The sequence below is a fragment of the Flavobacterium croceum DSM 17960 genome, assembly GCF_002917885.1.
In the GTDB taxonomy this organism is placed as follows: domain Bacteria; phylum Bacteroidota; class Bacteroidia; order Flavobacteriales; family Flavobacteriaceae; genus Flavobacterium; species Flavobacterium croceum.
The window spans coordinates 57,672-115,342 of the sequence record NZ_PQNY01000004.1 but is presented as its reverse complement, the minus strand read 5'-3'; the positions used below and the strand labels follow the sequence as shown (position 1 = coordinate 115,342).

The window sequence follows — 57,671 nt, the reverse complement described above, 5'->3', positions numbered from 1 at the left end:
CAAACCCACACAATGTGGTAAAAGCTACTTTTGATGCTTTACTTCAAATGAGAAGTGCTTATACAGTAGCAAAACAAAGAGGAATCTCTTTAGATAAAGTATTTAAAGGTTAATTCAATTCAAGGAAACATGGCAAAAATTTTAGTAAAACAAGTAAAAAGCCAAATCAAGTGTCCTCAAACTCAAAAGAGAACATTAGAAGCTTTAGGTTTGAAAAAAATAGGACAAGTTGTAGCACATGATGCTTCAGCTTCAATCCTTGGAATGGTAAATAAAGTAAAACACTTAGTTTCTGTTGAAGAGACTAAATAATAAGAACAGTATTATGAATTTAAGTAACTTACAACCTGCAGAAGGTTCTACACACAACCAAAACAAAAGAGTGGGTAGAGGAGAAGGATCTGGAAAAGGTGGAACTGCTGCAAGAGGTCATAAAGGGGCTAAATCTCGTTCTGGTTATTCTAAAAAGATAGGTTTTGAAGGAGGTCAAATGCCACTTCAAAGACGTGTTCCTAAATTTGGTTTTAAAAACATCAATAGAGTAGAATATCAAGGTATTAATCTTGATGCTCTTCAAACTCTAGTAGATAATGGAATTGTAACAGATACTGTAGATTTTACAGTATTCGTTCAAAATAGATTAGCTACTAAAAATGAGGTTGTTAAAATTTTAGGAAGAGGAGAGTTAAAAGCTAAATTAAAAGTTTCTGCTCATAAATTTACCGCTACTGCAAAAGCTGCAATAGAAGCTGCAGGTGGTGAAGCAGTAACCATTTAATAAATTCCATTATGAAGAATTTTATTGAAACTTTAAAGAATGTATGGAAAATCGAAGAGCTCAAGAATCGTATTCTTGTGACTCTCGGTTTGCTTTTAGTATACCGTTTTGGAGCACACGTTACCTTACCAGGTATAGATGCTTCACAGCTTCATAGCTTGGCAGGTCAAACAGAAAAAGGATTAGGTTCTATACTTGATATGTTTACAGGAGGAGCCTTCTCTAAAGCTTCTGTTTTTGCATTAGGTATTATGCCATATATTTCTGCTTCAATTGTGGTTCAATTAATGGGTATTGCTATACCATATCTACAAAAATTGCAAAAAGATGGAGAAAGTGGTAGAAAAAAATTAAACCAAATTACACGTTGGTTAACAATTTTAATCACGCTACTTCAAGGTCCAGGGTATATTTATAATTTATATAAAACAATACCACAATCTGCATTTTTATTGGGTGCTGATAGCCCTTGGTTCTTATTTTCATCAGTATTAATTTTAACTACGGGCACTATATTTGCTATGTGGTTAGGAGAAAAAATTACTGACAAAGGAATAGGAAACGGTATATCACTTTTAATTATGGTTGGTATTTTGGCTAGACTTCCTCAAGCGTTATTTCAGGAGTTTCAATCAAAAGTTACAGATAATCAAGGAGGGCCAATGCTATTGGTTTTCGAAATTATAGTTTGGTTATTGGTAATTATAGCTTGTGTACTTTTAGTAATGGCTATTAGAAAAATTCCTGTACAATATGCAAGAAGAACAACTACTGGTGATTTTGAACAAGATGCTCTTGGTGGTAATAGACAATGGATACCTTTAAAGCTTAATGCTGCGGGTGTAATGCCAATTATCTTTGCCCAAGCCATTATGTTTATTCCTCCGTTTTTGGCAAATTTGTCAAAATCAGATACATCACAATCTATTGCAGCTGTGTTTAGTAATATGTTTGGTTTTTGGTATAATTTTGTATTTGCAATGTTAATCATAATCTTTACATTTTTCTATACAGCAATTACAGTGCCTACAAACAAAATGGCTGACGATTTAAAAAGAAGTGGAGGTTTTATTCCAGGTGTTAAACCAGGTATTGATACCGCTGACTTTTTAGATCATGTTATGTCATTATTAACTTTCCCAGGAGCTTTGTTTTTAGCTTTGATAGCTATTTTTCCTTCACTTATTATAGGTTTAGGAGTTCAACAATCTTGGGCAATGTTTTATGGTGGAACATCGCTTATCATTATGGTAGGTGTAGTTATCGATACTATTCAACAAGTTAATTCTTATTTATTAAACCAACATTATGATGGTTTAATGAAGTCAGGCAAAAACAGAAAAGCAGTAGCTTAGTTTATGGCAAAGCAATCAGCAATAGAACAAGACGGAACCATTGTAGAAGCATTATCAAATGCTATGTTCCGTGTAGAATTAGAAAATGGTCATGTTGTAATTGCTCATATATCTGGTAAAATGCGTATGCATTACATTAAATTGTTACCTGGTGACAGAGTAAAACTAGAAATGAGTCCTTACGATTTGACAAAAGCAAGAATCACTTATAGATACTAAAGCTATATAAAATGAAAGTAAGAGCATCCGTTAAAAAAAGAAGTGCCGAGTGCATTATCGTACGTAGAAAAGGAAGATTATACGTTATAAACAAAAAAAATCCTAGATTTAAACAAAGACAAGGATAATTATGGCAAGAATAGCAGGGGTAGATATACCTAAAAATAAAAGAGGAGTTATCGCTTTAACTTATATCTTCGGAATAGGTAAAAGCAGAGCTATTGAGATTTTAGAAAAAGCTCAAGTAAGCCAAGATAAAAAAGTTCAAGATTGGAATGATGCTGAAATTGGAGCAATCCGTGATGCAGTATCATACTACAAAATTGAAGGTGAATTACGTTCTGAAACATCATTACACATTAAACGTTTAATGGATATTGGTTGCTACAGAGGAATTCGTCACAGAGCTGGTTTACCATTAAGAGGTCAAAGAACCAAAAACAATTCTAGAACTAGAAAAGGTAAAAGAAAAACTGTTGCTAATAAGAAAAAAGCAACTAAATAATAAGTAGTAATATGGCTAAATCAAACGTTAAAAAACGCAAAGTTGTTATAGAATCTTCTGGCGAAGCTCATATTAATGCAACATTTAATAACATTATTATTTCTTTAACAAATAAGAAAGGTGAAGTTATCTCTTGGTCTTCAGCTGGTAAAATGGGCTTTAGAGGTTCTAAAAAGAATACTCCATATGCAGCTCAAATGGCAGCCGAAGATTGTACAAAAGTTGCACTAGAAGCTGGTCTTAAAAAAGTAAAAGTTTACGTTAAAGGACCAGGTAACGGTAGAGAATCTGCAATAAGATCTATACACAATGGCGGTATAGAAGTTACAGAAATTATTGATGTAACTCCAATGCCACACAATGGATGTCGTCCTCCAAAAAGACGTAGAGTATAATTTATTTATAGTATAAACCTGATAGAAATCTGATTATCGAAGGATTTGACCTGAATTCATAATCACTATCAAAACAATTTTAAAATGGCAAGATATACTGGTCCTAAAACTAAAATTGCTCGTAAATTTGGCGAAGCAATATTCGGAGACGATAGAGCCTTCGAAAAAAGAAATTACCCTCCAGGACAACATGGTTTGGCAAAAAAGAGAGGTAAAAAATCTGAATATGCTGTTCAGTTAATGGAAAAGCAAAAAGCTAAATATACTTATGGTATTTTAGAAAAACAATTCAGAAATTTATACGAAAAAGCATCTGCTGCTTCAGGTGTAACAGGTGAAATCCTTTTACAACTTTGCGAAGCTCGTTTAGACAACGTTGTTTTCAGAATGGGAATTGCATCTTCTAGAAGAGCTGCAAGACAAATTGTTTCTCACCGTCACATCACAGTAAATGGTGAGGTTGTAAACATCCCATCTTATCACTTAAAACCAGGTGATAAAGTTGCAGTACGTGAAAAATCAAAATCTCTTGAAGTTATTGAGCGTTCGTTAGCTGCATCTAGCCATGTTTATGAATGGATTACTTGGAACAACGATACTAAAGAAGGAACTTTTGTTTCAGTTCCTGCTAGAATCCAAATTCCTGAAAACATCAAAGAACAATTAATCGTTGAGTTATACAACAAATAATAATTGACACCAAGCTAAATTATGGCACTATTTAATTTTCAAAAACCAGATAAAGTTATCATGATCGATTCTACCGATTTTGAAGGCAAATTCGAATTTCGTCCTTTAGAACCGGGTTATGGATTGACGGTTGGTAATGCACTAAGGAGAGTAATGCTCTCTGCCTTAGAAGGTTACGCAATTACATCTGTAAGAATAGAAGGTGTTGAACATGAGTTTTCTACTATCTCCGGTGTTGTTGAAGATGTTACAGAAATTATTCTTAACCTAAAACAAGTACGTTTTAAAAGACAAATTGAAGACATCGATAACGAAAGTGTTACGATTTCTATTTTAGGTAAAGAACAAATTACTGCTGGTGATTTCCAAAAATTTATTTCAGGTTTTCAAATTTTAAATCCAGATTTGGTTATTTGTAATCTAGACTCAAAAGTTAATTTCAACATGGAATTAACAATTGAAAAAGGAAGAGGTTACATTGCAGCCGAAGAAAACAAAAAACAAAACGCTCCAATAGGTACAATTTTTACAGATTCTATCTTTACTCCGGTAAAAAATGTGAAATATTCTATAGAAAATTTCCGTGTAGAGCAAAAAACAGATTACGAGAAATTGGTTTTTGAAATTAAAACCGATGGTTCTATAAATCCAAAAGATGCCCTTACCGAAGCTGCCAAAGTTTTAATTCACCATTTCATGCTTTTCTCTGATGAAAGAATCACTCTTGAAGCAGATGAAATTGCTCAAACAGATTCTTACGATGAAGAATCTCTACACATGAGACAGTTGCTTAAAACAAAATTGGTAGATATGGATTTATCTGTTAGAGCACTTAACTGTTTAAAAGCAGCAGAAGTTGATACACTAGGAGACTTGGTTTCTTTTAACAAACACGACTTAATGAAATTCCGTAATTTTGGTAAAAAATCGCTAACAGAGTTAGACGAACTAGTAGCCAATAAAAACTTAACGTTCGGAATGGATTTGTCAAAATATAAATTAGATAAAGACTAGTTTCTTTATTCAAGTTAAAAAGTATTTAAAATGAGACACGGAAAAAAAGTAAATCATTTAAGCAGACAGACAGGACATAGAAAAGCTATGTTGGCCAATATGGCTTGTTCTCTTATAGAGCACAAACGTATAAACACTACTGTTGCTAAAGCAAAAGCGCTTAAACAATTTGTTGAGCCACTTGTAACAAAATCAAAAGAAGACACTACTCACAATAGACGTATCGTTTTCACTTATTTAAGAAATAAATATGCCGTTACTGAACTTTTTAGAGAAGTAGCAGCAAAAGTAGGCGACCGTCCAGGTGGATACACACGTATCATTAAACTAGGAAATCGTCTTGGTGATAACGCTGATATGGCTATGATAGAGTTAGTAGATTTTAACGAAATCTATAATGGTGGTAAAAAAGAAGAGAAAAAAGCTAAAAGCCGTCGTGGTGGAAAAGCTAAAAAAGCAGAAACATCTGCTCCTGCTTCTGAAGAACCAACCAATGAAGCTGCAGAATAATGAAATTATTTTCAGCATAATATTAAAAAAGGATAAGCTTTCAATAAAGTTTATCCTTTTTTTTTGGAGCAAAACTAACTGATTATTTACAAGCCATTTTCCCGTTTTTCGCTCCAATCTTTTGCAAAGCCCAAATTTACAAATAGTTGAGCTTTGCAAAAGGATTTACACTACAACCGGGGCTAAAATACTAAACCATAGTGTTTTTATAAACGCTCTAAAAGCAATATATTTGTAACACAACAACACAACAACATATGCAATTTTTACATCAAAAAGCAATTTTACTCCTAGCAGACGGTACAATATTTCACGGTAATTCTATAGGTGTTTTAGGCAAAACCTTTGGCGAGGTATGTTTTAATACAGGTATGTCGGGGTATCAAGAAATTTTTACCGATCCTTCATATTACGGGCAAATTATGGTTACTACCAATGTACATATTGGTAATTACGGGATAAATGCAAACGAAGTAGAATCAAATAAAATACAAATTGCAGGATTGGTATGCAGAAATTTTAGCGACGTATACTCTCGACCAAATTCTGAAAGTAGTTTATTAGACTATCTAAAACAACAAAATATTGTTACGATATCCAATATTGATACCCGAGCTCTCGTAGCGCATATAAGAGATTATGGTGCTCAAAATGCTGTAGTATGTACAGACGGAACACCTATAGAAGAGTTAAAACAAATGTTAGCAGCAATACCTCCTATGAAAGGTCTTGAATTAGCATCAAAAGTATCTACTGCTCAAAAATATACTTTTGGAAACCCAAACGCATCTTACAAAGTTGCTGCTTTAGATTTGGGCATAAAAACCAATATACTGCGTAATCTTGCCAAAAGAGATTGCTATATAGAAGTTTTTCCATACAATACACCTTTTGAAGTAATGCAAGCAATAAACCCCGATGGTTATTTTTTATCTAATGGACCTGGAGACCCAGAACCTTTAGTTCAAGTGCAGCAAACAGCCCAGTGCATGATAGAATCGGGTAAACCTGTTTTTGGTATTTGTTTAGGACATCAAATACTTGCTTTGGCAAATGGAGTTTCGACCTACAAAATGTTTAATGGGCATAGAGGTATTAATCATCCTGTAATGAATATGATTACGGGCAAAGGAGAAATAACTTCTCAAAATCATGGTTTTGCTGTAAGTAGAGAGCAACTAGAAGCGCATAGCGAGTTAGAAATTACACATTATCATTTAAATGATGCTACTGTAGCTGGTATGCGTATGAAAAACAACCCTGTTTTTTCTGTACAATATCATCCAGAAGCTAGTCCAGGGCCACACGATTCAGAATATTTGTTTGACAATTTTGTAGACCTTATTAAAATCTATGCCTTGCAAAAGGTATAAGGATTACTTTCTAGCCCCGATTGAAGTGGAAATCCTTTGCTTCAAGCTAACAGGTTTAAAGTATATAGGCTTGAAGCAAAGATTGGAGCGAAAAGCGGGAACATGGTTTATAAAAATGCAAAAGCCTTTCGCTTAACATAACACTAAATCGTTTGCGTTTATAAGTTTTTAAGTTATTCAATACGAATAATTTTCTTATTGCTTAAATTTGTAATATAATAATAGTGCTAATTAAAAATTCATAAATAAAATGAGTATTATAGTAAAAGTTCATGCTAGACAAATATTGGATTCACGCGGAAATCCTACAATAGAAGTTGATGTAGTAACCGAAAATGGTATTTTGGGTAGAGCTACTGTACCAAGTGGTGCTTCTACAGGAGAACATGAAGCCGTAGAATTGCGCGATGGTGGCAAAGCCTATATGGGTAAAGGTGTTTTGAAAGCTGTTGATAATGTAAACAGTACAATTGCTCCCGAGCTATTAGGCGTATCTGTTTTTGAGCAAAATTTGATTGATAAAATAATGATTGAGCTTGATGGCACACCAAACAAAGGAAACTTGGGTGCTAATGCCATTTTGGGCGTTTCGTTGGCTGTAGCAAAAGCAGCTGCCAATGAATTAGGATTGCCTTTGTATCGTTATATTGGAGGAGTTTCGGCAAATACCTTGCCTGTACCTATGATGAACATAATAAATGGTGGTTCGCATAGTGATGCTCCTATTGCTTTTCAAGAATTTATGATTATGCCTGTAAGCGCAACGTCGTTTACTCATGCGATGCAAATGGGAACCGAAATTTTTCATAATTTGAAAAAAGTGTTACACGACAGACATTTGTCTACCGCTGTTGGAGATGAAGGAGGTTTTGCACCAAACTTAGCAGGAGGAACAGAAGATGCGCTAGACTCTATAAAATTGGCTGTAGAAAAAGCAGGATACACTTTTGGTGCCGATGTTAAAATTGCTTTAGATTGTGCAGCATCAGAATTTTATGTAGATGGAAAATACGATTATACCAAGTTTGAAGGCGATAAAGGAAAAGTAAGAAGTTCTGAAGAGCAAGCGAGTTATTTGGCAGAATTGGCAGCAAAATATCCTATAGTTTCTATAGAAGATGGTATGTATGAAGATGATTGGGAAGGTTGGAAATTACTCACAGATAAAATTGGAGATAAAGTACAACTCGTGGGTGATGATTTGTTTGTAACCAACGTACAAAGACTTGCTACAGGTATTGAAAAAGGAATTGCCAATTCGATTTTGGTAAAAGTAAATCAAATAGGTACATTAACCGAAACTATTGCTGCAGTAAATATGGCACACAACGCAGGTTATACATCGGTTATGAGTCACCGTTCTGGAGAAACAGAAGACAATACCATTGCAGATTTGGCTGTAGCATTAAACTGCGGACAAATAAAAACCGGTTCTGCTTCTCGTAGCGATCGTATGGCAAAATACAACCAACTTCTTAGAATTGAAGAAGAACTAGGTGATACAGCTTATTTTCCAGGAATAAAAGCATTTAAGCAGAAATAGTATAGTTATTGGTAATTCATTAAAATTATTTATTTTTTTAAAGTAATAACAAGTTAATTAATAGTATTCACATTTAAAATATTGTTTTAAGTTAAGCTGTTTTAAAAGATTAAAATTCGATAACACATCTATTTAGTTAAATTTTTGTTACTTAAAATATTGATAAATATTTAATATTTACTGTTATTTATAGCAACCAACACCTAAAAGTTAAAAATCTTTTAGGTGTTTTTTTTATAATTGTGAGATATACCAATAATTGTATATTAATTTAGCAAAATTTAATGAAATATTAACGAAAACAGCGTTATAAATTTTTAATATTTATTTTGAATTGCATAATTTTGTTAAATTATAAATAATTACAACATTCAAGTCATATTATGTCAAAAACAGCAATATTAGAGTTAGATGGCAAAAAAATTGAGCTTCCAGTTATTGTAGGTTCAGAAAATGAAGTAGCTATCGATATTGAGCAATTAAGAGCTCAAACAGGAGCCATAACACTCGATCCAGGGTATAAAAATTCAGGTTCTTGTAAAAGTGAAATTACTTTTTTGGACGGCGAAGAAGGTATTTTACGTTACAGAGGTTACTCTATAGAAGAATTAGCAGACAAGGCAGATTTTTTAGAAGTGTCTTATTTGTTAATTTTTGGAGAACTACCTACTCAAAAGCAACTAGATCAGTTTGAAAATGACATCAGAAAATACACCTTGGTAAGCGAAGAAATGAAAAACATTATCGATGGTTTTCCAAGAACAGCTCACCCAATGGGAGTTCTTTCGTCATTAACAAGTGCTCTTACAGCATTCAACCCTAAGGCTGTGAATCCGCATAACGAAAAAGATATGTACGATGCTGTTTGTAAAACAATGGCAAAATTTATCGTTATTGCAACATGGACGTATAGAAAAACAATGGGCTTCCCATTAAATTACTATGATAACACCAAGGGTTATGTAGAAAACTTTATGCACTTAATGTTTGAATTACCTACTGGGCCTTACAAAACAGACAAAAGAGTTTTAGATGCTTTGGATAAATTATTTATCTTACATGCAGATCACGAGCAAAACTGTTCAACTTCTACAGTTCGTATAGTAGGTTCGTCGCATGCTGGTTTATTTGCATCTATAGCTGCAGGTGTATCGGCTCTTTGGGGGCCACTTCATGGAGGTGCAAACCAAGCTGTTTTAGAAATGCTTGAAGAAATTCATAATAATGGAGGCGATGTTGCAAAATATGTCTTAAAAGCAAAAGACAAAGACGATCCATTCCGATTGATGGGATTTGGGCACAGAGTGTATAAAAATTTCGATCCACGAGCAAAAATCATCAAAAAAGCGGCAGACGATGTGCTTTCTGCATTAGGAGTACAAGATCCGCTTTTGGATATTGCCAAACAATTGGAACAAGTTGCACTAGAAGATGACTATTTCAAATCTAGAAATTTATATCCAAATGTAGATTTTTACTCAGGAATTATTTATAGAGCATTAGGAATTCCTACAGAAATGTTTACCGTATTGTTTGCCATAGGGCGTTTACCAGGTTGGATTGCACAATGGAAAGAAATGCGTATCAACAAAGAACCAATTGGAAGACCAAGACAAGTATACACAGGTTCTCCACTAAGACCTTTTGTTGAAAAAGATAAAAGATAATTTCTTTTAATGAATATTATTAAGTTAAGCTTCTCTTTTTGGAGAAGCTTTCTTATTTTTGTGCAAAGCCAAAAGCTATTTTATGTTAAAATTAAACGTTAAAAACGAAACCTCTCGATTAAAATCTGTAGTATTAGGAACCGCATTAAGTAATGGCCCAACTCCTACAGCCAATGAAGCTTACGATCCCAAATCGCTAGAACATATCTTAGCAGAAACCTATCCTATAGAAAAAGATATGGTTGCCGAAATGGACGCCTTTTATCAAGTATTTAAAAAATATAATGTTGAAGTTTATCGCCCTGAGCTTTTAGAAAACTACAATCAAATTTTTTCTAGAGATATAGGCTTTGTTATAGATGATGTATTTATTAAGGCTAATATTTTGCCCGATAGAGAGAGAGAGCTAGATGCTATTCATTACGTTTTAGAGCAAATAGAACCTTCAAAAATTGTTAGACCGCCACACGAAGTTCATATTGAAGGAGGCGATGTTATGCTTTGGAATGATTATATCTTTATTGGTACTTACAAGGGTTCCGATTATAAAGATTATATTACAGCAAGAACCAACATGGAAGGTGTAGCATACATAAAAAGTTTGTTTCCCAACAAAATTGTTAAAGAGTTCGATTTAGTAAAGTCGAAACTAGAAGCTCGAGACAATGCCTTGCATTTGGATTGTTGTTTCCAGCCTGTTGGTAAAAACAAAGGCATTATTTATAAAAGTGGTTTTCGTGAAGAAGCTGACTATGTGTATTTAGTCAAATTATTTGGCAAAGAGAATCTATTTCATATTACAAGAGACGAAATGTATCATATGAATTCTAATGTGTTTTCTATAGACGAGAATGTTGTCGTATCTGAAAGAAATTTTACAAGGCTTAACAATTGGCTTCGAGAAAATGATTTTATTGTAGAAGAAATTCCTTATGCCGAAATAGCAAAGCAAGAAGGGCTTTTAAGATGTTCAACATTACCTTTAATAAGAGATTAGATTTGTTATAAGTTTTATGTTATGAGTTTTGTAAGTTCTCTTTCTAATATTGATATGTTTTAAGATGAGTAGTTATAGAGATTTAGATATCTATAAAATTGGATTGGAGCTTTTTTATATCGTTCATCCAGCTTCTTTAAAACTTCCTAAATATGAAATGTATGAATTAGGAAGTCAATTAAGGCGTTCATCTGATTCTTTGGTAACGAATATTGTTGAGGGTTATGGAAGAAAAGCTTACAAAGCTGAATTTATCAGATTTTTGACTTTTTCTTGGTCAAGTTGTTTAGAGACAGTAAATCATTTAGAAAAAATTAATCATCTGTATAAAAATATAATTCCTAATAATGAAGAATTGATTGTTAGATACAACGAGTTAAGTTCCAAAATTTTCAATTTTATAAAATACGTAGAACAAAATTGGAAAACATAAAATAATCGATAAGCTAATCAACCTATAACCTAAAAACGTATAACATACAACAAAGTAAAAAATGAATCAAACCACCAACTCTATACTAATGATTCGTCCTGTTTCTTTCAGAATGAACGAACAAACAGCCGTGAACAACTATTATCAAAAAGTATTAGACGAATTAACTCCAGAAACAGTAAATCAAAAGGCTCAAGCAGAATTTGACGCTTTTGTACAAAAATTACAAATGGCAGGTGTTCATGTAGTTGTAGTAGATGACACACTAGAGCCTAATACGCCCGATAGTATTTTTCCAAACAACTGGATATCTTTTCATGAAAATGGCGATGTAGTATTGTACCCCATGTTTGCAGAAAACCGTAGAGCAGAACGCCGAGAAGATATATTGGATATTTTGGAAGAAAAAGGTTTTATTGTTAACGAAATAATGGATTATACCTCGGCAGAAGAAGATAATATTTTTCTAGAAGGTACAGGTAGTATTATTTTAGACAGACAAAATCAAAAAGCTTATTGTGCGCTTTCTCCTAGAGCAGATGAAGAACTTTTTATAGAGTTTTGCGAAGATTTTGAATTTTCTCCAGTAATTTTTGAAGCTTTTCAAACTGTAGATAACCAACGCAAACACATATACCATACCAATGTTATGATGTGTATAGGAGAAACATTTGCTGTAATTTGTGCCGATTGTATAGATGATAAAAAAGAGCGCAAAATGGTGCTAGACAGCCTTAAAGGAGATGAAAAAGAAATTATTCTCATTACAGAAGAGCAAGTAAATAATTTTGCAGGAAATATGCTCGAAGTAAAAGGAAAAGATGAGAGACGATTTTTGATTATGAGTTCATCGGCCTACAAGGTATTAACCAAAAATCAAATTGCGCGAATAGAAGAACATGTTACGATACTCCATGCACCACTAGATATTATTGAAGCCTGCGGTGGTGGAAGTGCTCGATGTATGATGGCTGAAGTTTTTTTGCCAAAAGAAAACTAAAAGCTAAATATCACAAAAGTTGATTAAATACCTCTAATGATAGTTAATACTGCGCTTATTATGTATTGAATTCCAATAGCTATGGTTAAAAAACCTACAATTCTAGAGATTGCTACGATACCAGAAGCTCCTAAATATTTAGCCAAATAATGGGCGCTTCTTAAAATAATAAAAATAAGAGCAGAAACTATTATTATAGCAAAAGATGAGGCAATCATGTTTACAGTATCGTTATGGTCTTGATAAAAAGCAACCAATAATGATATAGATCCTGGGCCAGCAAGCATAGGCATAGCTAGAGGTGTAAGAGCAATTTGATTGCGGTTGTGTATATCTTCTTCAACTTCTTTACTAATACCTTTACGCTTTTTAGGATTTGCATTTAATAACCCAAATCCAGAATTGGTAATCAATAAACCACCTGCAATACGCAATGCAGAAATGGTTATGCCAAAAAACTTTAAAACATATTCTCCCACAAAAAACGCTATCAATAATATTAAACATACATCAATAGCTGTCCAAAGTGATACTCTAGAACGTTCATTTTTGTCGTAATCTTGAGTAAGTCCTACAAAAATAGGTACAGCCCCAATTGGGTTAAGCACCGAAAATAAAGCACCGAGCAAAACAAAAAATGTGTTAAAAAATATGACCATCGTTTTTTTTGCAAAGGTAATATTAATAGTTATCTTTAACCAAACAATAAGAAATTTACTATTAAATAATAATCAATAACAAGTTATACTATCCAATTTTAAAGTGGGTAACCCCAAAATGATTAAATAATCTATGTTATTATGTTACTGCAAACAATAAATTAAAACGTATGAAAACATTAGTATTAGGAGCATCTTCCAATCCTGAAAGATATAGTAATAAAGCTATTTTTAGTTTATTACAACATGGGCATCAAGTAGAAGCAATAGGCAATAAACAAGACGTAGCACATGGTGTCACCATACATAAAGAATTAATACGTGTTCCAGATATTCATACAGTAACGCTTTACTTAAATCCTAAAAATCAAGAAATATATTACGATTACATTGTAACGCTAAACCCCAAAAGAGTAATTTTTAATCCAGGTACCGAAAATCGAGATTTACAAGAATTATTGCGTCAAAATCAAATTCAATTTGAAGAAGCTTGTACATTGGTTTTATTGGCAACGCATCAATACTAAACAGTGTTTTTAAAACCGTGTTACTGCATTTGTAGGCTTACTTATTATTAACAGTCCGAACAAAGTGATCAGGCCGTTTAATAAAATAAGTTCATTGTCAATAACATAATTGCCTAATAAAAGTTTAGAATTTTTAGAAATGTAAAAGCAAATTAACGGAGCAACAATGCAAATTACAGGCACCCATTTTTCTCGTACTGTTCGATTTTTTATAAACAAACCAAAACCATAAAGTCCAAGCAAAGGGCCATAGGTATAACTAGCTACTTTAAAAATCATAGTTACTACCGACTTGTCGTTGAGTGCATTAAAAATAAGTATTACCAAAAACATTAAAAACGAAAAACCCAAATGTACTGCGTGTCTAATGCGTACTAGTTTTTTGTTTTTTTGTTTTAATGCTTGTTCCGAAAGTGTAATGCTACCGTCATTATCACTGTTTTTTTTGTCCATATTTAAAAAATCTACACAAAAAGAGGTTGTTAATGCAGTTAAAGCGCTATCGGTGGTGGCAAATGTAGCAGCGGTAAGCCCTAGTAAAAATACTACCGAAGGTATTATGTTTAATTGGTTAAAAGCTATTTCTGGGAATAACAAATCTGTGCGTTTTGCATCGCCAATTACAGGAATGGCAATACCATTTTTTTCTGCATACAAATACAATAAAGCACCTACACTCAAAAAAAACAAGTTGATAATTACAAATATTCCGGTAAAGGTAAACATGTTTTTTTGTGCCTCAGAAATTGTAGCACAACTTAAGTTTTTTTGCATCAAATCTTGATCTAGCCCAACCATAGCAATCGTTACAAATATGCCTCCTACAATTTGTTTCCAAACATAATTCCCTTTTAAAAAATCTTCATAAAAAAATATTTTAGAATAATTACTATGCTTAATAGCTTCAAAAGCTTGAACAGCACTGTAATCCATACTATCGCATATAAAATAAATGGTTAAAAACACAGAAGTAACCAAGAAAAAAGTTTGTAAAGTATCTGTAATAATAATGGTTTTTAATCCGCCTCTATAGGTATAAGCAAAAATAAGCCCGAGTGAAATAAGAACAGTAAGAGCAAAAGGAATTTCAAACGCATCAAAAACATATTTTTGTAACACCAACACAACCAAATACAATCTAAAAGCAGAACCAATTGTACGGCTTATCAAAAATATAGAAGCAGAGGTTTTATAACTTATTGTGCCTAATCTTTTTTCAATATAGCCATAAATTGAAGTTAGATTCATTCTGTAGTAGAGAGGCAATAATACAGTAGCAATGAGAATAAAACCTATAGCATTGCCCAAAACAAATTGAAAATAACTAAATTGATTTTCGATATTTCCTACATTTCCTGGTACCGAAATAAAAGTAACCCCAGATAAGGCAGTACCTATCATTCCGAAGGCGACCATGTACCATTTTGAATTTTTATTCGCTTTAAAAAAAGTATCATTATCTGTACTTTTTTTACTTACTACATTCGAAATAAAAATAAGAAGTCCAAAATACAGAATAATAATGGTTAATATTACAGTAGGTGTCATACGTGTTATCTAAATTTCTGCTAAAAATACAATAAAATAAATATAGTGAAATACGTAAGCCTACAAATTTATAAATTTGCACTATGGAATTTTCTTCAAAATTACTTGAAAAAGCAGTACAAGAAGTGGCGCAGCTACCAGGTATAGGTAAACGTACAGCATTAAGATTGGTGTTGTATTTGCTAAAACAGCCAGCAGAACAGACCTTGTTTTTAACAGATGCGCTTCAAAATATGCGTAATAATATTAAGTTTTGCACCTCATGCCATACTATTTCAGATTTCGATGTTTGTGAGATATGTAATAACACTTCAAGAAATCATAAAACCATTTGTGTAGTAGAAGATGTAAGAGACGTAATGGCTATAGAAAATACCCAACAATACAAAGGTATTTATCATGTTTTGGGTGGTAAAATTTCGCCTATAGATGGTATCGGGCCTAGCCAACTTACCATTACATCATTAGTAAATAAAGTAAAAAATGACGGTATAGAAGAAGTTATTTTTGCATTAAGTTCTACCATGGAAGGCGATACAACCAATTTTTACATTTATAAACAACTTAAAGATCTTGATGTAAAAACCTCTACAATAGCACGAGGAATCTCGGTTGGAGACGAGCTAGAATATGCCGATGAGGTAACTTTGGGTAGAAGTATTGTGTATCGAATTCCTTTTGAAAATTCATTGAAAAACAGTTGATAATATATTAATACATAGTATTTTTATTTTTGATATTGAAAAACTATCTTTGTTTGCTAATTAAATTGCAATGAATATCCAAAAAATACTATTTTTATTACTATTATTTAGTTGTTTACAATCTTGTGTTTCTACCAAAGACTTAGAGTATTTGCAAGATAAAAACCAAGTAAGTAATGAGGTAGTTACTCCATACAACATCAAGCCTTATCGTTTGCAGTCTCACGATATTATAAGTATTTCAGTAAGAGCTTTAGATCCAAAACTCGTGGCAATTTTTAATACTGATAATTCGGAGCAAAATACAGCTTCGGAACAAAGTTTATACATGAAAGGCTACACAGTAGACGATCATGGTAATATACGAATGCCTATTTTGGGAGAAGTAAATGTTTTGGGGTATACCACCGAAGAGGTAAGAACAAAAGTAGAAGAATTATTACTTAAAGACCATTTCAAAAATAGTGCAGGATTATTTGTTACAGTAAAATTAGGTGGATTTAGGTATACGGTAAATGGCGAAGTAGGAAATCCAGGTACAAAAGTACTGTACCAAGATAAAGTTTCTGTTTTGGAAGCCATAGCAAATTCTGGCGATATTACTATGGTTGGCAATAGAAAAGATGTAAAAATTATTCGTCAATTTCCAAGTAAAGTTGAAACATTTTCGATAGATCTTACAAATAGTAATGCAATCCATTCGCCTGTTTTTTATTTACAACCCAACGATTATATTTACGTAAAACCACTCAAGCAAAAATCATGGGGAACAGGCAAAACAGGTATAGAATCTTTAGGAACTATCATTACAATTTTGTCTTTGGCAACCACCACTTTTTTATTGCTTAAATAAACCTTACTCTTGATGCTAGATATAAAAGACTTTTCATTTTTAGAAAATCAAAACAGTTTCGATTTTAAGGGTTTTCTCCTTAAAACACTTAGTTATTGGAAGTGGTTTGTGCTTGGAGTAACTCTGTGTCTTTTTGTAGCACATCAAGTTAATATTAGAAAACAAAAAATTTACGAACTCGAAACAACAATTGCCGTAAAAGAACAAGACAATCCATTGTTTACTTCCAATACAAGTTTGGTTTTTAATTGGGGAGGCGCTTCAGATCAGGTTCAAAGTATATCAACTACATTAAAGTCGCGTTCGCATAACGAATTGGTAGTAGATAAACTCGATTTTTATATCGATTATTTAGAAGAAAAAGAATATTTTACAGAAGATGTTTACGGATACACGCCATTTGTAGTAAAATTGCAAAAAGATAAAAATCAGTTATATCAAGTACCATTCAAAGTAAAGTTTCTCACAACTTCTACCTATCAAATTACAGCAGATTTTAATAATTTGGAAGTTCCTGTAATAAACTATATCACCAATCAGGTAAATACACAAAAAGTAGCCTCAACTCACTATGAGCAAACATTCAAACTAGGGCAAAATATAAACATTCCGTTTTTGAATGCTACGTTGGAGTTTAGATCTATTCCAGATACCTATGTGGGTAAAGAGTATATTGTACAATTTAATTCGTTTGACAATACAGTATCAAAATACCGCAATGTAAGAGTTGCTATAGATGAAAAAGCAGCGTCTATATTGAAGCTGTCTATGGACGGAACCAACAAAAAACGCATCGTAGATTATCTAAACGCAACGGTAAATATGTTAATAAAAAGGCAACTAGATGCCAAGAATTTATTTGCAGACAATACAGTAAAATTTATCGATACTACTTTAACGTTGATGGAAAAAAACCTCAAAGATGCCAACAACGAGTTAAAGAATTTCAATAGAAATAAAGACTTTATTGAAATCGAAAAAGGTGGAGAAGGAATTCAGTCTGAAATAAAAGAACTTGATGTTTTAAATGACGAAATTAACCGAAAAGTTAATTATTATAACACCTTACGTAATTATCTATTAAGTAGTAATGACTACTCAAAACTTCCTGCGCCAGCAGTGGCAGGAATTGATGATCCAAATATTGTGATGAATGTTTCCAATATTATTGATTTATCTGTTCAACGATCAGAAATGGCATACTCGGTAAAAAGTAAGGTCATGTTTGAAGATGTCGATAACAAAATATCTGCATTAAAGAGAGTGTTATTAGAAAATATTGCTACAGCAAAAAATGCGATACAGTTTGATTCTAGACTTGTAAGAACCAAAATAAATAAGGCAGAATCCAAAATAAGTACTCTTCCGCAAGACAAGCAAGAATATTTTCAAATAATGCGTAAATACGATTTAAGTAGCACAATTTACGAAACCTATTTGCAAAAACGAAGTGAGGCTTTAATTGTAAAAGCTGCTAACTTATCGGATATTCAATTTATTGATCCAGCAAAAGATATAGGTGGCGGACTTATAGGGCCAAAAACGAGTGTAAACTATGTAATGGCAATATTTGTAGGACTTTTTATACCGCTATTGGTAGTGTTCATAATATTTTTTATTAATAATTCTATTCAAAATACAGACGATATAGCCAAACAAACCAACATTCCAATAATAGGAATTGTCGGCACAAAAAAATCAGAAGGTAATTTAGCAGTATTTGAAAAACCAAAATCTGCTTTATCTGAATCATTTAGAGCTATTCGGTCTTCATTACAGTTTTTATACAAAAAACAGCAACAACAAGGCGGAAGAACACTTATGCTTACTTCATCTGTAAGTGGAGAAGGCAAAACATTTTGTTCTATGAATATTGCAACAGTATTTGCCATGAGCGATAAAAAAACAGTTGTAATAGGTTTAGATATGCGCAAACCTAAACTGTTTGACGATTTTGGAGTAAATAACAATTTTGGTGTTGTAAACTACTTAATAGGTCAGAAAAAATTGTCTGAAATTGTACAAAAAACCCAAGTACCCAACTTAGATGTGATTACTTCGGGGCCTATACCTCCCAATCCTTCAGAACTCATTATGAGTGAAGCGATGAAAGATTTAATGGAAGAATTAAAACAAACATACGATTACATTATTCTCGATACACCTCCAGTCGGTTTGGTTACAGATGCTGTGGAACTTTCACAATATTCTGATGTAACATTATATATTACGAGACAGAACTTTACAAAGAAAGAAATGATACATGTTTTAAACACTCGTGTACAAAGAGGCGAGCTAAATAATGTGAGTATCGTATTGAATGGTTACGAAAACAAAGCTCGATATGGTGCAGGATATGGTTATGGATACGGCTACGGATATGGTGCTTATGCAAATGGATATCATGAAGAAGATAAACAAGAAAATCTAATAACTTCTACCATTAAAAAATTTAAAAATAGATTTAATAAAAAGTAAATTGAGAAAAATTGTAATTACAGGCGGTGCAGGATTTATTGGGTCTAACTTATGCGATTTTTTTACCGCAAAAGGAGACCAAGTAGTATGTCTTGATAATTTTTCTACAGGATATAGACACAATATCGCTCATTTATTATCCAACCCAAATTTTACTCTAGTAGAAGGAGATATACGAAATTTAGACGTGTGTAAGCAAGCCCTTCAAGGCGCTACACATGTATTGCATCAAGCAGCATTAGGTTCTGTACCAAGATCCATCATAGATCCTATTACAACCAATGAAGTAAATATTTCTGGTTTTTTAAATATGCTTGTTGCCACTCGAGATGCAGGTATAAAAAGGTTTGTTTATGCAGCAAGTTCATCTACCTACGGAGATTTAGAAAGTTTGCCCAAAGTAGAACACCAAATAGGAAAACCATTGTCTCCCTATGCTATAACCAAATATGTAAATGAATTGTATGCCGAAAATTTTAGTAAACTCTATGGTTTAGAAACAATAGGTTTACGCTATTTTAATGTTTTTGGCAGAAAACAAGATCCAAATAGTGTTTACGCAGCGGTAATTCCAAAATTTGTCCAGCAACTTATCCATAAACAAGCACCTATAATTAATGGAGATGGAACTTTTTCTAGAGATTTTACTTATATAGATAATGTTTTGCAAATGAATGAACTAGCGTTGTCTGTTAAAAATGAAGAAGCACTAAATACAGTATACAATACAGCCTATGGCGAAAACACTTCTTTAAATACAATGGTTACCGTATTAAAAGAATTATTAGTCCAATTTGATCCAACGATTCAAGAAGTAGAAATTAGTTATGGGCCACAACGCATTGGCGATATTCCACATTCGTTAGCAAGTATAGACAAAGCAAAAAAATTACTCAATTACAACCCTCACTATTCATTTGTAGCAGGAATAAAAGAAGCTGTACAATGGTATTGGGAAAATTTAAAAGATAAATAAAAATGAAAATCAATTCTATCTGTTGTATAGGAGCAGGTTATGTAGGCGGGCCTACTATGGCAGTTATAGCACAAAAATGTCCAAACATAAAGGTTACTGTAGTCGATTTAAATCAAGAACGTATTGATAAATGGAACGATGCAAATACTCAAAATATACCCGTATACGAACCAGGCTTACCCGAAGTAGTACAAGAGGCACGAGGTAGAAATTTATTTTTCTCTACCGAAGTAGATAAGGCTATAGAAGAAGCACAACTTATATTTATATCTGTAAATACCCCTACAAAAACGTACGGTTCTGGTAAAGGTATGGCAGCCGACTTGAAATATATAGAATTGTGTGCCAGACAAATAGCTCGTGTGGCCACAACAGATAAGATTGTAGTTGAAAAATCTACTCTACCTGTAAGAACAGCCGAAGCTTTAAAAAGTATATTGCATAATACAGGTAACGGTGTACAATTTCAAATATTATCCAACCCAGAGTTTTTAGCAGAAGGAACCGCAGTACAAGATTTATTAAACCCAGACAGAGTATTAATAGGAGGCGATACAACACCCGAAGGTCAAAAAGCTATTCAATCTTTGGTAGATATTTATGCCCATTGGGTTTCTCGTGAAAAAATACTTACTACAAATGTTTGGTCATCAGAGTTGTCCAAACTTACGGCCAATGCTTTTTTAGCCCAAAGAGTTTCTTCTATAAATGCTATTTCCGAGCTTTGCGAAAAAACAGGAGCAAATGTAAGCGAGGTTGCCAAAGCTATTGGAATGGATAGTAGAATAGGAAATAAGTTTCTTAAAGCCTCAGTAGGTTTTGGTGGATCTTGTTTTCAAAAAGATATTTTAAATTTGGTATACATAGCAAAATCTTATGGTTTGCATGAAGTTGCCGAATACTGGGAACAAGTCATCATTATGAATGATCATCAAAAAAGAAGATTCTCAAAAAATATTGTGTCTACATTATACAATACCGTTTCGGGTAAAAAAATCACGTTTTTGGGTTGGGCTTTCAAAAAAGATACCAACGATACCAGAGAATCTGCCGCTATTTATATCGCAGATGATTTGCTTAATGAACAAGCACTAATTTCGGTATACGACCCCAAAGTATCTTCGGCTCAAGTGCAATATGATTTGAATTATTTGCAAACTCGATCAGAACAAACGAATGCAACTTTAGTACAATCGCATACCAATGTGTATGAAGCTTGTAAAGACGCTCATGCTATTGCAGTACTTACCGAATGGGACGAATTTAAAACATACGATTGGCAAAAAATTTACGATACTATGTTGAAGCCTGCTTTTATTTTTGATGGCAGAAATTTGTTAAACAGTGAAATGTTAGAAAAAATAGGTTTTAAATACCAAAGCATAGGATCTTAAGTATGGAATATAAAATAGGAATAATAGGGCTCGGATATGTAGGCTTACCTCTAGCAAGGTTATTGGCTACAAAATATTCAGTAGTGGGGTTTGATATTAATCAGCATAGAATAGAGCAATTACAAAAAGGTATAGATGAGACTTTGGAAATAAATACCGAAGAACTTCAACAAGTATTAAGTAGTACACCAAATCAAAAAGGTTTGTATTGCAGTTGTTCTGTAAATGATTTAGCAAATTGTAACTTTTATATTGTTACAGTACCTACACCCGTTGATAAAAATAATAGACCCGATTTTACACCGTTGTACAAAGCAAGCGAAACCGTTGCCAAAGTGCTTAAAAAAGGAGATATTGTAGTATATGAATCTACAGTATATCCAGGTGCTACAGAAGAAGAGTGTGTACCTGTATTAGAAAAAAACAGCAATCTTAAATTCAACATAGATTTTTTTGTAGGTTACTCTCCTGAGAGAATTAATCCTGGAGATAAAGAACATACCGTAGAGAAAATTTTGAAAATAACTTCAGGTTCTACTCCCGAAGTAGCAAATATTGTAAATTCTCTTTATCAGTCAGTAATTACAGCAGGTACGCATTTAGCACCTTCTATAAAAGTAGCCGAAGCTGCTAAAGTCATTGAAAATTCACAAAGAGATATTAATATTGCCTTTGTAAATGAGCTTGCCAAAATATTTAATATATTAAATATAGATACAAACGCAGTATTAGAAGCTGCGGGAACCAAATGGAATTTTTTAAAGTTTAAACCAGGTTTAGTAGGCGGGCATTGCATAGGGGTAGACCCTTATTATTTGGCTCAAAAAGCTCAAGAAGTGGGGTATCATCCTGAAATTATTTTAGCAGGAAGAAAGCTCAATGATAGTATGGGAGAATATATAGCTTCTAGAGTTGTAAAACTGATGATAAAAAAAGAAATCCCTGTTAATAAAGCTTCGGTTCTTATTTTAGGAATTACGTTTAAAGAAAATTGTCCAGATGTACGCAACACCAAAATTGTAGATGTAGTTCATGCATTTAGAGAATATGGTATTAACATCACTATTTACGATCCTTGGGCAAATCCAAGCGAAGTGAAACACGAATACAATTTGGAAACTACCCAAAATGTTCCTCAAGAAAAATTTGATGCTATAGTATTAGCAGTAGCACACAATCAATTCAAATCATTAGATTTGCAAAGTATAAAAAAAGAAAAATCAGTAGTTTACGATGTAAAAGGAGTTTTAACCGAAAACGTAGACGGAAAATTATAAACAATATTTCTAATGAAAAAAATACTTATTACTGGAGGAGCAGGATTTATAGGTTCGCACGTGGTGCGAAGAATGGTAACTCAATATCCAAATTATCACATTTATAATTTAGATGCTTTAACCTATGCAGGAAATTTAGAAAATATTTCCGATATACAGCATTTACCCAATTATACTTTTTTAAAAGCCGATATCACAGATGAAGCCACAATAAATCAATTATTTGAAGAGTATAAATTTGATGGCGTAATACATTTGGCAGCCGAGTCGCATGTAGATCGCTCCATTACAGACCCATTAGCATTTGTAAAAACCAATGTTATTGGTACAATGAACTTGCTTAATGCAGCCAAAAACATATGGAAAGAAGATTACAACGAAAAACGATTCTACCATGTTTCTACCGATGAGGTATATGGAACATTAGGGCAAACAGGGTTGTTTACAGAAACTACGCCATACGATCCAAATTCACCATATTCTGCTTCCAAAGCGAGTTCAGATCATTTTGTAAGAGCTTATGGAGAAACGTATGGTTTACCTTATGTGCTTACTAATTGTTCAAATAATTATGGGCCTTATCATTTTCCAGAAAAATTAATACCATTATTTATTAATAATATCATCAACAACAAGCCTTTACCTGTTTATGGCGACGGAAAATATACACGTGATTGGTTGTTTGTAGAAGACCATGCTCGTGCTATCGATTTAGTGTTTCATAAAGGAAAAAATCATGAAACGTATAATATAGGAGGTTTTAATGAATGGCAAAATATTGATTTAGTAAAATTACTTTGTAAACAAATGGATACAAAGTTAGGCAGACCCGAAGGTACATCAGAACAACTTATAACGTATGTAAAAGATAGACCAGGTCACGATTTGCGTTATGCTATAGATGCTACCAAAATAAATAAAGAGTTAGGTTGGGAACCTTCGGTAACCTTTGAACAAGGACTAGATAAAACGATAGATTGGTATTTAAATAACGAAGAATGGCTTAAAAATGTAACCTCTGGAGAATACCAAAAATATTACGAAAAGCAATATAAATAATCATTATTTCTAATAAATGATACCCTTTAATAAGCCCTATCTTACAGGAAAAGAAACCGATTATATAAAACAAGCTGTTCAGTCTGGAAAAATTTCTGGTAATGGAATGTTTACCAAAAAGTGCCAAGATTTTTTTGAACAAGAATATGGTTTTAAAAAAGCATTATTGACTACATCGTGTACAGATGCTTTAGAAATGTGTGCTATTTTAGCAAATATTAAAGAGGGAGACGAAGTCATTGTTCCTAGCTTTACTTTTGTGTCTAGTGCCATCGCTTTTGTAAGGCAAGGAGCAAAAATAGTTTTTGCCGATTCTTATTCTAATAACCCAAATATCGATGCCGATATTGTAGAAAGCCTTATCACAAATAAAACAAAAGCTATTGTAGTAGTACATTATGCAGGTGTAGCTTGCAATATGGAAAAAATTATGCAAATAGCTTCGCAATATAATTTATTGGTTATAGAAGATGCAGCTCAAGCCATAGATAGTTACTTTACGTTTTCAAACGGAGAAAAAAAAGCATTGGGAAGTATAGGGCATTTAGGAGCTTTCTCATTTCACGAAACCAAAAATATAATTTCTGGCGAAGGCGGTATGCTTACCATAAACGATGAAAGATTTATACATAGAGCCGAGATTATATGGGAAAAAGGTACCAACAGAGCCGAATTTTTTAGAGGAGAAGTCAATAAATACGGTTGGGTAGACACAGGATCTTCTTTTTTACCTTCAGAAGTGATAGCTGCTTTTTTGTGGGCACAAATTGAAAATTTAGATGCAATACAAGCCAAGCGAAAACAGCTTTGGAAAACTTACTACAAATTACTAGCAACGCAAGAAAAGTACAAAAATGCTTTACCTAATTTACCTGAATACGCATCTAATAATGCACATATGTTTTATTTGGTATTGCCTTCTGTAGAAGAAAGAACCCAAGTTATTGAGAAATTAAAAAATGAAGGGTTTCATGCTGTATTTCACTATATTTCTTTACATTCTAGCCCATACTACATTGGTAAACACGATGGTAGAGAACTTGTAAATGCAGATAAGTTTACACAATGTTTGGTTCGACTTCCTTTATTTTACGAATTGAATGAAACAGATATAGAAAGATTGGTTTTGAGTTTAGGGTAGCTAAGTTTATAAGCTATTTTTTAAGTTTAGAGCTTAATATGCAACATCAATCATTCACTCAACTCAAATAGAAGCAAAACGAATGTGCTGTTTACGGTATACTTATGTAACCTTGTACATATCTTATCTATACTTCTAGCATACACTAAGCATACACTAACGATACACTAACAATACACTAGGCATACATTAACCGACTATTTTTTGCCTTTAAATTGATAAATATGTTAAAATATACTGCTAAGAATCATAGCATACAACTTATTAGTTTATTTGTAGTTTAAAAACGATATAAAATAAATCTAATTTAGAGTTTTATTATTGTGGTATTTGGTTATTGTTTAGTACTTTCGGGGCTTTAATTGTTAATAACTTAGGTTTGTAACAAAATAATTGCATACATTAATATTTTGTAATATGTATTTGGTTTTAAAAGTTAAGTCAGAAAAATAATATATGAAAAAGAAATTACTTTCTGATTCTTTTATCTATGGTTTGCCAGGAATAATAGGTAAACTAATAAGTGTTATTACATTACCAATATATTCAAATGTACTTTCAAAAGCAGATTTTGGCTTTTTAGGTTTTTACAATTCATCATTTTATCTATTATTGGTAATATTTCAGTTTGGGCTGGATAATGCATCGATGCGATTTTTTTTTGACGAAAACAACAAAAATAAGAAGGCTGTAATCATGAATTGGATACTCTTTCAATTTATAATTACCTTAATTTTTGGACTTCTCTTTTACATATTTAATGGTCTTTTTATAGATAAATTATATTCATTATATCAATTCAATGTGAATTTTTTTATCGTTTATTTTTTAGTATTAATTAGCTATATATTGCCTAGTATTATTGAGGTTTATTTTAGAATACAGCAAAAAGCTATTCATGCTTTTACATTTGCAATAGTATTAACAATTATAAATGTTAGCTCAACTTATTATTTTATTGTTTTAGAATCAAAAGGATATATGGGTTTTATATATGGTCAATTACTTTCATATTCTATATGCAGTCTATTGTCTATACTATTGCTTTATAAAAGAATAAGTTTTCAGCAATTTAACTTTGGTTTGCTTAAAAAGATGCTTAAATATTCTGCTCCAATTGTTCCCTCAACATTTATGTCAATTGGAATAAGTTGGTTAGCAAATTACGCTATAATAATATCAAATTATGGCATAGAAGAAACTGGAATATATCAAATGGCTAATACATTAGCAGCAGTCATAAACTTAATTACATCTGCATTTTTACAAGCATATATTCCATTTAGTTTTTCAATTATGACTAAAGAGAACTCTAAAACCGAGTATTCAAAAATATTAAATATATATATACTATTAATGTGTTTTGTAATATTGGGTTATAGTATTTTTTCATACGATATTTTAGCAATATTTATCAACAAAAAGTTCAAAGAGTCTTCTGTAGTAATAATTTTTATAGTTTATTATTATTTTATTGCTTCATTACCTACAATAATAAATATTGGTAATACAATAAAAATGAATACAACAGCATATACAAAATCTATGACAGTTTACACTCTAATTACATCGGTGCTGTTTTTTGTATTAATACCAAAACTTGGTGCTGTAGGTGCATCTATAAGCATGATTGTAGGTCAAGTATTTAACTTAATGATTACATATTACTACTCACAAAAAAATTATCCAATTCAATATAACATCTTAAAAAACTTTATAGTAATACTATTTTCTGTATTGCTAAGTATTGTTTTTTATTTTTTATTTAAAGATTTAACATTTAGCTATTATATGTTTTTTGTAAAAATAATTGGTTATGTAATTATTGGAATTTTTATTTTATATTTAAACAAAAAAACAATAAAAGGAATATGATAGAAGAGAGATTTAGTAATAAAACTATTTTTATTACAGGAGTGTGTGGTTCTATAGGTGCTGAACTATTAAAACAAATAAGTTTAAGTAAACCAAAGAAAATAATAGGAATAGATAATAATGAAAGTGCATTGTTCTTTTTAAAAAATGAATACACTAATTATGATAATGTAGTATTGCTACATTGTGATATTTTAAATAAAAATAGGCTTGAAAAACTATTGATCAATGTAGACTATGTATTGCATACGGCAGCAAAAAAGCATGTTATAATTAGCGAAGAAAACCCAATTGAAACAGTAAACACTAATATTATTGGACTTCAAAACTTAATAGATTCATCGATACATAACAAAGTAAAACGGTTTATTTTTACTTCTTCAGACAAAGCTGTTGGTCCTACAAATGTTATGGGAGCTACTAAACTTATAGGTGAAAGACAAATTATTGAAGCAAGTGAAAATAATTGCGATACAATTTTTGCAATAACTAGATTTGGCAATGTTTTAGGTTCTAATGGTTCTGTAATACCAATATTTAAAAAACAAATTGAAGCCAATTTAGATTTAACTTTGACACACAAAGATATGTCTAGGTTTATTATGACTAATAAACAAGCTGTAGATTTAGTAATAGAATCTTTATTCTTAGCAAAAGGGGGTGAAGTTTTTGTAACCAAAATGAATGTTTTAAAAATAGCTGATTTAGCAAAAGCAATGATTGAGTTGTCAAATAAAAATTTAAGTATTGTTTCTATCGGAACAAAGAAAGGAGAAAAATTGTATGAAGAACTTAGTTCTGTTGAAGAGGCTAATAAAACATTAGAAATTGAAAACTTTTTTGTCATAGTAAATACACCTCATGAAAATTCAAAATACTCTGAAAATCAAAAAACAACTAATAAAGTTTATGTTAGCAATAATGAACAAGAAATGACAATTGGTGAAATAAAAGATTTTTTAGTTAACAATCAATTACTATAAATAATGTTTACATTTTCAATATTTACACCTACATACAACAGAAAACATACCTTACATAGAGCCTATAATACACTATGCAATCAAACATACAAAGATTTTGAATGGATAATAATTGACGATGGAAGTATTGATGGAACACAAGATTTGGTAAGTTTATGGATTAAAGAAAATAAATTCAAGATAAGTTATTACTATCAAACAAATCAAGGAAAACACATTGCATATAATCATTATTCTAAGTATGCAAATGGAAAATACTTTATTAGTATTGATAGTGATGATGCTGCTAAAGATAACTGGCTAGAAAGAAATTTATTTCATTTAAATCAACTAGAAATTGAAGGTAAAAATAATTTTTGGGGTATCTACTGTTTAGCGGAAGATCAAAACGGAAATTTAATAGGCAATAAGTTTAAAAAAGATATTTTAGACGGGAATTGGGTTGAAATAATGTTAGATAATATGCAAGGAGATAAAGGTTATTCTATAAAAATGGATGTTTTTAAAGAATTTCCTTTTCCAGAAGATGTAAAAAATGTTTACCTACCCGAAAGTTATTTTTTTCATGCTATGTCTTCAAAATATAATGTAAGATGTGTAAACGAAAGACTTATAGTGCCTTGGGTTGATGAACGAGAAGATCACTTGTCTAATGAATTGTTAAAAAGAAGAAACTTAAAAGGATTGTCTTACGGCTGTTTAGGCTTTTTAAAATACAGCATGAGGTATTTTTTTAAATTTCCAAAAGAATATATAATAAAATCTATTTACTATGTTAATATATCATTTCTTATAAAAAAGAAATTTACTAGCCAAATAAAAGAAATAGAAAGCTTTTGGGGCATAGTTTTGTGGTTTTTTTCAATTCCTGCAGGTTATATATTAAGCGTTTTTAAACAAAAAAAATATGATTAAGCAAAATCCAATATATTTTAGCGGATTAAATGGAATACGTGCTATTGCAGCACTAGGAGTTGTTGTTCATCATATTACAGGGAATTTAGCAAAGTTTAATTTAAACCCCAATGTACTAGGCACTAATCTAGATGGAACCCCAAAAGGATACCTTCTAGGAGGGCATGGAGTAACTATTTTTTTTGTACTTAGCGGGTTTTTGATAACCTATTTGTTGCTTAAAGAAGCAAAACTTGGACAAATCAATATTAAAAAATTTTATTATAGACGACTACTTAGAATATGGCCATTATATTATACTTATATTTTATTATGCATAATTGCAATGCTTTATTATAGAGAAGCATTTAGTTCTAAACAGTTGAATTATTATTTATTTTTTACAGCTAATATACCATTTATTTATGGCTTTACTATCGAATTGCTAAATCATTACTGGTCATTAGGTGTTGAAGAACAATTTTATTTTTTTTGGCCATGGCTCGTCAAAAAATCTAAAAATTATTTACTAAAAGTTTTAATAGCACTAGTAATTATTTTAGTTGCTGTGCGATGGATAATACACTTTTATACCCCAAATACAATACTAGAAACTATACTTCATGTAACAAGATTTCATTGTATGATGATTGGCGCTATAGGAGCAATATTACTAGAAAGCAATTATTTATTATTTATAAAATTTTTTGACAACAAGATAGCACAATTGATAGCTTGGATTATTTTGTTTACTGTCATTATCAACCAGTTTCATATTGCATCTATTATAGACGTAGAAATAATTAGTATAGTAGCATTAGCAATAATTGTAGGACAAATTAATATAAAAAATAGAATAATTAATTTAGAATTAAAAGTTTTAAACTTTTTAGGCAAAATATCGTACGGAATCTATGTAATACACATATTAATTATATACCTGTTTTCTAAAATTTATACTAGTATTTCCATTTCGAATAATTTGAATTATTTGAATTATTTGATAATATATACAAGTATTATTTTATTAACGATTTTGTTTTCATGGCTATCTTTTGAATATTTTGAAAAATATTTTTTAAGATTCAAAAAAAAATTTGAAATAATAAAAAGCTCAAATTCAAAATAGAGTATATGGTTTATAAATTAAAATTTATTAAAGCTCAAAATGTTTGGTTTAACAGCAAGACCACTATAGATAAAAATGCGGATATTGTTTTTTATAACCAATCAGACTTGAATATAAATAAGAAATTTAATGTAAAACCATTTGTAACATTACTTGTTGAACTCAATTTAGATGAAAATAATATTTTTGAACGGTTTGCAAAAAGTGTTAGGTATGAAATAAATAGAGCTATACAAAAAGATAATTTAACTATTAATTATTATTATAAAGAATTTAGTGAAACCGTTTTACAACAATTTATAAATTGTTACAATGATTTTGCTGTTGAAAGAGAAAAAGAAAAAATATCTGGAATAGAATTTGAATATTATTATAAAAACAATCAATTAGCCATAACAACTATATCTAGTAATACAGATATATTGATATGGCACACCTATATTATAGCAGAAGAAACAGCAAGATTAAAAACATCAAATTCAATATTTTTAAACCAATCAAACGAAACAAAAAATTTAATAGGCAGAGCCAATAAATTGCTTCATTGGAAGGATATTTTATTTTTTAAAAACCTTAATTTAAAATACTATGATTTTGGAGGATGGTATGTAGGTAATGACGATAAAAAATTAGTAGGGATTAATAAATTTAAAGAATCATTTGGAGGCTATAAAGCTACAAGTTATAATTATGTGAAATTAGTAAGTATAAAAGGGAAACTCTTCTATTTGTTGTTACTAATAAAAAAAGTACTAAAAAAATGATGCCAAAAATACCTTTATTTCTTACCATAGATACAGAAGAAGACAATAGTTGGATAAAACCCACTAATGCAAAAACACATAATGTAGAAAATCTATATAGATTTCAGTTGCTGTGCGAAAAATATAACATAAAGCCTATATACCTTGTGAACTATTTAGCGGCTTCTAATAAAAAGTTTCAAGAATTTATAAATATTCATAAAACCAATTTAGAAATAGGCTTACACTTACACGCTTGGAATACACCTCCAAAATTTGATTTAACGGCTAACGATTTGTACTATCAGCCCTACTTATTTGAATATCCAAAAGAAATAATTGATAAAAAAATAGATTTTACAATAAAATTATTACAAGATACTTTTCAAACAGATATTGTTTCACATAGAGGAGGTAGATATGGAATATCTGAACAAATATTTGAATCGCTTGCAAAACAAGGTATTAAAATAGATTGTAGTGTAGTACCAGGCTTTAATTGGACAAATTCTCTTGGAGACCCACTTAAAAAAGGAGGCGTAGATTTTACAAATTATCCACAAGATATTTATGAAATTTATCCAAATATTATAGAAATTCCTGTTACTACATATATTCCAAAATTAATTTTAAATTCATTTTCAGATAATTTCATATTAAAAAGAGCATTAAACAAACTATGCAATAAAAAGAAATTAATATTAAGATCGTCTTTGAACAATATTAGTGATTTAAAAAAAATTATTGATGTAAAATTAGAATCTAATGCTGAGCACCTTGACTATATAATTCATTCGTCAGAGTTGGTAAAAGGGACTAGTAGTATCATAAAAAACGAGCAAGAAGAAGCATTGTTTTACAAAAATCTAGAAGAGTTTTTTATATATGTTTCAACTAAAAACATACAATCTATTACTTTTAAAGACTATTTAAAAGACAAATGAAGCCAGTAATTATTCATTTTATTGATACTTTAGGGCGTGGTGGAGCAGAAAAGCTACTAGTAAACACAGTTAATCTTTTAGGAAATGATTTTGAGAATATTGTAGTATATCTTAATGCACCGCATGATTTAAAAAACAGTATAACAAACGCTAAAGTAATTTGCTTAGAAGAGCCTTTTTCTTGGAAATCGTTTTTTAAAATTACAAGTAAGCTACAACATATTATTAAAGAAAATAAAGTTAGTATTATACATAGTCATTCCTATTGGACTAATCTTATTTCTAGATTACTAAATTGCCCCAACGTTATAAAAGTTCAAAGTTATCATAATGCAATTTATGATACAATGTGGGATAATAAAAAAGTAAAATTGTTGGCATATATTGATAGATTGTTATACAAAAAAAAGCACATAGTAATTTGTGTTTCAAATTATGTAAAATCTATAGTAGAAGACAAATTAAAAATAAAGAATACAATTGTATTAAAAAATTTTATTGTTTCTAATAAACAAACTGAAAAACAAACTGAAATTACTGATACATTAAGAATAGTATCTATAGGAAACATAAAAAAAGAAAAAAACTATGATTTAGTAATAGAGGCTTTTCAGAAAGAATTACATAAAGATAATTTAATATTTCATATTTACGGATCTGGAAACTTATTAGAAACTTATCAAAATAGAGTAAAAGAACTAAAAATAAAAAATTTAGTTTTTATGGGTTCTACAAGCAATGTTGAAAGAGTAATGCAAAATTACAATTTGTATTGTATGACTTCAACCTCTGAAGCTTGTCCTCTTTCTCCACTAGAAGCTCTACAAGCAGGATTGCCGTTGTTGTTGTCAGATGTTCAGCCACTTAAAGAAATAGCCGAAGATAATGCGCTTTATTTTAGATCGGGAGATGTAAATAGTTTTATTGCAAAAATTAGAAATATTCATAAAGAGCTAGTGCCATTAAATAATAATAAAATTGAAAATATATTGAAGAGATATTCGCAAGAGCAATACATAAAAAATATAAAAGAAATTTACAAAAAATCTTTAGTTAAATGATGAAAAAAGATGAAGTATTGTATCTAAGCTATACAGGAATGATGGAGCCTCTAGGAGAATCTCAAGTGTTATCTTATTTATTTGGCTTAAGCAATTTTTATAATTTTACAATTATTTCTTTTGAGCGCAAAGTAGATATAGAAAATAATAACAAAGTAAATCAATTTAAAAACAAATTATCAAGCCATAATATAGACTGGTTATTTTTTGAATACAAGTTTGGAGGTAAATATTATTTTCAAAATTTGTATAAAATGTATAGTGAATCAAAAAAAATAGTACAATTAAACAACATAAAACTAATACACGCAAGAGGATATTTGCCCTATGTTGTGTCTTATTTATTGAAACGTAAACTTAATACTTTTAAAAATATTTTTGACACAAGAGGCTTTTGGTTTGATGAAAAAGTAGATGTAGGCGAATGGAAAAAGAGTGGGTTTTTTTATAAATTTTCAAAAACATTAGAAAGCAAGCTATACTTAAATGCAGATGCTGTAGTAATGCTTTCTAAAAAAAGTATTTCTTTAATAAAAAGCAATAAAGTATTTAAAAATGGAAATAATATAACTAATATTCATTATATTCCTACTTGTACAGATTTGAATAAATTTTCCTTTAGTAAATCTACAAATAATAGTAAGCCTTTTATTGGATATGTAGGAAACGCAGTTGGTTGGTACGATTTTGATAAAACAGCGAAAATTCTTGTGCAAATTTCTAAATTTTTAGATTTTAATCTTGTTATTTACAATGCAGACCAGCATCAATTAATTAGTAAAAAGCTACTAGAACACGGATTTAATAAAGAATACAATTTAAAAAAAGTAAACCATTCAGAAATAGCTAAAGAAATAGCAAAAATGGATATTTCTATATTTTTTATAAAACCTTTGTTTTCAAAAAATGCCTCAGCAGCCACTAAACTCGGAGAATTAATGTCTTGTGGTGTTCCTGTAATTACTAATTCTAATGTTGGCGACCATGAAGAATTAATAAATAGCTACAACACAGGAATAATTGTAGACATTGATGAAGAGATAGAATTAGAGCATTTACAAAATAAAGTTAAATATCTATTAAGCAATGAGGTTAGACAAAATTGTAGAAAATTAGCAGAAGATGTTTTTTCGCTAGAAAAAGGAATAGAGAAATATCTAGAAATTTATACAAGCTTGCTTTAATGAAAATTCTTTTTTTTACAAAATACTCACGTAATGGTGCAAGTTCTCGATTAAGAACCATGCAGTATATACCCTATTTTGAAAAAAATGGTTACAAATGTACTGTAAAACCACTCTTTGACGATGAATATTTATATAAATTGTACAACGGAAAACGCTCTTACTATCATGTGTTTAAGTATTACATAAAACGTTTTTTCGATTTAAGAAAAGTCTTTTTTAACGATGTTGTTGTAATAGAATATGAACTTTTTCCATATTTTCCTGCTATTTTTGAATGGTTTTTTAAAATTTTTAAAGTTAAGTATATTGTAGATTACGACGATGCTGTGTTTCATAACTACGATCAAAGTACCAACTTGTTAATAAATAAAACATTAAGCAATAAAATAGACCTTGTAATGAAATACAGTAGTGTCGTTATTGCTGGAAATGATTATTTGGCTCAAAGAGCTCTTAGCGCTGGAGCAAAAATGATAGAGCAAATACCTACAGTAGTCGATATAGATCGTTATATTCAAAAAAGTTACAACAAAGCTACAAATTCAACTATTACAATTGGTTGGATAGGTTCGCCTTCAACGGTTAAATATGTTATATTTTTGTTTCCTGTTTTTTATAAATTAGCAGAAAAATTCAATATTACTATTCACATAATTGGAGCTTATACAACTTATAAAACACAAGATTTCATTCACTATATACCATGGACAGAAGAAACAGAAAAACAAGAAATAGCAAAGTTTGATATAGGAATTATGCCTTTGGAGAATACAAATTGGGAAAAAGGCAAATGCTCGTACAAGCTTATTCAATATATGGCTAGTAAGTTACCTGTAATTGCATCGCCAGTAGGTATGAATAACGAAGTAGTAACACATAATGTAAATGGTTATCTTGCCTCAGATTTTTTAGAATGGGAAAATTATCTAACAAAATTAATATTAGATGATTCCTTACGGATAAACATGGGAGAAGAAGGATACAATAATGTTAAAGAAAATTACAGTTTACATAAAACCTCAAAAAAATATATCAATATTTTAAAAAAAGTAACACATGTTTGATGTAATTATAGTGTTTTTTATTTTTATTTTCGGATTATTGACTCCCCACTTTTTTATTTATGATGATGAGAGAAAGTATTTAAAAAATTTAAGATTGCTATGGCTTGTTCATGTTTTTTTTGGAGTGATGTATTATTTCTTTACTAGAAATGGTGGAGGAGATGCTTGGTTTTACTGGGTATCATCGAGTAAATTTACATTTGACAATTTTTTTGAAACAATATCCAAATTAGAAGGGACAGCTTTTATGGTGGGCTTAAATTCTATATTTACTCAAGTGTTACAATTGGGTTTTTTTGCAAATACTATGATATATACCTATATAGGCTATCTAGGAATAATATTTTTTTATTTGTTTGCAAACAGAACTATTGAGTATAATTTTTTCTTAAAAAAAATACCGTTATTTCCATGGATATTTTTTTTACCCAACTTACATTTCTGGAGTTCAGGGCTGGGTAAAGACTCATTATTGTTTTTTTGCATAGGCGGTTTTTTTTATTCGATGCTAGAATTAAAAAAAAGGTTTATACTGCTTTTATTTGTAATAATTTTATCACTACTAATACGTCCTCATATTACATTATTTTTATTTTTAGGAATTAGTATTTCGTTAGGGTTTGATTATGGTGTTTCAGTTGTTAGAAAAATTATTTTATCATTTTTTTTTATTGGTTTTGGAATAATTATTTTACCAAAAGTTTTGTCTTTTACAAAAATCGAAACGTTATCTGTAAATTCAATTGATTCTAAAACTTCTGCACAAGCAGAATTGCTTACCGACAAAGCGGGTTCGAGTGTAAATGTAAGTTCATATCCGTTGCCCTTAAAAATAGCGACATTTTTGTTTAGACCAACTTTTACAGATATAAACTCATTAAATGCATTATTTGCGGCATTTGAAAATTTATTTTTATTCATATTATTTGTAAAAGCTTTACGAAATAAACCCTTATGGGCTTTTAAAAATTCAGGATTCTTATTAAAAGCAATGCTTATATACTTAATCATTGGATCAATATTGTTCTCTATGTCATTAGGAAATTTAGGTATTATGTTAAGAATGAGAAATATGTTTTTAGCTCCATTTCTTATCTATATGTTACATTCATTATCAATAAGTTTTGTGAGAAAACAAACATCTGTAAAATAGTTAATTATGTGTGGTATAAATGGAATAATCTTAAATAAAAAAGAAGACGAAATAGCTATTAAGCATATTATAGCTACTATGAATAATTCTATTATTCACCGTGGTCCTGATCAAGAGGGAAATTATTTTTGCAACCAACTAGATTACACAGTTGCTATGGGTATGAGAAGGTTGTCTATAATAGATTTGCACACAGGAGAACAACCGATGCATAGCCAAAATAATATGTATTCTATAGTTTTTAATGGAGAGATATATAATTACAAAACACTGCGTTATCATCTAGAAAAAAAAGGATATACATTTACAACGCAGTCTGATACAGAGGTAGTGCTAAAACTGTATGAAGTTTATGGAAAAGATAGTTTTAAAATGCTAGACGGTATGTTTGCTATTAGCATACATGATAAACTAAAACATAAAATTATTATAGCTCGCGATTTTTTTGGAGAAAAACCACTGTATTATTTTTTAGATAATAATTTGTTTTACTGGGCTTCAGAACTTAAATCAATAACAAACATACTACAATACAAACCTTCATTATCCAAGATAGCTTTAAATTTATATTTTCAGCTTACCTATATTCCAGCTCCCTATACCATCTATGAAAACATCTATAAACTAGAACCTAACAGTTGTTTAGAGTTTGACTTAGAAAATTTCACATATAGTTTACATCTTATAGAGCAAGATTTTGAAAAAATTGCTATCGAAAATAAAAAGCAAGCGACCATAAAAACCAAAGAAATGGTTCAAGAAAGTGTTTCTTCAAGATCTATTGCAGATGTTAAAGTAGGAACATTTCTTTCGGGTGGTGTAGACTCTTCAATCGTGTCGCTTTGTTTGGCTCAACAAAGCAATACAAAAATAGACACATTTTCGATAGGTTTTGATAAAAAATCATTTGATGAGACCAACAAATCAAAGCTAGTATCAAAGTTAATAAACAGTAATCACCATGAATTTATTTTAAATGAGAATGATTTAATTAAAAATTTAGATCAAATTATTTTAAACTTTGATGAACCATTTGCAGACTCATCGGCATTGCCAAGTTTTGTTGTATCTAATAAAACAGCAAAACATGTTAAAGTAGCTTTAACAGGCGATGGAGGCGATGAAGTTTTTGGAGGCTACAATAAATATTATATGGGTAGGTTAAATGAAAAATATACTCATTTGATTCCTAGTAAATGGCACTCTAAGTTTTTAAATTTTACAAATATCTTGCTTTCAACGAAAGATGATAATAGAGGTATGCGGTTTAAGATAAAAAAAGCAATTAATGCAATTAATTATGATGAAGATTTTTACTACAATATTATTTCTTTGGGCTTTTCAGAAAAAGAGTTGAAAAATATGATAAAAGAACCTTTATTCTATTCAAATGTTTTGGATTATTATAGAAAAAAAGGTAGCGCAAAAACCATATCAGATTTTAGACAAATTGATAGAATGTTATCTTTAGAAGGAGATATGTTAGTAAAGGTGGATAGAACTAGTATGCTAAATTCTATAGAATGTAGAGCGCCTTTTTTAAATAAAAAGTTATGGAATTTTAGCAATCATTTACCAGAAAATTTTTTAATTAACAAATGGGATAAAAAATATATTTTAAAAGAGGCTTTCAAAGAATATTTTCCTGATAATTTTTTAAACAAATCCAAAAAAGGTTTTGGTGTTCCTGTTGGCGATTGGTTAAGAACTTCTTTAAAAGATGAATTACTTATGCTAAGCGATAAAAAATTTATTGAAGAACAAAATATTTTTAATTATAATCAAATAGTCCCACTAATACACAATCATATTAATAATAAGGTAGATAATACATTTAGAGTATGGACTTATTATTGTTTTCAAAAATGGTACAAATTTTTATATAGTTAAATGTATATTTCAAAATATTTAAAAAGTAACTTAATCATTACTCATATCATAGCAACTTTTATTATTTATAATTATGTGATGCAACACAAAGGTGATGCCTATTTGTACTGGGGGCAATCATTTGATATATCGAAATATACATGGATACATTTTTTTAAGCCAGGGAGTGCTTTATTACTATTAATTAATTATCCTTTAATTACTTTACACGTTCCGCTTTGGTTTGGATTTTTTATGTATAGTAGTTTTGGATTATTAGGCATTTTTATATTTAGAAAATGGGCTTTAGAAATAGTACAAGTTCAACAACAAAGTGTAGAGTATGTTATTTTACACTGCATTTTGTTATTTCCAAATTTACACGTTTGGACTTCATTGTTAGGCAAAGAACCCATTATTTTTACGTCTATTTCTACTATAGCATATAGCGTTTTACAAATCAGAAAAAGATGGATACTAACTTTAATAGCAAGCACAATCATAATTTTATTACGACCACACCTTGCCTTCATGTTAATTTTAGCAATAGTTTTCTATATATTAGTTACATATAAAACTTTATTCATTAAGAAAATAGTATTGATTTTGCCTATGAGTATCTTGGCTTTAATTATTCTGTATTTTTTAACAAGAGTAATGAATTTAAAGACCTATTCTATATCAAAAATCTTGTATTACAACTCAATTTCAATTCATAATTTTAAAACTATTGGGGGTAGTTTTGTCCCAATGAACGAGTATAATTATTTTTACAAATGGTTTAGTTTAAATTTTAGACCTTTGTTTTATGATGCTACTAGTTTTTATCAAATTTTAGTTAGTTTTGAAAATATGATTATATTACTGTTGTTTATTTTAACAATAGGTTTATTTATTAAGCATTATAGAAAAATTAATATTGTATATTGGCATCAAATAATACTTTATTTTTCTATTTTTTCAACAATAATCTATTCGGAAAGATATGCTAATTTAGGAATCTTTATTAGAACAAAAATTCAATATATACCATTTTTAGTAGTGGTTTGTTTGTCTATATTGTTTCAATTGAAATCAAAGCAACGCTTTACTAATGAAACCAAAATTAATTAGAATTACAACCGTGCCAATTTCATTAAAAAAATTATTGAAAGGGCAACATCATTTTATGTCTCAAAATGGCTTTGATGTTATTGGTGTTTCTTCAAATGAGAAAGAACTTAGAGAAATAAGTAGCGAAGAAGGTGTAGAAACTGTTGCCATAAATATGACAAGAAAAATATCGCCTTTACAAGATTTGGTTTCTGTATGGAAATTTTATAAGTTTTGCAAAAAAGAAAAACCAACTATTGTGCACTCTCATACCCCAAAAGCAGGTATTGTTGCTATGTTAGGCTCAAAATTGGCTGGAGTTCCTATTAGAATTCACACAGTAGCAGGCTTACCTCTTATGGAAACAAAAGGAATAAAAAGAAAAGTTCTTAATTTTGTTGAAAAAATAACGTATGCTTGTGCAAATAAAGTTTACCCTAACTCTACAGGACTTTATGATTTTATCCTGAAAAATAAACTAACACATACTCAAAAACTCAAAGTCATTGCCAATGGTTCTTCCAATGGGATAGATACAGAATATTTTTCTCCAGATTCCATAAATACTGAAAAAATAACGGCATTAAAACAAACCTTGAATATAACAAATCAAGATTTTGTTTTTGTATTTGTAGGAAGATTAGTTAAAGACAAAGGAATTAATGAGTTAGTAAAAGCATTTTTAAATGTATCATTGTCATTACCTCATGTAAAATTATTGTTGGTTGGTAATTACGAACACGATTTAGACCCTTTAGATAAGACCACTTTGCAACAAATAAACAGCAATACAAATATCATCAGTGCAGGTTATCAAGAAGATGTACGCCCATATTTTGCCATTAGTAATTGTTTGGTTTTTCCTAGTTATAGAGAAGGATTTCCAAATGTAGTTTTACAAGCAGGAGCTATGGGGTTACCTTGTATAGTAACAGATATTAATGGCTGTAATGAAATTATTAAAGAAGGAGTAAATGGTAGTATAGTCCCAAAAAAAGATAGTATTACGTTACAAAACTCTATGCGAAAAATGGTTCAAGAAGTTAGTTGGAGCAATCAATTAAAAAGCAATTCCAGAAAAATGATAACTTCGCATTACGAACAAAAAGTTGTTTGGAACGCTTTACTACAAGAATATCAAGAATTGCTAAACGAAGTAAAATATGTATAAAAATATAGTAAAACCAATAATTGATTTTTTTTCAGCCACAATTGTATTGATATTATTTTTACCTATATTTATCATTGTAACTTTGTTTTTAATTTTGGCTAATAAAGGGAATCCATTTTTTCTGCAACCTAGACCAGGTAAAGGAGGAAAAGTTTTTACCATTATCAAATTTAAAACCATGAATGATAAAAAAGATAGTAATGGAAATTTATTGCCCGATGAAGATAGACTTACCAAAGTAGGTAACTTTGTTAGAAAAACATCGTTAGATGAAATTCCTCAATTAATCAACGTTTTAAAAGGAGATATGAGTATTGTAGGGCCACGACCTTTACTAACCACCTATTTACATTTGTATAATGATTTTCAAAATCGACGTCATGAGGTAAAACCAGGTATAACAGGTTGGGCACAAGTAAATGGGCGCAATGCTATATCTTGGGATAAAAAGTTTGAATACGATGTTTGGTATGTAAATAATATATCTTTTAGTGTTGATCTAAAAATATTATTTAAAACAATAGTTAAAGTATTAAAAAGCGATGGGATAAACGCAGCAAATGCTGCCACAATAGAACCTTTTAATGGAAAATAATATAACTTTGTATGGGGCCAGCGGACATGCAAAAGTAGTTGTAGACATAATCATGTCAAATGGTAAAATAGTAAAAAAAATAATAGATGACTATCCAAAATTGTCTTATATTAATGATATTTGCGTAGAAAAAACGTCAGAAAATTATTACCAAGAGCTTCATCAAAAACCTCTAATTATTACCATAGGTGATAACAAAACGCGAAAAAAAATAGCCTTAAAATTGGATGCTAGATATGAAACAGCAATACATAAAGCATCAATAGTTTCAACAAGCTCTAGTATTAAAAAAGGAACAGTTGTAATGCCTGGAGCTGTAATAAATGCAAGTGCTGTTGTAGGGCAACATTGTATTGTAAATACAAATGCTGTAATAGAACATGATTGTGTTATTGATGATTTTGTTCATGTTTCTCCAAATGCTTCATTAGCAGGGAATGTAGTAGTTGGCGAAGGTACACATATTGGAATTGGAGCTTGTATAATACAAGGAATAAATATAGGAAAATGGGTTACAGTTGGAGCAGGATCGGTAGTTTTAAAAGATGTTCCAGATTATGCAGTAATCGTTGGTAATCCAGCAAAAATAATTAAATACAACAATAATGACTAAAAATAAAATATGGCTCTCATCGCCCCATATAGGAGAAGATGAACTTAAATATGTTCATGAAGCTTTTTATACCAATTGGGTAGCACCATTAGGGCCAAATGTTACAGGTTTTGAAGAAGATTTGGAAAATTTTCTTCAAAACAATAAACATGTAGCGGCTTTAAGTTCGGGTACAGCAGCCTTACATCTTGCTTTAATAAATTTAGGAGTAGGGTATGGAGATGAGGTTATTTGTCAAAGTTTTACTTTTGCGGCTTCCGCCAATCCAATTGTCTATTTAGGAGCAACACCTATTTTTGTTGATAGTGAATATACTACTTGGAATATTTGTCCAAAAGCCTTAGAAGAAGCCATACAAGATAGAATTACACAAGGTAAAAAACCTAAGGCTGTTATTGCTGTGCATCTTTACGGAATGCCTTTTATGGTAGATGAAATTTTGCAACTATGTAATAGTTATCAAATACCACTTATAGAAGATAGTGCCGAAGCGCTAGGTAGTACATACAAAAACAAACCTTGTGGTACTTTTGGGCACAGTGCTGTTTTATCTTTTAATGGAAATAAAATTATTACCACTTCTGGCGGAGGTGCATTGGTTACCTCGAGTGTAGAAGAAAAAAACAAGACCGTTTTTTTAGCCACGCAAGCCAGAGACAATGCACCTCATTATCAACACAGTTCTATTGGCTATAACTATAGACTTAGTAATATTTGTGCAGGAATTGGTAGAGGACAAATGAAAGTGCTACACGATAGAGTCGATAAAAGGCGTGCCATGAATCAATTTTACTCCCAAATATTTAAAAATTCGTCTATAAAAGTTTTTACGGAACCTAGTTCTATCTATTATTCCAATCATTGGCTTACAGCTATACTTACAGACTCTTTTGAAACACGAGAAAATATTAGATTAGAGCTTGAAAAGGAGAATATAGAAAGTAGACCATTATGGAAACCTTTACATCTCCAGCCTGTTTTTGCACATGCACCTTATTATGGACAAAATGTGTCTGAAGATATTTTTAATAGAGGACTTTGTTTGCCATCGGGATCTAATCTTACAGAAGAAGAAAAACAAAAAATTAAAAGTATCTTGATACCTTTTGTTTCAAAATAAAAATATGTTTTGTATTTTTACGTGTTGCATTAAAGAAATTTGATTTTGAATGGGATATGGGAGAAAATTTATCTTAGTATAAAGAAAGCTTTTTCGGAGGTAAATTTTAAATTAAATATTAAAAATTTGGGGTATCTTCCTCGTTGGCTGATACTTCTTTTGGATATAATAGTCGTAGCTTTTTCCTTTATTATAACTATTTTGTTGTTTGAGGGAATCAAGTTGCAGTACATACAATTTCCTTTTTTTTCCTTTTTGGTTATTTTAGGTTATGTTTTTTTAAATACGCTGTCATTTTGGGTGTTTAAAACATATTCTGGCATTATAAGACATTCAACTTTAATAGATGCTGTAAAAATAATTATTGCACAACTTGCCGTTTTTATTACAGTATTGTTGTTAAATGGAGTTTCAAAATACTATTACGATAGTAAAATATTGCTTACCACAGGGGCTTTTTTCAATTCACTAATTACATTTATTTTATTATTTGTATATAGAGTTTTTGTAAAACAAATTTTTGAAAATTACCTCGATCCATCGGTTACTAAAACAAGAGTTCTTATTTATGGTACAGATTTTAAGGCTATTGCAGTTGCCAATGCCATAAAAGCTGAAGTGCCGAAGAGATTTTACATCAAAGGATTTATAGATCCAATGGCGATTAATGAGCACAAGCATCTTATTAATTTACCCATATTTTCAATAAAAAAAACAATTCCAGTTTTATTGCGCTATCAAAAAGTTGATGGCATAATCATTGCCGATGATGCATTAACCAAAGAAGAGAGTGTTTCTATAGCAGATCAATGTACCGATTATAATTTTAAAGTTTTTGTTTCTCCTAAAATTACAAATTGGAACAATGACAATAATTTAGCAAACAGCATAAAAGAGTTTGATATTCACGATTTACTAGAAAGAAATCCAATAGTTCTAAACAACGATGCTATTTCAAAAGATATAGAAAATAAGGTAGTTTTGGTAACTGGAGCTGCTGGTTCTATAGGTAGCGAAATAGTGTTGCAAGTATTAAAGTTTAATCCTAAAAAATTAGTACTTCTAGACCAAGCAGAAACGCCTCTCAATAATTTAAGTATTCTTGTAAGTGGTCTTGCTACTCAAGTAGAACTCGTATATTGTATAGCCGATGTAAAAGATAATAACACCATTGAAACTTTGTTTGCCACTCATAAACCCGATATGGTTTTCCATGCAGCAGCTTACAAACATGTGCCGTTAATGGAAGAAAACCCTAAGCAAGCTGTGTTAGCCAATGTATTAGGTACTAAAAACATTGCAGATGCTGCTTTGCAATATGGAGCTCAAAAATTTGTGATGGTGTCTACAGACAAAGCAGTAAATCCAAGCAATGTAATGGGAGCAAGTAAACGTATTGCAGAATTATATGTGCAAAGTTTACAACATTTGAATAAAGAAAAAACAACTAAATTTATTACTACTAGATTTGGAAATGTATTGGGTTCCAATGGTTCGGTAGTACCACTGTTTAATAAACAAATAAAAAAGAAAGGCCCTGTTACAATTACTCATCCAGATATTATTCGGTATTTTATGACCATTCCAGAAGCTTGTCAATTGGTGCTAGAAGCAGGAACTATGGGTAAAGGTGGCGAGATATTTATTTTTGATATGGGTAAACCAGTAAAAATTATTGATTTGGCTAAAAAAATGATCCGTTTGGCAGGTTATATCCCCGAAAAAGATATTAAAATAGATATTGTAGGGTTGCGCCCTGGAGAAAAACTTTACGAAGAATTGCTTCATGATACTTCTAAAAATGTACCTACCTATCATGAAAAAATTATGATAGCCATAGATGACACAAAAGACTGCCAAAAACAAATGAATTTAATTTTGGAACTAATAAGCCATTGCACTTTATGGGATAATTATCAAATTGTTGCTAAAATGAAAGAAATTGTTCCAGAATTTATGAGTTTAAACTCTCCTTATCAGGCACTCGATAACTAAAAAGCTGTATTTATTTCAATTCTATTATATTTGCAATAAAAATAGCATGAAAAATAGTTTTATATATGGCATTTTAGCTTTGTTTTTGGTGGGTTGTGTACCCAAAAAAAACATGGTATACATGCAAGGAAATCTTGCGCAGAATAATAGTGCGGTGTCTACTTACGAGCCTGTTATACAAAACGATGATATGCTATACATCAATGTAAATTCACAAGATGCAGAAGCATCTGCACCATTCAATCTTGATGCATCATCAGGTAGTAGTTCTGCAAGTATGACTTTTTCTACACAAAAGCAAACGTACTTGGTAGACAACCAAGGAAGTATTGATTTTCCAGTTTTGGGTAAACTTCATGTAAGCGGAAAATCTGTTCAAGATTTAAAAAACATACTTCACGAAAAATTGAAAAGCTATATTAAAGACGCTGTTATTAATGTTCGTATAGTAAATTTTAAAGTTTCTGTTTTGGGCGAAGTAACGAAACCAGGAGTTGTTAAATCTGAAAGTCAAAGAATAACACTATTGGAAGCATTGGCAGATTCGGGCGATTTAACCGTTTACGGACGTAGAGATAATGTGCTTGTTATTAGAGAAATTGAAGGTGTAAAAACATTTAATAGAGTAGATATTACCAAATCAGATTTTATAAACTCTCCATTTTATTATCTGGATCAAAATGATGTAGTGTATGTAGAACCCAAACAATCTAAGTTAGACTCAGCTGCTTTCGGAAACAATGTAGGTACTATTATTTCTATAGTTAGCTTTGGTTTATCTATCATTTTATTAGCCACAAAGTAATATGAATAATGCTTTTCCTCCTTTAGATAAATCGAACAAAACAACGAGCTATTCAGAGTTTAATGTAAAAGATGTTATTCTAGAATATTTAGAATATTGGAAATGGTTTGTACTTAGCGTTATTGTAGCCTTTGTAGCGGTTATGGTATATCTACGATATTATGTACCTAGATATGGTGTAGCCACAACCATATTAATTAAAGATGACAAAAAAGGCGGACAAAGCGAATTGTCAGCTTTTAGTGATTTGAATTTGTTTTCTACAAAAAGTAGTGTAGAAAATGAAATTGCAATATTAAAATCTAGAGAACTCTCTCAACGAGTAGTGAGTAGTATGGATTTAGATATTAGTTATTTTTCTGAAGGTAGAGTAGTAACAAGAGAGTTGTATAATGGCAGTCCTATTAAAGTTCAATTTATTACAAAATCTGAAAAATATTCTATAAAAGATACGAGTTTAGTAGTCAAAAAAGTATCAGAAAAAGCATTTGTTTTATCAGATTTTTCAAAAAAGAAAGAAACAAAATACCTCTTTGGGCAGCCCATAAATACTTCATTAGGTAAACTAGTTGTGTTACAACAAGCAGCATCTTCACCTGTAGGTACTGAAACATTTGTGGTAAAAAGTAAGCTAGAACCCAAAGCACTTTCATTTGCAGGTAATTTAGGAATTCAAAACCAAGAAAAAACAAATGTTATTACTTTAACAATAAATGATATTTTAGAACAACGAGCCAAAGATTACTTAAATAGCCTAGTACAACAATACAATATCGATGCTATAAACGATAGAAATGAGGTTGCCAACAATACTCAAAAATTTATAGACGAACGATTGGTAATTATTAATAAAGAACTTGGAGAGGTTGAAACAGATGCCGAAGTTTATAAAAAACAAAATCGACTTACCAATCTAGAAGCAGATGCTCAGATAAACTTAACAAAAGCCGAAGATTACGAAAAAGCATTGATAGAGCTAGAAACCCAAATAAAAGTAGGGCAGTTGATGCTTTCTGAAGTTAAAAAATTAAAACCAGAAGAAACCATTCCGAGCAATATTATTAATGGTAATGAAACAGCCGCAGGCTATATACAACAATACAATCAATTGGTATTGGAACGAAAAAAAATAGCCGTAAGCGCTACCGATTCAAATCCAAAAATAAAAACTATTGACGCTCAATTACAGTCTATTAAATCAAATATTGTTGAAAGTATCAAAAGCAAAGAAAACGATTTAAAAATAAACCAATCGGATATAGCACAACAAAAAAATATTTTTCAAGGAAAAGTAGGTCAAGTTCCAACTCATGAAAAAATATATACAAGTATAGCAAGACAAAAAGGAATAAAAGAATCTTTATATTTATATCTTTTGCAAAAAAGAGAAGAAACAGCGCTGTCGTTAGCAGTAACCTCTCCAAAGGCAAAAATAATAGACAAAGCCTATCTCACTGGGCCAGTGTCGCCAAACCCTGGTTTGTTTTATCTTGTAGCGTTAATAGCAGGTGTATTAATACCTTTTGGTGTTCTTTACATTTACAAAATGCTAGATACTAAATTGAAAACTAGAAGAGATATAGAAGAGGCAACTGCGATTCCTTTTCTTGGAGATTTACCAAAATTTGACAAACCCAATACAATTATAGATAGTAAAGATCGATCGAGTTCGGCAGAAGCACTCCGCATGATTAGAACAAATTTGGAATTTATTTTGGGTAATTTACCCTCAAATAAATCGAAAACTATTTTTGTTACTTCTTCTATTCAAAAAGAAGGAAAGACATTTTTTGCTTTAAATTTAGCTTCAACTATTGCCGTTTCTGGAAAAAAGGTATTGTTGATGGGGCTTGATATCCGTAATCCTAAACTAGACAATTATTTTACTGTTCCTTCCAAAGGTTTTACCAATTATATTGCAAAAACCGATAGTAAATTGGAAGACTTTATAGTTAAACTTGATGGCTATCCACATTTTGACGTATTCCCTTCTGGGGCAATTCCTCCAAACCCAGTAGAATTATTAATGAATACCAAAGTAACTGAAACGTTTGAGTATTTAAAATCACAATATGATTACATTGTAGTAGATACGGCTCCAGTAAGTATGGTTACCGATACTATGATTATTGCCAAAAATGCAGATGTTTTTATTTATGTGATGCGAGCCAACTACCTAGATAAGCGTATGATTAAATTTGCAGATAGTTTGTATAAAGAAAATAAACTACCACAAATGTCGATTGTTTTAAACGACACCGAAATTAAGAAAACATATGGCTATGGCTACGGTTATGGCTACGGCTACGGTTATGGCTATCAGCAAGATGCTAAAGAACTTACATTTATAGAAAAAGTAAAAATGTTACTTTTCAAAAAATAAGTTATTCGCTACAAGAGCAGGTATCGAGTTACTATTTTTTAAGAGTACTTTATTTTCAAAAGAAGCAATATGGTTTTGATGATGTACATCAGAACCTACAAAATCTATTAAGTTTTCTTTCAATAAACGATCGGCACATTCGGCTACATGTTTTCCATAATATCCTGTAGATGATAATAAATTCATTTGAAACAAGCAACCAGCGGTTTTTAGTTTATGATAATATTCAAAATGATTATGATAAAAATTATACCGCTCTGGGTGTGCCAAAACTGGCTTGTAACCTTCAAGTTGTAATTCAAAAAGCAAGTCAAAAAGCATTATTGGAGGACTTAAATACGACATTTCTACCAAAACATATTCATTTTTAAGCGTAAGTAAATTTCCAGCAGATAAAAGTTTTTCAAAGTTTTCATCAAGCATATATTCTGCAGCAATATGCAAGCTTAAATTACAGTTTTGTGTTACATCAGGAAGTGTGTTTTGATACTTGTTTTCAATATCACTGCGAGAGTTATCCCATACGGCTTTATAGATATGAGGTGTAGCAATAGCGCTTTTAAAACCTAAATTCTCTAATGATTTTATCAGATCAATTGTTTCGGTGATAGATTTTGAACCATCGTCTATATTTGGTAATAAGTGCGAATGTATATCAATATATCCGTTGGATATGAAATCTTTAAGTAACTTTTTTCTTCTAGAAAATAAAAACACTTGCTTATTTTTAATACAAAGAAACAAATAAAATTATATTTAGATATTACAAAACGCCCATTAACTTAGAATAGCTATATTTGTAAGCCTTAAATCATACTGTTTTTTTATGTTGCAAAACAACGATTCTAATTGGGATTTGGTCATAAAAGGACGAACATCGTTATTTGATATAAAGTTTAAAGATGTTTGGGCTTATAGAGACTTGCTTTTTATGTTTGTAAAAAGAGATTTTGTTAGTTTTTACAAGCAAACTGTTCTCGGCCCACTATGGTTTTTTATTCAACCTATATTTACCACATTGGTATTTACATTTGTATTTGGAAATTTAGCCAATATAAGTTCCGATGGAACTCCACATCAACTATTTTATTTAACAGGTATTACTGCTTGGAACTATTTTTCAGATTGCTTAACCAAAACAAGCACTGTTTTTAAAGACAATGCAGGCATATTTGGCAAAGTGTATTTCCCCAGACTTATTATGCCGTTGAGTATTGTGGTAAGTAACTTGGTTCGTTTTGGCGTACAATTAGTATTATTGTTACTTATGATGATTTATTTTGCGCTATTTCCAGTAGAAAATGCAAGTTTTTATATAACTCACGCAATATGGTTTTTTCCATTTTTGGTGCTACTTATGGCGCTTCTTGGGTTAGGATTAGGACTTATTATTACTGCCATTACCACCAAATATAAAGATCTTACATTTCTAGTTACTTTTGGCGTGCAATTGCTTATGTATGGCACCACTATTATATACCCCTTAAGTTACATCAATACGAGTTATAAAAAATATATAGAATTAAACCCTATGACTCCTATAGTAGAATGTTTTAGATATGCTTTTTTAGGCAAAGGAGAGTTTTCAGTATATTCTATAACATATTCTGTTGTAGTTTCACTTATAATTTTGTTTTTTGGAATCGTTATTTTTAACAAAACCGAAAAGAATTTTGTAGATACCATATAGCATGAGTAATATAGTTATTAAAGTTGAAAATCTTTCAAAAGCCTATCAATTAGGGCAAATAGGAACAGGTACTATCTCGCGCGATGTAGAGCGTTTTTTTATTACAAAAGTCTTAGGTAAAGAAGATCCTTTTTTAAAGATAGGAGAAACCAACGACCGAAGCACCAAAGGAACAAGTGATATAGTATGGAGCTTAAAAGATATTAATTTTGAAATTAATAAAGGAGATGCCGTAGGAATAATTGGGAAAAACGGAGCAGGAAAATCAACGTTGTTGAAATTATTATCTAGAATAACAGGCCCTACAGCAGGAAGCATTAAAGTAAAAGGAAGAATAGCAAGTTTGCTAGAAGTAGGCACAGGGTTTCACCCAGAATTGTCGGGTAAAGAAAATATTTATTTGAATGGTGCTATTCTAGGAATGCGCAAAAAAGAGATTACTCAAAAACTTGACGAAATAATAGATTTTTCGGGGGTAGAACGCTATATAGACACCCCAGTAAAACGGTATTCTTCGGGTATGTACGTGCGTTTGGCTTTTGCAGTAGCAGCCCATTTAGAAAGTGAAATTTTGGTTGTAGATGAGGTATTAGCAGTAGGAGATGCCGAGTTTCAAAAAAAATGCTTAGGTAAAATGAGCGAAATAAGCAGAGGAGAAGGTAGAACAGTACTGTTTGTAAGCCACAATATGAGTGCTGTAAAAAGCTTATGTAACAAAGCTATGGTGCTCGAAAACGGCATGCTAAAGTATCAAGGTGCTGTAGAAGAATCTATTGCTGTATATTCTAAAAATTTTGAAGAAAGTCTAGCACAAAATGCCAAGCATTACAATGTGCAACATAAAATAAATTGTTTTGAAGTAGGCGTTTTTCTTCATAATAAAAAAATATTTCCTAACGCCACATTGCTGTTGGGAGACAAAATAACCATACAACTTCAATTTCAAGCTTTAGAATCTATATTTGACCTTTCTATCGCTATGGATATTTTAAATATTCACGAAGAACTCGTAGCTCATGTTACGAATGAAGATGATGGTATGTATTTTTCTAAAGTTGAAAAAAATGAGAGTTTTAATTTAGAAATAACTACGCGAGAGTTACTATTTTCGCCAGGAATATACAGTATTAATATTTGGTTTGGAGTAGGACAACAAGAAACTTTATATACAATAAAAAATGCTTTCAACTTTGTGTTAGAACAAAGTGATTATACCAAGCGTACTAAAGCAATTCCGCAGCAATCCAAAGTTTATTTACACACCAATTGGCTACAAAAATGATAAAAGTAGGCTATCTTGTTTCTTATGATTATGAATGGATTTATCCTTCAATTGAGTTGCTTTATCCATATGTTTCTAAAATTTATTTAGCTATAGATCAAGATTATCTCACTTGGAGTGGCAATCCTATAGCTATAAACAAAGATTTTTTTGATAAGATTAAAACTCTTGATAACAAAGATAAAATAGAATTTTATTACGACCGTTTTTACGTGCCAACTATTTCTCCTATGGAATGTGAAATAAGAGAGCGCAACAAACTACTCCAAAAAATGGGCAAAGGGTGGCTTATACAGTTAGATGCCGATGAATATTTATACGATTTTAAAAAAGTAAAACAATTTCTAGGCAAGTATTGGTATTTAACATTGTTCCCTAAGCTAACTCCGGTTGCTTTTAGAGGAGCTTTGGTAACTTTGTTTAAAAAAACAGAAACAGGGTATTTATATATAGACAACAACGAGCGTTTTCCTTTTATTACCAACTACCCAAAATATATAAGTGCTCGAAGAAATAACGAAATAAAAAATCATTTTTTTAATGCAAAAGTTATACATCAATCGTGGGCTAGAACCGAAGATGAGATAGCTTTTAAAATAAAAAATTGGGGACATCGCGATGATTTTGACACCCAAAAGTTCTATGATTTTTGGAAAAATTTAGACGCTTCAAATTACAAACAAATACAGAATTTTCACCCTTTGGTACCTCATGTTTGGGATAAATTGTATTTTCTAGAAGCACAAAATATAGAAGAATTTATTAAAAAATATGCTGATTTGCATCCACAAAAATTAATACGTTTTCAAGGTGTAAATAAATGGGGTTTTTTAAAGAGTTTATTTTCTAAAATAGTTAAAAACTAAATGCTTGCGATTGTAATTCCATATTACAAAATTGATTTTTTTCAAGAAACCTTACAGTCTCTAGCCCATCAATCGTGCCAAGATTTTACAGTATATATAGGCAACGACAATAGCCCTGTAGATCCTACGGTTGTTTTGGAGCAATTTAAAGACAAGCTCCAAATAAAGTACCAAAAATTTGAAACCAATTTAGGAAAAATAGCGCTTACTCATCATTGGCAACGATGCTTAAATAGTGTTCAAAATGCCCAATGGGTCATGATACTTGGCGATGACGATGTCTTGGAAACCAATGTAGTAGACGAATTTTACAGCAATCTACACAAAATTGAAACACAAAATTGTAAAGTAGTTCGTTTTGCATCGCAAAAAATAACGGCACACAATGATGCAGTTTCAGATGTTTATAAACATCCTTTGCTTGAAAAAGCTACAGATTTTTTAGTAAGAAAGCACCTTGGCGAAACAAGAAGTTCATTGAGCGAATATATATTCCATTTTAAAACACTTCAACAAGTAAAATTCAAAAATTTTCCGTTGGCTTGGCATTCCGATGTAGTTGCTGTACTAGAAGTTTCAAATTTTAATACAATATATAGCATAAACAATGCCTTGGTAAAAATTAGAATTTCAAGTTTGAGTATTTCGGGCTCCGAAACTTTTTCTGCACAAAAAAGAAAAGCAAATGTTCAGTATGCACTTTTTTTGCTCAATCATGTAAATTATTTTTCTCCGCATGAATTTGAAATTCTAAAAATTGCCGAAAACACATACCTCAACAATAAAAAAGCGTTACTTTTAGTACTTAAAATAAAAGTGTATTATGTACTGCATTGTCAATGGAATAATTGGTTTAATTTTCTAAAAAAAATAGTGTAATGCGAGTAGGAAACAACCCCAATAAAGATTTAGAATACCAAGACAAAGAGTATTTTAATCAAATTATTATGCCGGTATATATTCCGTATTTGAAAGAATATTTTAAAGAAGCATTAGACATATTAAAATTATCATTAAACTCTATTTTTGCCACTGTACATACACAAAAAACATATATTACGATTGTTAATAACGGAAGTTGTAACGAAGTTTTAGACTATTTAAACGAGCTTCATGCTCAAAACAAAATACAAGAAATAATTCATACCGAAAATATTGGAAAACTCAATGCCATTTTAAAAGGCTTAGCAGGTTCCAATATACCTATTGTAACTATTACCGACAGCGATGTTTTGTTTTTGTCGGGTTGGCAACACGAAACATTTCAAATTTTTAATAGCCATTCCAATATAGGAGTTGTTGGACTGACACCGCAGTTTAAAATGTTTGAAACCAATGCGCACAACCTTATTTTTGATACCTTATTTTCAAAAAAAGTAAAGTTTGAAACTCCACAAAATCCACAAGCACTTGTAGCATTTTATAAAAGTTTGGGTTGGAAAGACAATTACAATAAAGATTATTTACATAAAATACTCACACTGCAACTTAAAAATAAAAAAGTTTGCGTAGGTTCGGGTCATTTTGTAGCAAGCTACCGAAGAACTATTTTTGAAGAAAACACATCATATATTGCGGCAAAAATGGGTGCGGGTTCAGAAAATTACCTCGATGAAAAACCTCTTAAAAAAGGATATTGGCGCGTTACCACGTTTGATAATTATGCGTATCATTTAGGTAATAGTATAGAAGAATGGATGCTTCAATACACCTTGCAACCTACAGATAAGGAGTTGCAATACACGGCACATAAAAACAATACAAAACAATCTAAATTGATTTATATTGTAAAAAATAAATTATTTGCTCGTTTGTTCAAACAAAAATGGATACGGAACTATTATTATAAAATAAAAGGCTTATCGCCACAAGAAAGAAAAGAATACTAATGCAAAAGCCTTTATTTTCTATATTAATAACAACCAAAAATAGGATTGAAGAATTACAATTTACACTTCAAAAAATAAATAATTTGTTGCAAAGAGAAGATGTAGAGTGTATTGTTTTTGATGACGGAAGTACTGACAAAACTTCAGAATTTGTACTGAAAAATTACCCGAAAATTAAGCTTTATAGAAACGAAAAATCAAAAGGCTTAATTTTTTGCAGAAACAAAATGCTAGGAATAACACAAGCAAAATTTGCTATATCGCTAGACGATGATGCTCATTTTGTTTCTGAAAATCCATTAGAAGAAATAGAAAAAGCTTTTACGACTAACCCTAATTGTGGTGTATTGGCTTTCCGAATTTTTTGGAGTAAACAACCTCTTTTAGCAACACATACAAACCAGCAACAAAAAAGAGTTCAAGGTTTTGTAGGTTGCGGGCACGCATGGCGCCTAGAATCGTGGAAAAAAACACCCAATTATCCAGAATGGTTTGTGTTTTATGGCGAAGAAGAATTTGCTGCTTATGAATTGTTTAAAAAAGACATAGAAATTCAATACACGCCCCAAATTTTAATACAACATAGGGTTGAAGTAGCTACAAGAAAACATCAACCCGACTATACCGCTCGATTACGAAGAAGTTTACGAGCAGGTTGGTTTTTGTATTTTATGTTTTTCCCGTGGCAGTCTATCCCAAAAAAGATACTCTATTCTATGTACATGCAAATCAAAATAAAAGTAATAAAAGGCGATTATAAAGCTGCCTTAGCATTAGGCTTAGCCATTTTTGATGTGTTTATTTATTTTCCAAAATTAATGCGGAACTCCAATAGATTTTCATCTGTAGAAATGAATAAATTTTTATCTTTACCCGAAACACCCATTTATTGGAAGCCTCAAAATGAGTAAAACAATAGTTATAATACCAGCACGAGCAGGTTCTAAAAGATTACCCAACAAAAACACCTTGCTTTTACAAGGAATTCCTCTTGTAGCTCACAGCATTCTTTATGCAAAACAATTTAGTTTTATAGATGATATTTTTGTTACTACAAATGATTCTAAAGTAAAAGAAATAGCATTGCAGTATAATGCAAAAGTTATAGATAGACCAGAGGAATTATCGGGCAATAACGAACCTACTGTTTCTGCATTAAAACATGCATTAGAATTTATTAATAATGTAGAACATGTTGTTTTATTGCAACCCACCAATCCATTACGCCCTTCAAATTTATTGTTTGACGCTTTTGAAATATATCAAAAGCAAGGTTTAGAAAGTTTATTTACAGTATCTCGCTCTTGGGAAAAGTTGGGCAAAATAGTTGATAATCAGTTTTTATCATTCAATTATACAAAAGGGCAACGCAGTCAAGATTTGGAGCCTTTGTATTACGAAAATGGGTTGCTTTACATTGCAAAAGCATCGCTTATCAAAAAAGATATACTAATTTCTGATAATGCTTATCCATTAGAAGTAAATCATATTTATGCCAAAGTAGATATAGATACACAAGACGATTTTGATTATGCTGCATATCTTTTACAAAAAGCAAATAAAGAATAGCATTTCAAAATACTAAAAAAATTAAAAATTAAGGCACGTATGTTTGAGATACAAGGAAGAAAAATAGGTTTAGAATATCCACCACTAGTTATTGCCGAAATAGGAATTAACCACGAAGGTTCTTTGCAAGTAGCCAAAGAAATGGTTGATGCCGCATATAGAGCAGGGGTAGAAGTAGTAAAACACCAAACCCATATTGTAGAAGATGAAATGAGCGGTGAAGCCAAAAAAGTTATTCCAGGTAATGCTGATGTTTCTATTTATGAAATTATGGAGCGTTGTGCCCTAAACGAAAACGAAGAGTTGGAATTAAAACAATATGTTGAAAGCAAAGGCATGATTTTTATTTCTACACCTTTCTCAAGAGCTGCTGCCGAAAGATTACGAAAATTTGATATACCAGCATACAAGATTGGTTCTGGCGAATGTAATAATTACCCGTTATTAGAGCATATTGCTTCGTTTGGAAAGCCCGTTATTCTCAGTACCGGAATGAATACTATTGAAAGCATACAAAAAGCAGTGGCAATTTTTGACAAACATAATATTCCTGTTGCTTTGTTGCATACCACAAATTTATATCCCACACCTACGCATTTAGTGCGTTATGGTGCTATGATGCAAATGCACAATGCTTTTCCAAACAAAGTATTTGGCCTTTCAGACCACACCCTCAACAACAATGCGTGCTTGGGAGCTGTAGCACTTGGAGCCAGTATTCTTGAACGTCATTTTACAGACCACATGAACCGCACAGGCCCAGATATTGTATGTAGTATGGACGAAAAAGCGTGTAAAGAATTAATAGAATCCTCTCATGAAATTTGGCAAATGCGAGGAGGTACTAAACAACCTGCACCCGAAGAACAAGTTACTATAGATTTTGCATTTGCTACCGTTTGTAGTATTAAACCGATTGCTAAAGGAGAAGTTTTGACAAAAGAAAATATTTGGGTAAAACGACCAGGCACGGGTAAAATTTTGGCAGAACATTTTAATATATTATTAGGTAAAAAGGCAACTCGAAACATAGCGAACGACGAGCAACTAACTTTTGAAGATTTTGAGCAAATTTAGTTGTATGTTCAGTAAGAATAATAGCTTATAAATACTACACTCAAACCATTCTTATTTTTTATTTTTGTAAAATATCTATCATAAAATAGACTACTACCCCAAAATGTCAAAAAAAATAGCATTTCTTACAGGAACTCGTGCCGATTTTGGAAAGATAAAATCGCTTATTACTATACTAGAAAGTAGTCCCGATTTTGAGGTACACATTTTTGTTACAGGAATGCATTTACAAAAAGAGTATGGCTACACGCTCATAGAAATAGAGCGATGTGGTTATGCTCATATACATACTTTTGAAAACCATACCCACGAAACCACTATGGATTTAACGTTAGCCAAAACCATAGAAGGCTTCTCGAATTTTTGTAAAAATATAAATCCTCATTTAATTGTTATTCACGGAGATAGGGTAGAAACTTTGGCAGGAGCTATAGTAGGTTCTCTCAATAATATTTTGGTAGCTCACATAGAAGGAGGAGAACTTTCGGGCACTGTAGATGAACTTATACGCCATAGTGTAAGCAAGCTTAGTCATATTCATTTTGTATCCAATAAAGAGGCTGCAAAAAGATTGATACAAATGGGAGAATTACCAAGCTCAATTTATACCATTGGATCGCCAGATGTTGATATTATGTTTTCGGCAAATTTACCAAGTTTGGAAGATGCCAAAAATTATTATCAAATTCCTTTTAATGAATACGCTATAGTTATGTTTCATCCTGTTACTACCGAATCGGATTATATGCAAGGTTATGCTCATGATTTTTCGGAAGCATTGTTACAAGATGATCACAATTATATAGTAATTTACCCCAATAACGATTTAGGAAGCCTATATATACTGCAAGCTTATCAAAAGTTAAAATCCAATGCTAGATTTAGAATTTTTCCATCACTTCGATTTGAATATTTTTTAGCATTATTAAAAAAAGCTCAGTTTATTATAGGTAATAGTAGTGCTGGTGTTCGTGAGGCTCCTTACTACGGAATTCCTACTATAAATGTTGGTACTCGTCAGCAAAATAGAGTACTCAATGCCGATATTTTGAACACAGATTATGCCCTGCACAATATTTTAGATGCCTTAAAAGCGGTAAAAAAGCATAATGTCCAAGCATCACATTCAGAATTTGGTAAGGGTAATAGTGCTTCTTTATTTTTGCAAGCACTACATTCAGAAGAATTTTGGAATAGTAATCATCAAAAACAGTTTAATACCTTAGAATAATTGTGCAAAAACAAATAGAAGTTACTTTTAAAATTTTTACCTTACTTTCATTTATTGTTGGGTTAAGTTTCTTTAGTACGAAACCTGCTGGTGGCGATGAAGTTATGTTTATCAATCATTTAGATAAATTGTTTGCTCAAGGTTGGTATGCGGTAGTAGCACAAAAATCTTGTCCAACGCTTTTATTTTTGTGCTATCCTTTTCGCTTTATTTTTAGCTCATTTATTACGTTGCGTATTGTAAACGTATTGTTATTTATAGGGTTACTTCTGTATTACTTTAAATATTTTAGGGTA

Annotated in this window: 58 protein-coding genes (2 of these 58 cut by a window edge); 55 read left to right on the top strand and 3 right to left on the bottom strand. The window is 30.9% G+C overall.

The annotated features are described in order from the left end of the window. The 17 genes from rpsE to ctlX all read left to right on the top strand — a co-directional run. Positions 1-113: the end of a 30S ribosomal protein S5 gene (gene rpsE / locus Q361_RS04125; RefSeq protein WP_103725450.1), read on the top strand. 412 nt of this gene lie to the left of the window's left edge; 113 of the gene's 525 nt are visible here — the last part of the coding sequence; the start codon falls outside the window, past its left edge; its stop codon occupies positions 111-113. A gap of 16 nt (positions 114-129) precedes the next feature. Next, positions 130-312 carry a 50S ribosomal protein L30 gene (rpmD, locus tag Q361_RS04120; protein WP_103725449.1) on the top strand — a complete coding sequence of 61 codons (183 nt, stop codon included), beginning with the start codon at positions 130-132 and terminating at the stop codon, positions 310-312. A gap of 13 nt (positions 313-325) precedes the next feature. After that, complete coding sequence (gene rplO, locus Q361_RS04115; RefSeq protein ID WP_103725448.1) at positions 326-778, top strand: 50S ribosomal protein L15; 453 nt, start codon at positions 326-328, stop codon at positions 776-778. Positions 779-789: 11 nt separating this feature from the next. Beyond that, a complete protein-coding gene (gene secY / locus Q361_RS04110) occupies positions 790-2,133 on the top strand; it encodes a preprotein translocase subunit SecY (protein ID WP_103725447.1) in 1,344 nt (447 codons plus the stop codon). A 3-nt stretch (positions 2,134-2,136) separates the two neighbouring features. Beyond that, positions 2,137-2,352, top strand: coding sequence for a translation initiation factor IF-1 (gene infA, locus Q361_RS04105; protein WP_103725446.1), 216 nt, complete (start codon positions 2,137-2,139; stop codon positions 2,350-2,352). Between the two features lie 11 nt (positions 2,353-2,363). Next, positions 2,364-2,480 (top strand): type B 50S ribosomal protein L36, encoded by a 117-nt coding sequence (gene ykgO, locus Q361_RS04100; protein WP_002987490.1) that lies wholly within the window; start codon positions 2,364-2,366, stop codon positions 2,478-2,480. Positions 2,481-2,482: 2 nt separating this feature from the next. Further along, positions 2,483-2,857, top strand: a complete 375-nt coding sequence (rpsM, locus tag Q361_RS04095) for a 30S ribosomal protein S13 (RefSeq protein ID WP_103725445.1) — start codon at positions 2,483-2,485, stop codon at positions 2,855-2,857. A gap of 11 nt (positions 2,858-2,868) precedes the next feature. Continuing rightward, positions 2,869-3,252, top strand: coding sequence for a 30S ribosomal protein S11 (gene rpsK, locus Q361_RS04090; RefSeq protein WP_103725444.1), 384 nt, complete (start codon positions 2,869-2,871; stop codon positions 3,250-3,252). An 84-nt stretch (positions 3,253-3,336) separates the two neighbouring features. After that, entirely contained in the window at positions 3,337-3,942 is a 606-nt protein-coding gene (gene rpsD, locus Q361_RS04085) for a 30S ribosomal protein S4 (RefSeq protein ID WP_103725443.1), read from the top strand. Positions 3,943-3,963: 21 nt separating this feature from the next. Continuing rightward, positions 3,964-4,956 carry a DNA-directed RNA polymerase subunit alpha gene (locus Q361_RS04080; protein ID WP_103725442.1) on the top strand — a complete coding sequence of 331 codons (993 nt, stop codon included), beginning with the start codon at positions 3,964-3,966 and terminating at the stop codon, positions 4,954-4,956. 30 nt (positions 4,957-4,986) lie between these two features. After that, the gene (rplQ, locus tag Q361_RS04075; protein WP_103725441.1) at positions 4,987-5,466 is read left to right on the top strand and encodes a 50S ribosomal protein L17; all 480 of its coding nucleotides are present in this window, start codon (positions 4,987-4,989) and stop codon (positions 5,464-5,466) included. A 257-nt stretch (positions 5,467-5,723) separates the two neighbouring features. Then, positions 5,724-6,839 (top strand): glutamine-hydrolyzing carbamoyl-phosphate synthase small subunit, encoded by a 1,116-nt coding sequence (gene carA, locus Q361_RS04070; RefSeq protein WP_103725440.1) that lies wholly within the window; start codon positions 5,724-5,726, stop codon positions 6,837-6,839. A 250-nt stretch (positions 6,840-7,089) separates the two neighbouring features. After that, positions 7,090-8,382, top strand: coding sequence for a phosphopyruvate hydratase (eno, locus tag Q361_RS04065; RefSeq protein WP_103725439.1), 1,293 nt, complete (start codon positions 7,090-7,092; stop codon positions 8,380-8,382). A 383-nt stretch (positions 8,383-8,765) separates the two neighbouring features. Next, positions 8,766-10,049, top strand: coding sequence for a citrate synthase (locus Q361_RS04060; protein WP_103725438.1), 1,284 nt, complete (start codon positions 8,766-8,768; stop codon positions 10,047-10,049). Positions 10,050-10,131: 82 nt separating this feature from the next. Continuing rightward, positions 10,132-11,046: a dimethylarginine dimethylaminohydrolase family protein gene (locus Q361_RS04055; protein WP_103725437.1), complete on the top strand. Its 915-nt coding sequence runs from the start codon at positions 10,132-10,134 to the stop codon at positions 11,044-11,046. Positions 11,047-11,110: 64 nt separating this feature from the next. After that, entirely contained in the window at positions 11,111-11,479 is a 369-nt protein-coding gene (locus Q361_RS04050; RefSeq protein ID WP_103725436.1) for a four helix bundle protein, read from the top strand. Between the two features lie 61 nt (positions 11,480-11,540). After that, positions 11,541-12,479 (top strand): citrulline utilization hydrolase CtlX, encoded by a 939-nt coding sequence (ctlX, locus tag Q361_RS04045; RefSeq protein ID WP_103725435.1) that lies wholly within the window; start codon positions 11,541-11,543, stop codon positions 12,477-12,479. Positions 12,480-12,502: 23 nt separating this feature from the next. Here ctlX and Q361_RS04040 read toward each other — a convergent pair whose 3' ends face one another. Beyond that, positions 12,503-13,138, bottom strand: a complete 636-nt coding sequence (locus Q361_RS04040; RefSeq protein WP_103725434.1) for a MarC family NAAT transporter — start codon at positions 13,136-13,138, stop codon at positions 12,503-12,505. Positions 13,139-13,308: 170 nt separating this feature from the next. On the opposite strand from Q361_RS04040, the gene Q361_RS04035 reads away from it, so the two are divergent. After that, on the top strand, positions 13,309-13,665 hold the full coding sequence (locus tag Q361_RS04035) for a CoA-binding protein (protein ID WP_103725433.1): 357 nt from the start codon (positions 13,309-13,311) through the stop codon (positions 13,663-13,665). Positions 13,666-13,674: 9 nt separating this feature from the next. Here Q361_RS04035 and Q361_RS04030 read toward each other — a convergent pair whose 3' ends face one another. Then, the gene (locus Q361_RS04030; RefSeq protein ID WP_103725432.1) at positions 13,675-15,213 is read right to left on the bottom strand and encodes a sodium:solute symporter; all 1,539 of its coding nucleotides are present in this window, start codon (positions 15,211-15,213) and stop codon (positions 13,675-13,677) included. An 83-nt stretch (positions 15,214-15,296) separates the two neighbouring features. On the opposite strand from Q361_RS04030, the gene recR reads away from it, so the two are divergent. The 27 genes from recR (at position 15,297) to Q361_RS03895 (ending at position 47,771) form a co-directional block, all read left to right on the top strand. Continuing rightward, complete coding sequence (gene recR / locus Q361_RS04025) at positions 15,297-15,917, top strand: recombination mediator RecR (RefSeq protein ID WP_103725431.1); 621 nt, start codon at positions 15,297-15,299, stop codon at positions 15,915-15,917. Positions 15,918-15,987: 70 nt separating this feature from the next. Next, positions 15,988-16,770, top strand: coding sequence for a polysaccharide biosynthesis/export family protein (locus Q361_RS04020; protein ID WP_103725430.1), 783 nt, complete (start codon positions 15,988-15,990; stop codon positions 16,768-16,770). 12 nt (positions 16,771-16,782) lie between these two features. Next, positions 16,783-19,248: a polysaccharide biosynthesis tyrosine autokinase gene (locus Q361_RS04015; protein WP_103725429.1), complete on the top strand. Its 2,466-nt coding sequence runs from the start codon at positions 16,783-16,785 to the stop codon at positions 19,246-19,248. Position 19,249: 1 nt separating this feature from the next. Beyond that, on the top strand, positions 19,250-20,224 hold the full coding sequence (locus Q361_RS04010) for an SDR family oxidoreductase (RefSeq protein WP_103725428.1): 975 nt from the start codon (positions 19,250-19,252) through the stop codon (positions 20,222-20,224). 2 nt (positions 20,225-20,226) lie between these two features. Beyond that, positions 20,227-21,618 (top strand): UDP-glucose 6-dehydrogenase, encoded by a 1,392-nt coding sequence (locus Q361_RS04005; protein ID WP_103725427.1) that lies wholly within the window; start codon positions 20,227-20,229, stop codon positions 21,616-21,618. A gap of 2 nt (positions 21,619-21,620) precedes the next feature. Next, positions 21,621-22,895: a nucleotide sugar dehydrogenase gene (locus Q361_RS04000; RefSeq protein WP_103725426.1), complete on the top strand. Its 1,275-nt coding sequence runs from the start codon at positions 21,621-21,623 to the stop codon at positions 22,893-22,895. 12 nt (positions 22,896-22,907) lie between these two features. After that, a complete protein-coding gene (rfbB, locus tag Q361_RS03995) occupies positions 22,908-23,954 on the top strand; it encodes a dTDP-glucose 4,6-dehydratase (protein WP_103725425.1) in 1,047 nt (348 codons plus the stop codon). Between the two features lie 16 nt (positions 23,955-23,970). After that, positions 23,971-25,095, top strand: coding sequence for a dTDP-4-amino-4,6-dideoxygalactose transaminase (gene rffA, locus Q361_RS03990; RefSeq protein ID WP_103725424.1), 1,125 nt, complete (start codon positions 23,971-23,973; stop codon positions 25,093-25,095). Between the two features lie 456 nt (positions 25,096-25,551). Continuing rightward, a complete protein-coding gene (locus Q361_RS03985) occupies positions 25,552-26,970 on the top strand; it encodes an oligosaccharide flippase family protein (RefSeq protein ID WP_103725423.1) in 1,419 nt (472 codons plus the stop codon). Then, entirely contained in the window at positions 26,967-27,953 is a 987-nt protein-coding gene (locus Q361_RS03980; RefSeq protein ID WP_103725422.1) for a polysaccharide biosynthesis protein, read from the top strand. Before Q361_RS03985 ends, Q361_RS03980 begins: the two co-directional genes overlap by 4 nt. 3 nt (positions 27,954-27,956) lie before the next feature. Further along, complete coding sequence (locus Q361_RS03975; protein WP_103725421.1) at positions 27,957-28,868, top strand: glycosyltransferase family A protein; 912 nt, start codon at positions 27,957-27,959, stop codon at positions 28,866-28,868. After that, complete coding sequence (locus tag Q361_RS03970) at positions 28,861-29,976, top strand: acyltransferase family protein (protein WP_103725420.1); 1,116 nt, start codon at positions 28,861-28,863, stop codon at positions 29,974-29,976. Before Q361_RS03975 ends, Q361_RS03970 begins: the two co-directional genes overlap by 8 nt. A 5-nt stretch (positions 29,977-29,981) precedes the next feature. After that, positions 29,982-30,740, top strand: a complete 759-nt coding sequence (locus tag Q361_RS03965) for a hypothetical protein (RefSeq protein ID WP_103725419.1) — start codon at positions 29,982-29,984, stop codon at positions 30,738-30,740. Continuing rightward, positions 30,737-31,663, top strand: a complete 927-nt coding sequence (locus Q361_RS03960; RefSeq protein ID WP_103725418.1) for a polysaccharide deacetylase family protein — start codon at positions 30,737-30,739, stop codon at positions 31,661-31,663. Before Q361_RS03965 ends, Q361_RS03960 begins: the two co-directional genes overlap by 4 nt. Beyond that, entirely contained in the window at positions 31,660-32,724 is a 1,065-nt protein-coding gene (locus tag Q361_RS03955) for a glycosyltransferase (RefSeq protein WP_103725417.1), read from the top strand. The genes Q361_RS03960 and Q361_RS03955 overlap by 4 nt, the downstream gene beginning before the upstream one ends. Continuing rightward, the gene (locus Q361_RS03950) at positions 32,721-33,908 is read left to right on the top strand and encodes a glycosyltransferase (RefSeq protein WP_103725416.1); all 1,188 of its coding nucleotides are present in this window, start codon (positions 32,721-32,723) and stop codon (positions 33,906-33,908) included. Before Q361_RS03955 ends, Q361_RS03950 begins: the two co-directional genes overlap by 4 nt. Further along, entirely contained in the window at positions 33,908-34,975 is a 1,068-nt protein-coding gene (locus Q361_RS03945; protein WP_103725415.1) for a glycosyltransferase family 4 protein, read from the top strand. Before Q361_RS03950 ends, Q361_RS03945 begins: the two co-directional genes overlap by 1 nt. Further along, positions 34,968-36,128 (top strand): hypothetical protein, encoded by a 1,161-nt coding sequence (locus tag Q361_RS03940; protein ID WP_103725414.1) that lies wholly within the window; start codon positions 34,968-34,970, stop codon positions 36,126-36,128. The genes Q361_RS03945 and Q361_RS03940 overlap by 8 nt, the downstream gene beginning before the upstream one ends. 6 nt (positions 36,129-36,134) lie before the next feature. Next, positions 36,135-38,018 carry an asparagine synthase (glutamine-hydrolyzing) gene (asnB, locus tag Q361_RS03935; RefSeq protein ID WP_103725413.1) on the top strand — a complete coding sequence of 628 codons (1,884 nt, stop codon included), beginning with the start codon at positions 36,135-36,137 and terminating at the stop codon, positions 38,016-38,018. Next, entirely contained in the window at positions 38,019-39,110 is a 1,092-nt protein-coding gene (locus Q361_RS03930) for a hypothetical protein (protein WP_103725412.1), read from the top strand. It begins immediately after the preceding gene. After that, positions 39,091-40,260, top strand: coding sequence for a glycosyltransferase family 4 protein (locus tag Q361_RS03925; protein ID WP_245874606.1), 1,170 nt, complete (start codon positions 39,091-39,093; stop codon positions 40,258-40,260). The genes Q361_RS03930 and Q361_RS03925 overlap by 20 nt, the downstream gene beginning before the upstream one ends. Next, positions 40,253-40,855 carry a sugar transferase gene (locus tag Q361_RS03920; RefSeq protein WP_103725411.1) on the top strand — a complete coding sequence of 201 codons (603 nt, stop codon included), beginning with the start codon at positions 40,253-40,255 and terminating at the stop codon, positions 40,853-40,855. Before Q361_RS03925 ends, Q361_RS03920 begins: the two co-directional genes overlap by 8 nt. Further along, positions 40,845-41,468 carry an acetyltransferase gene (locus Q361_RS03915; protein WP_103725410.1) on the top strand — a complete coding sequence of 208 codons (624 nt, stop codon included), beginning with the start codon at positions 40,845-40,847 and terminating at the stop codon, positions 41,466-41,468. Before Q361_RS03920 ends, Q361_RS03915 begins: the two co-directional genes overlap by 11 nt. Further along, positions 41,461-42,588: a DegT/DnrJ/EryC1/StrS family aminotransferase gene (locus tag Q361_RS03910; RefSeq protein WP_103725409.1), complete on the top strand. Its 1,128-nt coding sequence runs from the start codon at positions 41,461-41,463 to the stop codon at positions 42,586-42,588. Before Q361_RS03915 ends, Q361_RS03910 begins: the two co-directional genes overlap by 8 nt. Positions 42,589-42,888: 300 nt before the next feature. Then, the gene (locus tag Q361_RS03905; protein WP_245874605.1) at positions 42,889-44,583 is read left to right on the top strand and encodes a polysaccharide biosynthesis protein; all 1,695 of its coding nucleotides are present in this window, start codon (positions 42,889-42,891) and stop codon (positions 44,581-44,583) included. A gap of 46 nt (positions 44,584-44,629) precedes the next feature. Next, a complete protein-coding gene (locus Q361_RS03900) occupies positions 44,630-45,388 on the top strand; it encodes a polysaccharide biosynthesis/export family protein (protein WP_103725408.1) in 759 nt (252 codons plus the stop codon). Position 45,389: 1 nt separating this feature from the next. Further along, a complete protein-coding gene (locus Q361_RS03895) occupies positions 45,390-47,771 on the top strand; it encodes a GumC family protein (RefSeq protein ID WP_103725407.1) in 2,382 nt (793 codons plus the stop codon). Here Q361_RS03895 and Q361_RS03890 read toward each other — a convergent pair. After that, a complete protein-coding gene (locus tag Q361_RS03890) occupies positions 47,754-48,488 on the bottom strand; it encodes a tyrosine-protein phosphatase (protein WP_103725550.1) in 735 nt (244 codons plus the stop codon). The two genes, Q361_RS03895 and Q361_RS03890, sit on opposite strands and share 18 nt — an antisense overlap. 109 nt (positions 48,489-48,597) lie before the next feature. Here Q361_RS03890 and Q361_RS03885 point away from each other — a divergent pair, with 109 nt between their 5' ends. The 10 genes from Q361_RS03885 to Q361_RS03840 all read left to right on the top strand — a co-directional run. Beyond that, the gene (locus Q361_RS03885) at positions 48,598-49,461 is read left to right on the top strand and encodes an ABC transporter permease (RefSeq protein ID WP_103725406.1); all 864 of its coding nucleotides are present in this window, start codon (positions 48,598-48,600) and stop codon (positions 49,459-49,461) included. Between the two features lies 1 nt (position 49,462). Continuing rightward, on the top strand, positions 49,463-50,743 hold the full coding sequence (locus tag Q361_RS03880) for an ABC transporter ATP-binding protein (protein WP_103725405.1): 1,281 nt from the start codon (positions 49,463-49,465) through the stop codon (positions 50,741-50,743). Further along, the gene (locus tag Q361_RS03875; protein WP_103725404.1) at positions 50,740-51,609 is read left to right on the top strand and encodes a hypothetical protein; all 870 of its coding nucleotides are present in this window, start codon (positions 50,740-50,742) and stop codon (positions 51,607-51,609) included. Before Q361_RS03880 ends, Q361_RS03875 begins: the two co-directional genes overlap by 4 nt. Continuing rightward, positions 51,610-52,488 (top strand): glycosyltransferase, encoded by an 879-nt coding sequence (locus Q361_RS03870; RefSeq protein ID WP_103725403.1) that lies wholly within the window; start codon positions 51,610-51,612, stop codon positions 52,486-52,488. Further along, a complete protein-coding gene (locus tag Q361_RS03865) occupies positions 52,488-53,498 on the top strand; it encodes a glycosyltransferase family A protein (RefSeq protein WP_103725402.1) in 1,011 nt (336 codons plus the stop codon). Before Q361_RS03870 ends, Q361_RS03865 begins: the two co-directional genes overlap by 1 nt. Beyond that, on the top strand, positions 53,498-54,409 hold the full coding sequence (locus Q361_RS03860; protein WP_103725401.1) for a glycosyltransferase: 912 nt from the start codon (positions 53,498-53,500) through the stop codon (positions 54,407-54,409). Before Q361_RS03865 ends, Q361_RS03860 begins: the two co-directional genes overlap by 1 nt. After that, positions 54,402-55,067 (top strand): acylneuraminate cytidylyltransferase family protein, encoded by a 666-nt coding sequence (locus Q361_RS03855; RefSeq protein ID WP_103725400.1) that lies wholly within the window; start codon positions 54,402-54,404, stop codon positions 55,065-55,067. Before Q361_RS03860 ends, Q361_RS03855 begins: the two co-directional genes overlap by 8 nt. A gap of 39 nt (positions 55,068-55,106) precedes the next feature. Continuing rightward, positions 55,107-56,144, top strand: coding sequence for an N-acetylneuraminate synthase (gene neuB / locus Q361_RS03850; protein WP_103725399.1), 1,038 nt, complete (start codon positions 55,107-55,109; stop codon positions 56,142-56,144). A gap of 103 nt (positions 56,145-56,247) precedes the next feature. Beyond that, the gene (gene neuC / locus Q361_RS03845; protein ID WP_103725398.1) at positions 56,248-57,375 is read left to right on the top strand and encodes a UDP-N-acetylglucosamine 2-epimerase; all 1,128 of its coding nucleotides are present in this window, start codon (positions 56,248-56,250) and stop codon (positions 57,373-57,375) included. A gap of 2 nt (positions 57,376-57,377) precedes the next feature. Beyond that, a protein-coding gene (locus tag Q361_RS03840; protein WP_103725397.1) for a hypothetical protein crosses the window boundary here: on the top strand, positions 57,378-57,671 show its 5' portion. The gene runs 912 nt beyond the window's last position; the window shows 294 of its 1,206 coding nt (coding positions 1-294); the start codon lies at positions 57,378-57,380; its stop codon lies beyond the right edge, outside the window.

Coding starts and splice junctions, on each gene's coding strand:
- rpmD (WP_103725449.1), top strand. CDS start 130: ATGGCAAAAATTTTAGTAAAACAAGTAAAAAGCCAAATCAAGTGTCCT.
- rplO (WP_103725448.1), top strand. CDS start 326: ATGAATTTAAGTAACTTACAACCTGCAGAAGGTTCTACACACAACCAA.
- secY (WP_103725447.1), top strand. CDS start 790: ATGAAGAATTTTATTGAAACTTTAAAGAATGTATGGAAAATCGAAGAG.
- infA (WP_103725446.1), top strand. CDS start 2,137: ATGGCAAAGCAATCAGCAATAGAACAAGACGGAACCATTGTAGAAGCA.
- ykgO (WP_002987490.1), top strand. CDS start 2,364: ATGAAAGTAAGAGCATCCGTTAAAAAAAGAAGTGCCGAGTGCATTATC.
- rpsM (WP_103725445.1), top strand. CDS start 2,483: ATGGCAAGAATAGCAGGGGTAGATATACCTAAAAATAAAAGAGGAGTT.
- rpsK (WP_103725444.1), top strand. CDS start 2,869: ATGGCTAAATCAAACGTTAAAAAACGCAAAGTTGTTATAGAATCTTCT.
- rpsD (WP_103725443.1), top strand. CDS start 3,337: ATGGCAAGATATACTGGTCCTAAAACTAAAATTGCTCGTAAATTTGGC.
- Q361_RS04080 (WP_103725442.1), top strand. CDS start 3,964: ATGGCACTATTTAATTTTCAAAAACCAGATAAAGTTATCATGATCGAT.
- rplQ (WP_103725441.1), top strand. CDS start 4,987: ATGAGACACGGAAAAAAAGTAAATCATTTAAGCAGACAGACAGGACAT.
- carA (WP_103725440.1), top strand. CDS start 5,724: ATGCAATTTTTACATCAAAAAGCAATTTTACTCCTAGCAGACGGTACA.
- eno (WP_103725439.1), top strand. CDS start 7,090: ATGAGTATTATAGTAAAAGTTCATGCTAGACAAATATTGGATTCACGC.
- Q361_RS04060 (WP_103725438.1), top strand. CDS start 8,766: ATGTCAAAAACAGCAATATTAGAGTTAGATGGCAAAAAAATTGAGCTT.
- Q361_RS04055 (WP_103725437.1), top strand. CDS start 10,132: ATGTTAAAATTAAACGTTAAAAACGAAACCTCTCGATTAAAATCTGTA.
- Q361_RS04050 (WP_103725436.1), top strand. CDS start 11,111: ATGAGTAGTTATAGAGATTTAGATATCTATAAAATTGGATTGGAGCTT.
- ctlX (WP_103725435.1), top strand. CDS start 11,541: ATGAATCAAACCACCAACTCTATACTAATGATTCGTCCTGTTTCTTTC.
- Q361_RS04040 (WP_103725434.1), bottom strand. CDS start 13,138: ATGGTCATATTTTTTAACACATTTTTTGTTTTGCTCGGTGCTTTATTT.
- Q361_RS04035 (WP_103725433.1), top strand. CDS start 13,309: ATGAAAACATTAGTATTAGGAGCATCTTCCAATCCTGAAAGATATAGT.
- Q361_RS04030 (WP_103725432.1), bottom strand. CDS start 15,213: ATGACACCTACTGTAATATTAACCATTATTATTCTGTATTTTGGACTT.
- recR (WP_103725431.1), top strand. CDS start 15,297: ATGGAATTTTCTTCAAAATTACTTGAAAAAGCAGTACAAGAAGTGGCG.
- Q361_RS04020 (WP_103725430.1), top strand. CDS start 15,988: ATGAATATCCAAAAAATACTATTTTTATTACTATTATTTAGTTGTTTA.
- Q361_RS04015 (WP_103725429.1), top strand. CDS start 16,783: ATGCTAGATATAAAAGACTTTTCATTTTTAGAAAATCAAAACAGTTTC.
- Q361_RS04005 (WP_103725427.1), top strand. CDS start 20,227: ATGAAAATCAATTCTATCTGTTGTATAGGAGCAGGTTATGTAGGCGGG.
- Q361_RS04000 (WP_103725426.1), top strand. CDS start 21,621: ATGGAATATAAAATAGGAATAATAGGGCTCGGATATGTAGGCTTACCT.
- rfbB (WP_103725425.1), top strand. CDS start 22,908: ATGAAAAAAATACTTATTACTGGAGGAGCAGGATTTATAGGTTCGCAC.
- rffA (WP_103725424.1), top strand. CDS start 23,971: ATGATACCCTTTAATAAGCCCTATCTTACAGGAAAAGAAACCGATTAT.
- Q361_RS03985 (WP_103725423.1), top strand. CDS start 25,552: ATGAAAAAGAAATTACTTTCTGATTCTTTTATCTATGGTTTGCCAGGA.
- Q361_RS03980 (WP_103725422.1), top strand. CDS start 26,967: ATGATAGAAGAGAGATTTAGTAATAAAACTATTTTTATTACAGGAGTG.
- Q361_RS03975 (WP_103725421.1), top strand. CDS start 27,957: ATGTTTACATTTTCAATATTTACACCTACATACAACAGAAAACATACC.
- Q361_RS03970 (WP_103725420.1), top strand. CDS start 28,861: ATGATTAAGCAAAATCCAATATATTTTAGCGGATTAAATGGAATACGT.
- Q361_RS03965 (WP_103725419.1), top strand. CDS start 29,982: ATGGTTTATAAATTAAAATTTATTAAAGCTCAAAATGTTTGGTTTAAC.
- Q361_RS03960 (WP_103725418.1), top strand. CDS start 30,737: ATGATGCCAAAAATACCTTTATTTCTTACCATAGATACAGAAGAAGAC.
- Q361_RS03955 (WP_103725417.1), top strand. CDS start 31,660: ATGAAGCCAGTAATTATTCATTTTATTGATACTTTAGGGCGTGGTGGA.
- Q361_RS03950 (WP_103725416.1), top strand. CDS start 32,721: ATGATGAAAAAAGATGAAGTATTGTATCTAAGCTATACAGGAATGATG.
- Q361_RS03945 (WP_103725415.1), top strand. CDS start 33,908: ATGAAAATTCTTTTTTTTACAAAATACTCACGTAATGGTGCAAGTTCT.
- Q361_RS03940 (WP_103725414.1), top strand. CDS start 34,968: ATGTTTGATGTAATTATAGTGTTTTTTATTTTTATTTTCGGATTATTG.
- asnB (WP_103725413.1), top strand. CDS start 36,135: ATGTGTGGTATAAATGGAATAATCTTAAATAAAAAAGAAGACGAAATA.
- Q361_RS03930 (WP_103725412.1), top strand. CDS start 38,019: ATGTATATTTCAAAATATTTAAAAAGTAACTTAATCATTACTCATATC.
- Q361_RS03925 (WP_245874606.1), top strand. CDS start 39,091: ATGAAACCAAAATTAATTAGAATTACAACCGTGCCAATTTCATTAAAA.
- Q361_RS03920 (WP_103725411.1), top strand. CDS start 40,253: ATGTATAAAAATATAGTAAAACCAATAATTGATTTTTTTTCAGCCACA.
- Q361_RS03915 (WP_103725410.1), top strand. CDS start 40,845: ATGGAAAATAATATAACTTTGTATGGGGCCAGCGGACATGCAAAAGTA.
- Q361_RS03910 (WP_103725409.1), top strand. CDS start 41,461: ATGACTAAAAATAAAATATGGCTCTCATCGCCCCATATAGGAGAAGAT.
- Q361_RS03900 (WP_103725408.1), top strand. CDS start 44,630: ATGAAAAATAGTTTTATATATGGCATTTTAGCTTTGTTTTTGGTGGGT.
- Q361_RS03895 (WP_103725407.1), top strand. CDS start 45,390: ATGAATAATGCTTTTCCTCCTTTAGATAAATCGAACAAAACAACGAGC.
- Q361_RS03885 (WP_103725406.1), top strand. CDS start 48,598: ATGTTGCAAAACAACGATTCTAATTGGGATTTGGTCATAAAAGGACGA.
- Q361_RS03880 (WP_103725405.1), top strand. CDS start 49,463: ATGAGTAATATAGTTATTAAAGTTGAAAATCTTTCAAAAGCCTATCAA.
- Q361_RS03875 (WP_103725404.1), top strand. CDS start 50,740: ATGATAAAAGTAGGCTATCTTGTTTCTTATGATTATGAATGGATTTAT.
- Q361_RS03870 (WP_103725403.1), top strand. CDS start 51,610: ATGCTTGCGATTGTAATTCCATATTACAAAATTGATTTTTTTCAAGAA.
- Q361_RS03865 (WP_103725402.1), top strand. CDS start 52,488: ATGCGAGTAGGAAACAACCCCAATAAAGATTTAGAATACCAAGACAAA.
- Q361_RS03860 (WP_103725401.1), top strand. CDS start 53,498: ATGCAAAAGCCTTTATTTTCTATATTAATAACAACCAAAAATAGGATT.
- Q361_RS03855 (WP_103725400.1), top strand. CDS start 54,402: ATGAGTAAAACAATAGTTATAATACCAGCACGAGCAGGTTCTAAAAGA.
- neuB (WP_103725399.1), top strand. CDS start 55,107: ATGTTTGAGATACAAGGAAGAAAAATAGGTTTAGAATATCCACCACTA.
- neuC (WP_103725398.1), top strand. CDS start 56,248: ATGTCAAAAAAAATAGCATTTCTTACAGGAACTCGTGCCGATTTTGGA.